Annotated in this window: 49 protein-coding genes and 2 pseudogenes (1 of these 51 running past the window's edge); 37 read left to right on the top strand and 14 right to left on the bottom strand. The window is 41.5% G+C overall.

Features of this window, described 5'->3' with window-relative positions:
• From recN to AC4HAO_RS07600, 6 genes are all read left to right on the top strand, one after another.
• Positions 1-515: the 3' portion of a DNA repair protein RecN gene (gene recN / locus AC4HAO_RS07625; RefSeq protein ID WP_491135019.1), read on the top strand. The gene continues 1,147 nt to the left of window position 1, outside the view; the window shows 515 of its 1,662 coding nt (coding positions 1,148-1,662); the start codon falls outside the window, past its left edge; its stop codon occupies positions 513-515.
• Between the two features lie 219 nt (positions 516-734).
• Positions 735-1,259, top strand: a complete 525-nt coding sequence (locus AC4HAO_RS07620) for a DUF6287 domain-containing protein (protein WP_491135018.1) — start codon at positions 735-737, stop codon at positions 1,257-1,259.
• Positions 1,260-1,668: 409 nt separating this feature from the next.
• Positions 1,669-2,691, top strand: a complete 1,023-nt coding sequence (gene argC, locus AC4HAO_RS07615; RefSeq protein ID WP_447453148.1) for an N-acetyl-gamma-glutamyl-phosphate reductase — start codon at positions 1,669-1,671, stop codon at positions 2,689-2,691.
• A 47-nt stretch (positions 2,692-2,738) separates the two neighbouring features.
• Positions 2,739-3,932 carry a bifunctional glutamate N-acetyltransferase/amino-acid acetyltransferase ArgJ gene (argJ, locus tag AC4HAO_RS07610; RefSeq protein WP_491135017.1) on the top strand — a complete coding sequence of 398 codons (1,194 nt, stop codon included), beginning with the start codon at positions 2,739-2,741 and terminating at the stop codon, positions 3,930-3,932.
• 25 nt (positions 3,933-3,957) lie between these two features.
• Complete coding sequence (gene argB / locus AC4HAO_RS07605; protein WP_491093221.1) at positions 3,958-4,695, top strand: acetylglutamate kinase; 738 nt, start codon at positions 3,958-3,960, stop codon at positions 4,693-4,695.
• A gap of 1 nt (position 4,696) precedes the next feature.
• Entirely contained in the window at positions 4,697-5,839 is a 1,143-nt protein-coding gene (locus AC4HAO_RS07600; protein ID WP_491135016.1) for an acetylornithine transaminase, read from the top strand.
• 117 nt (positions 5,840-5,956) lie between these two features.
• On the opposite strand, the gene AC4HAO_RS07595 is transcribed toward AC4HAO_RS07600, so the two are convergent.
• From AC4HAO_RS07595 to AC4HAO_RS07575, 5 genes are all read right to left on the bottom strand, one after another.
• Positions 5,957-6,121: a bacteriocin class II family protein gene (locus AC4HAO_RS07595; RefSeq protein WP_491093223.1), complete on the bottom strand. Its 165-nt coding sequence runs from the start codon at positions 6,119-6,121 to the stop codon at positions 5,957-5,959.
• 288 nt (positions 6,122-6,409) lie between these two features.
• Positions 6,410-6,583: a bacteriocin class II family protein gene (locus AC4HAO_RS07590; protein WP_491093224.1), complete on the bottom strand. Its 174-nt coding sequence runs from the start codon at positions 6,581-6,583 to the stop codon at positions 6,410-6,412.
• Between the two features lie 456 nt (positions 6,584-7,039).
• Positions 7,040-7,999 carry a class 1b ribonucleoside-diphosphate reductase subunit beta gene (gene nrdF / locus AC4HAO_RS07585; protein WP_491093225.1) on the bottom strand — a complete coding sequence of 320 codons (960 nt, stop codon included), beginning with the start codon at positions 7,997-7,999 and terminating at the stop codon, positions 7,040-7,042.
• 620 nt (positions 8,000-8,619) lie between these two features.
• The gene (nrdE, locus tag AC4HAO_RS07580) at positions 8,620-10,779 is read right to left on the bottom strand and encodes a class 1b ribonucleoside-diphosphate reductase subunit alpha (RefSeq protein ID WP_491093226.1); all 2,160 of its coding nucleotides are present in this window, start codon (positions 10,777-10,779) and stop codon (positions 8,620-8,622) included.
• Positions 10,780-10,881: 102 nt separating this feature from the next.
• Positions 10,882-11,106, bottom strand: coding sequence for a redoxin NrdH (locus tag AC4HAO_RS07575; RefSeq protein WP_491093227.1), 225 nt, complete (start codon positions 11,104-11,106; stop codon positions 10,882-10,884).
• Between the two features lie 705 nt (positions 11,107-11,811).
• Between AC4HAO_RS07575 and icd the strand changes: the two are divergent.
• From icd to AC4HAO_RS07555, 4 genes and pseudogenes are all read left to right on the top strand, one after another.
• Positions 11,812-12,997 (top strand): annotated as a pseudogene (gene icd / locus AC4HAO_RS07570) (NADP-dependent isocitrate dehydrogenase).
• A gap of 173 nt (positions 12,998-13,170) precedes the next feature.
• Positions 13,171-13,434 carry a phosphocarrier protein HPr gene (locus tag AC4HAO_RS07565; RefSeq protein ID WP_447451988.1) on the top strand — a complete coding sequence of 88 codons (264 nt, stop codon included), beginning with the start codon at positions 13,171-13,173 and terminating at the stop codon, positions 13,432-13,434.
• 4 nt (positions 13,435-13,438) lie between these two features.
• Positions 13,439-15,172 (top strand): phosphoenolpyruvate--protein phosphotransferase, encoded by a 1,734-nt coding sequence (ptsP, locus tag AC4HAO_RS07560; protein WP_491093229.1) that lies wholly within the window; start codon positions 13,439-13,441, stop codon positions 15,170-15,172.
• A 256-nt stretch (positions 15,173-15,428) separates the two neighbouring features.
• Positions 15,429-16,859, top strand: coding sequence for an NADP-dependent glyceraldehyde-3-phosphate dehydrogenase (locus AC4HAO_RS07555; protein WP_491135015.1), 1,431 nt, complete (start codon positions 15,429-15,431; stop codon positions 16,857-16,859).
• Positions 16,860-17,128: 269 nt separating this feature from the next.
• Here AC4HAO_RS07555 and AC4HAO_RS07550 read toward each other — a convergent pair whose 3' ends face one another.
• Complete coding sequence (locus AC4HAO_RS07550) at positions 17,129-17,881, bottom strand: glucosaminidase domain-containing protein (protein WP_491135014.1); 753 nt, start codon at positions 17,879-17,881, stop codon at positions 17,129-17,131.
• A gap of 361 nt (positions 17,882-18,242) precedes the next feature.
• On the opposite strand from AC4HAO_RS07550, the gene AC4HAO_RS07545 reads away from it, so the two are divergent.
• Together AC4HAO_RS07545 and tpiA are read left to right on the top strand one after the other, a co-directional pair.
• On the top strand, positions 18,243-18,977 hold the full coding sequence (locus AC4HAO_RS07545) for a PHP domain-containing protein (RefSeq protein WP_491135013.1): 735 nt from the start codon (positions 18,243-18,245) through the stop codon (positions 18,975-18,977).
• 111 nt (positions 18,978-19,088) lie between these two features.
• Positions 19,089-19,847, top strand: coding sequence for a triose-phosphate isomerase (tpiA, locus tag AC4HAO_RS07540; RefSeq protein ID WP_491135012.1), 759 nt, complete (start codon positions 19,089-19,091; stop codon positions 19,845-19,847).
• Between the two features lie 70 nt (positions 19,848-19,917).
• Here the strand turns inward: tpiA and AC4HAO_RS07535 are convergent, their stop codons facing one another.
• From AC4HAO_RS07535 to AC4HAO_RS07520, 4 genes are all read right to left on the bottom strand, one after another.
• Complete coding sequence (locus tag AC4HAO_RS07535; RefSeq protein ID WP_491135011.1) at positions 19,918-21,150, bottom strand: aminoacyltransferase; 1,233 nt, start codon at positions 21,148-21,150, stop codon at positions 19,918-19,920.
• Entirely contained in the window at positions 21,150-22,361 is a 1,212-nt protein-coding gene (locus AC4HAO_RS07530; protein ID WP_447451996.1) for an aminoacyltransferase, read from the bottom strand. Before AC4HAO_RS07530 ends, AC4HAO_RS07535 begins: the two co-directional genes overlap by 1 nt.
• Positions 22,361-23,170 (bottom strand): sugar-phosphatase, encoded by an 810-nt coding sequence (gene yidA / locus AC4HAO_RS07525; RefSeq protein WP_447451997.1) that lies wholly within the window; start codon positions 23,168-23,170, stop codon positions 22,361-22,363. Before yidA ends, AC4HAO_RS07530 begins: the two co-directional genes overlap by 1 nt.
• 277 nt (positions 23,171-23,447) lie before the next feature.
• On the bottom strand, positions 23,448-24,740 hold the full coding sequence (locus AC4HAO_RS07520) for an HD domain-containing protein (protein WP_491135010.1): 1,293 nt from the start codon (positions 24,738-24,740) through the stop codon (positions 23,448-23,450).
• Between the two features lie 76 nt (positions 24,741-24,816).
• On the opposite strand from AC4HAO_RS07520, the gene AC4HAO_RS07515 reads away from it, so the two are divergent.
• From AC4HAO_RS07515 to AC4HAO_RS07505, 3 genes are all read left to right on the top strand, one after another.
• Positions 24,817-25,212, top strand: a complete 396-nt coding sequence (locus AC4HAO_RS07515; protein ID WP_491135009.1) for a YwiB family protein — start codon at positions 24,817-24,819, stop codon at positions 25,210-25,212.
• Positions 25,213-25,311: 99 nt separating this feature from the next.
• Positions 25,312-25,596, top strand: a complete 285-nt coding sequence (locus AC4HAO_RS07510; protein ID WP_491135008.1) for a PTS transporter subunit EIIB — start codon at positions 25,312-25,314, stop codon at positions 25,594-25,596.
• Positions 25,597-25,927: 331 nt separating this feature from the next.
• Complete coding sequence (locus AC4HAO_RS07505; RefSeq protein ID WP_491093237.1) at positions 25,928-27,205, top strand: SLC13 family permease; 1,278 nt, start codon at positions 25,928-25,930, stop codon at positions 27,203-27,205.
• A gap of 533 nt (positions 27,206-27,738) precedes the next feature.
• Here AC4HAO_RS07505 and AC4HAO_RS07500 read toward each other — a convergent pair.
• A complete protein-coding gene (locus AC4HAO_RS07500) occupies positions 27,739-29,514 on the bottom strand; it encodes a PrpR N-terminal domain-containing protein (protein ID WP_491093238.1) in 1,776 nt (591 codons plus the stop codon).
• A 338-nt stretch (positions 29,515-29,852) separates the two neighbouring features.
• Here AC4HAO_RS07500 and AC4HAO_RS07495 point away from each other — a divergent pair, with 338 nt between their 5' ends.
• The 8 genes from AC4HAO_RS07495 to AC4HAO_RS07460 all read left to right on the top strand — a co-directional run bounded on the left by AC4HAO_RS07495 (position 29,853) and on the right by AC4HAO_RS07460 (position 39,493).
• On the top strand, positions 29,853-31,133 hold the full coding sequence (locus AC4HAO_RS07495) for a four-carbon acid sugar kinase family protein (protein WP_491093239.1): 1,281 nt from the start codon (positions 29,853-29,855) through the stop codon (positions 31,131-31,133).
• Positions 31,117-32,274, top strand: a complete 1,158-nt coding sequence (locus AC4HAO_RS07490; RefSeq protein WP_491135007.1) for an iron-containing alcohol dehydrogenase — start codon at positions 31,117-31,119, stop codon at positions 32,272-32,274. Before AC4HAO_RS07495 ends, AC4HAO_RS07490 begins: the two co-directional genes overlap by 17 nt.
• 100 nt (positions 32,275-32,374) lie before the next feature.
• On the top strand, positions 32,375-33,271 hold the full coding sequence (dapA, locus tag AC4HAO_RS07485; RefSeq protein WP_491135006.1) for a 4-hydroxy-tetrahydrodipicolinate synthase: 897 nt from the start codon (positions 32,375-32,377) through the stop codon (positions 33,269-33,271).
• Between the two features lie 279 nt (positions 33,272-33,550).
• Positions 33,551-34,579, top strand: a complete 1,029-nt coding sequence (gene pdxA / locus AC4HAO_RS07480) for a 4-hydroxythreonine-4-phosphate dehydrogenase PdxA (protein WP_491135005.1) — start codon at positions 33,551-33,553, stop codon at positions 34,577-34,579.
• A 15-nt stretch (positions 34,580-34,594) separates the two neighbouring features.
• Positions 34,595-35,050: a NanQ anomerase/TabA/YiaL family protein gene (locus AC4HAO_RS07475; protein WP_447452002.1), complete on the top strand. Its 456-nt coding sequence runs from the start codon at positions 34,595-34,597 to the stop codon at positions 35,048-35,050.
• Between the two features lie 16 nt (positions 35,051-35,066).
• A complete protein-coding gene (locus AC4HAO_RS07470; protein ID WP_491135004.1) occupies positions 35,067-36,239 on the top strand; it encodes a sialidase family protein in 1,173 nt (390 codons plus the stop codon).
• 197 nt (positions 36,240-36,436) lie between these two features.
• Complete coding sequence (locus tag AC4HAO_RS07465; protein WP_491135003.1) at positions 36,437-39,121, top strand: cation-translocating P-type ATPase; 2,685 nt, start codon at positions 36,437-36,439, stop codon at positions 39,119-39,121.
• Between the two features lie 243 nt (positions 39,122-39,364).
• Positions 39,365-39,493 (top strand): hypothetical protein, encoded by a 129-nt coding sequence (locus AC4HAO_RS07460; RefSeq protein WP_491093263.1) that lies wholly within the window; start codon positions 39,365-39,367, stop codon positions 39,491-39,493.
• A 141-nt stretch (positions 39,494-39,634) separates the two neighbouring features.
• On the opposite strand, the gene AC4HAO_RS07455 is transcribed toward AC4HAO_RS07460, so the two are convergent.
• Entirely contained in the window at positions 39,635-40,273 is a 639-nt protein-coding gene (locus AC4HAO_RS07455; protein ID WP_491135002.1) for an MBL fold metallo-hydrolase, read from the bottom strand.
• Between the two features lie 406 nt (positions 40,274-40,679).
• Here AC4HAO_RS07455 and AC4HAO_RS07450 point away from each other — a divergent pair, with 406 nt between their 5' ends.
• Complete coding sequence (locus AC4HAO_RS07450) at positions 40,680-41,861, top strand: ATP-grasp domain-containing protein (RefSeq protein ID WP_491093247.1); 1,182 nt, start codon at positions 40,680-40,682, stop codon at positions 41,859-41,861.
• 213 nt (positions 41,862-42,074) lie between these two features.
• The gene (locus tag AC4HAO_RS07445) at positions 42,075-42,827 is read left to right on the top strand and encodes an esterase family protein (protein WP_491093248.1); all 753 of its coding nucleotides are present in this window, start codon (positions 42,075-42,077) and stop codon (positions 42,825-42,827) included.
• A 131-nt stretch (positions 42,828-42,958) separates the two neighbouring features.
• Here the strand turns inward: AC4HAO_RS07445 and AC4HAO_RS07440 are convergent, their stop codons facing one another.
• Positions 42,959-43,789, bottom strand: coding sequence for an alpha/beta hydrolase (locus tag AC4HAO_RS07440; protein ID WP_447452009.1), 831 nt, complete (start codon positions 43,787-43,789; stop codon positions 42,959-42,961).
• 178 nt (positions 43,790-43,967) lie between these two features.
• On the opposite strand from AC4HAO_RS07440, the gene AC4HAO_RS07435 reads away from it, so the two are divergent.
• The 12 genes from AC4HAO_RS07435 to whiA all read left to right on the top strand — a co-directional run bounded on the left by AC4HAO_RS07435 (position 43,968) and on the right by whiA (position 57,417).
• Complete coding sequence (locus AC4HAO_RS07435; RefSeq protein WP_447452010.1) at positions 43,968-44,732, top strand: (S)-acetoin forming diacetyl reductase; 765 nt, start codon at positions 43,968-43,970, stop codon at positions 44,730-44,732.
• A 779-nt stretch (positions 44,733-45,511) separates the two neighbouring features.
• The gene (locus tag AC4HAO_RS07430; protein WP_491093249.1) at positions 45,512-45,799 is read left to right on the top strand and encodes a rhodanese-like domain-containing protein; all 288 of its coding nucleotides are present in this window, start codon (positions 45,512-45,514) and stop codon (positions 45,797-45,799) included.
• Between the two features lie 208 nt (positions 45,800-46,007).
• A complete protein-coding gene (locus AC4HAO_RS07425; RefSeq protein ID WP_491135001.1) occupies positions 46,008-48,479 on the top strand; it encodes a bifunctional DnaQ family exonuclease/ATP-dependent helicase in 2,472 nt (823 codons plus the stop codon).
• A 38-nt stretch (positions 48,480-48,517) separates the two neighbouring features.
• The gene (locus tag AC4HAO_RS07420) at positions 48,518-48,997 is read left to right on the top strand and encodes a cell wall elongation regulator TseB-like domain-containing protein (protein ID WP_491135000.1); all 480 of its coding nucleotides are present in this window, start codon (positions 48,518-48,520) and stop codon (positions 48,995-48,997) included.
• Positions 48,994-50,175 carry a pyridoxal phosphate-dependent aminotransferase gene (locus AC4HAO_RS07415; RefSeq protein ID WP_491093252.1) on the top strand — a complete coding sequence of 394 codons (1,182 nt, stop codon included), beginning with the start codon at positions 48,994-48,996 and terminating at the stop codon, positions 50,173-50,175. The genes AC4HAO_RS07420 and AC4HAO_RS07415 overlap by 4 nt, the downstream gene beginning before the upstream one ends.
• 170 nt (positions 50,176-50,345) lie before the next feature.
• Complete coding sequence (asnS, locus tag AC4HAO_RS07410; protein WP_491134999.1) at positions 50,346-51,692, top strand: asparagine--tRNA ligase; 1,347 nt, start codon at positions 50,346-50,348, stop codon at positions 51,690-51,692.
• A gap of 229 nt (positions 51,693-51,921) precedes the next feature.
• Entirely contained in the window at positions 51,922-53,022 is a 1,101-nt protein-coding gene (locus AC4HAO_RS07405; RefSeq protein ID WP_491134998.1) for an iron-containing alcohol dehydrogenase family protein, read from the top strand.
• Between the two features lie 131 nt (positions 53,023-53,153).
• Positions 53,154-53,531 (top strand): RidA family protein, encoded by a 378-nt coding sequence (locus AC4HAO_RS07400; protein ID WP_447452026.1) that lies wholly within the window; start codon positions 53,154-53,156, stop codon positions 53,529-53,531.
• 362 nt (positions 53,532-53,893) lie between these two features.
• Positions 53,894-54,664, top strand: coding sequence for a DUF1003 domain-containing protein (locus tag AC4HAO_RS07395; protein WP_491093256.1), 771 nt, complete (start codon positions 53,894-53,896; stop codon positions 54,662-54,664).
• Positions 54,648-55,535: an RNase adapter RapZ gene (gene rapZ, locus AC4HAO_RS07390; protein WP_491093262.1), complete on the top strand. Its 888-nt coding sequence runs from the start codon at positions 54,648-54,650 to the stop codon at positions 55,533-55,535. Before AC4HAO_RS07395 ends, rapZ begins: the two co-directional genes overlap by 17 nt.
• Entirely contained in the window at positions 55,532-56,509 is a 978-nt protein-coding gene (locus tag AC4HAO_RS07385) for a YvcK family protein (RefSeq protein WP_447452028.1), read from the top strand. The genes rapZ and AC4HAO_RS07385 overlap by 4 nt, the downstream gene beginning before the upstream one ends.
• Positions 56,506-57,417, top strand: a complete 912-nt coding sequence (whiA, locus tag AC4HAO_RS07380) for a DNA-binding protein WhiA (protein ID WP_491093258.1) — start codon at positions 56,506-56,508, stop codon at positions 57,415-57,417. Before AC4HAO_RS07385 ends, whiA begins: the two co-directional genes overlap by 4 nt.
• Before the next feature lie 140 nt (positions 57,418-57,557).
• On the opposite strand, the pseudogene AC4HAO_RS07375 reads toward whiA, so the two are convergent.
• Positions 57,558-57,671, bottom strand: a pseudogene (locus tag AC4HAO_RS07375) (IS30 family transposase); the annotation flags it as partial.

The following is a 57,671-nucleotide window of genomic DNA, read 5'->3' as shown; positions in this document are numbered from 1 at the left end:
AATTGATGGATCTCTACATGGACAAGGCCGATTTCCAAGTCCAATTTAGTAAGGGAAAATTTAGTCGTGAAGGCAATGAGCAGGTTGAATTTTATATTTCAACTAATCCAGGGGAAGGGTTTAAACCACTGATCAAGGTTGCTTCAGGCGGGGAACTGTCCCGTTTGATGCTGGCAATCAAATCCGCCTTTGCTCGTAAAGAAGATAAGACCAGTATCGTTTTTGATGAGGTTGACACTGGGGTCTCAGGACGCGTAGCGCAAGCCATTGCTCAGAAAATTTATAAGATTGGAAGCCATGGCCAAGTTTTAGCTATTTCTCACCTGCCGCAGGTTATTGCAGCAGCAGATTACCAATTCTTTATTGAAAAAGAAAGCAAAGAAGAATCGACTGTTTCGACTGTTCGTTTGTTAACAACTAAGGAGCGTGTTGAGGAGATTGCCAAGATGTTAGCCGGCGATCAGCTAACCAAAGCAGCCTTAACACAAGCCCAAGAGCTGTTGCAAAATCGATAAGACAATAGAATTAGAGTTTGGTGTTTTATTACCATCTCTAATTTTTTTGTATTGGTAAAAAATATTTTAATACTACTTGTCAAATTAAGAAGGAGATAGTATAATAAATTTTGCATTTATGGGAGAAAAATTTTATACCAAAATAGTATTTAAATACTATTGTTTTGTAGCCTAGTTTCCGAGCTACAAAGCTAGGTATCCATTGGGGGTGGCGGAGAAATGATAGATAAATTGAATAGTATAAGAAGAGGGAACAAGAATTCATCAACAAATTTACGTTTTGATATTCAGCTGGCCTTGCTGATTATAGGAGGGATTTTGATTGCCTTCGCCTTGGGAGCCATAGAGCAACAGGTTAGTTCTGACACGTCAACATCTGAACAGCCCGTAGCCCAGACAACTGGGGAAATTTTACCCTTAGACATTGATGGTGTCTTGAACGGTGATTATTCTTCCGTTGTTGGAACATGGAAGAGTGGAACTGGCACCAGTATTACCTTTGATACTGCGGGGGAAGTAACCTATAAGACTAAAAAAGGGAAGGTTAGTAAGGGGATTCTCTATAATGCTCGACTTCTAGATGGGCGCTTAGAAGCTCAATTTGAGACCAAAAACGGTGAGGTCGTCAGTATCTTCTTAGTGCCAGCAGGGATACCGACCAAATACACTGGGGCCACCTATCAGTCTGATGCTGTACTGGTTAATAGCGAGACAGCAGATGACGATCATCCATTTTATCGCTGATATAGTAGTAACAGTTTGTGCTGGGTCTATGGCTCAGCACTTTTTGTATATCGTTTTATTGGATTCTGGGCGGTGGGCTTCAGCTATTTGCTCTAAATGAAAAAGCTTCAGTAGATCATCAGCTTAAAAGAATTTTTCTTTAGTGACCTCATCACCTCATTTCAGCAATTTATGGCTCATCTGGAGCAGATCGGGGCTATTTGCGACAAAGCAAGAGTCTCAGACAGATTGTGTGCCTGTTTCAGGCTCTTTTTTTGCCTTCAACTCTTCACTCAATCTGTTCTGCTTTCTGTTATCAGCTGGATAATTTAGTTTTAATGCATAATTTTCATTTTTTACGAAAAAATATTGACAAATATTCATGTATCCTGTAAAATTATCACATATTTATTCATAGGAGGTGAATAAAATGAAGGTGGCTATCGTTGGTGTCTCAGGTTACAGTGGGTTGGAATTAGTGCGTTTGCTGGCTCAGCACAGTCAGGTTCAAGTGGTTTCTATTCATGCTACTAAGGAGGTTGGAGCCTTACTGTCAGATCTTTATCCTCACCTTAAAGGTATTTGTGACTTAGAAATACAACCCTTTGACGCTATGAATATTATGCAAAATACTGATCTTGTTTTTATGGCGACTCCCAGCGGCGTAGCTAAGGAGAGTTCAGCTGTCTTTGTGGAAAATGATTTTCCTGTTATTGATTTATCTGGCGATCATCGTCTATCTGCTGAAGACTACCAGAAATGGTATGGTAAGACGCCAGCGGCCTCCAAGGTTTTAGAGAAATTTACCTATTCTCTAGCTGAGTTTACGAATGCCGGTACCAATAAATTTATTTCAAACCCCGGCTGCTATGCAACGGCGACAGAGTTAGCCTTGATCCCTCTGCTCGGGTCTGATAAAGTTGATTTGGATTCAGTCATCGTGGATGCCAAGAGTGGCTTGACCGGAGCCGGAAAAAAATTGGCTGAGTCCAGTCATTTTGTTAATGTCCATGATAATTACGTGACTTATAAGCTCAATGAGCATCAGCATATTCCAGAAATTGTACAGGCGCTCAAAAAGTTTAATCCTAAGTTTGATCATATCCAGTTTTCAACATCGCTTCTTCCTATCAACCGTGGGATTATGGCGACCTGTTATGTCAGGATGTCGCAGCATGTAACAAAGGAGGAAATTCATCAGCTCTACCAAGCTACTTATGGTGATAAAGTGTTTGTCCGTCTGCAGCAGTCTCTGCCTAATTTGCACGATGTCTTAGGCTCTAATTTTACAGACATTGGCTTTGCCTATAATCCTGTAACAAAGATTTTAACCGTTGTATCAGTCCTTGATAATTTAGTCAAAGGTGCAGCCGGTCAGGCTGTTCAAAATATGAATCTAGCCTTTGGTTTTGCAGAAACGGATGGCCTTCTGTCAGGTCCAAGCTATTTATAAGAGTAAAAGTTAAAAAATTGTTATCTTAGAATTGGGGAAAGTTGACTATGAAAATTATTGACGGTAATATTGCCAGTCCTCTTGGCTTTTCAGCCGATGGTCTGCATGCAGGTTTTAAGAAAAGAAAGCTAGATTTTGGATGGATTGTTTCGGAAACACCTGCCAGCGTTGCGGGTGTTTATACAACTAATAAAGTTATTGCTGCTCCTTTACTCGTTACGAAACAATCAGTCGACAAGATGAAACAAATGCAGGCTGTTGTTGTGAATTCCGGAGTTGCCAACTCCTGTACCGGCCTTCAAGGCATGGAAGATGCCTATGAAATGCAAAGCCTAGCTGCTCAAAAATTGGGGATCGAGGCTGATTTGGTTGGTATCGCTTCAACTGGCATTATCGGTGACCCGCTCCCGATGGAGACACTAAAAAAAGGCTTATCTAAAATCGTTATCAATGGCAATGCGGCTGATTTTGCCAGAGCTATTTTGACGACAGATACCAAAACTAAGACGGCTGCCGTAACAGAAGACTTTGGTAAGGATGTGGTAACGATGGCTGGTGTTGCTAAGGGTTCAGGAATGATTCATCCTAATATGGCAACTATGCTGGCTTTTATTACCTGTGATGCTAATATTGCCAGCGATGCCTTGCAGCAAGCCCTATCACAAAAGGTAGAGACTACCTTTAATCAAATTACAGTTGATGGCGATACCTCTACTAACGATATGGTGCTTGTCCTTGCTAACGGCTGTGCCAAAAATAAAGAAATCTTGCCTGATACACCAGAGTTTGACCGCTTTGTAGCCATGCTTGAATACGTCATGGCCGACCTAGCTAAAAAGATTGCTCAGGATGGTGAAGGAGCCAGTAAGCTTATTCAGGTTGATGTTAAGGGAGCAGCCAGCGCTCTTGATGCACGGATGCTAGCTAAATCCGTCGTTGGTTCCAGCCTTGTCAAAACAGCTATCTTTGGTGAAGATCCCAATTGGGGCCGTATTTTAGCCGCTATCGGCTATGCAGGAGTTGATGTACCAGTTAATCAGGTAGATATCTACCTAGATACAATTCCAGTAATGCTGGCTTCTTCCCCTCTTTCCTTTGACAGCGAAGAGATGGACGAAGTTATGCAGCAGGATACTATCCATATTACTGTTGATATGCATGCAGGATTAGCCAGCGGCTGGGCTTGGGGATGTGACCTGTCTTATGACTATGTTAAAATTAATGCCCTCTATAGAACGTAGACAAAGCAGAAAAAAGGATAAACACATGTCAAAAACGATTGTGGTAAAAATTGGCGGCCAGGCTAGCCAAGGTTTAGATGCAGCTTTTATTAAACAGGTACAAGAGTGGATCAGAGCTGACAAATCTCTAGTTATTGTCCACGGCGGCGGTTATATGATTTCCCAGTTAATGGAGCAGGCGCAGATACCGATTGAAACAGTCGATGGCCTGAGGGTAACACCAGCTCGAGCTATGCCTTTAGTAGAAGCCGGATTAATAGATTATGTCGGAAAACACTTAGCAGACAACCTCACTCAGTCCGGACTTATGGTCAAACAGATAGTTGACCACTTGCCTCAATTAGTAGAAGCAGATTTTCTGGATAAGAGTAAGTATGGCTATGTTGGCCAAGTGACCAAGGTGCATGTTCATATTTTAGAGGGGGTTCTAGCGACGGGTGCTATTCCGCTAATTCCCTCACTTGGTTATCAACTGGATGGCAGTTCTTTGAATATCAATGCAGATTATTTAGCGACCAGTATCGCCATTGCACTACAAGCTGAAAAGCTAATTTTGCTGACCGATGTCCCAGGGATAAAAGAAGAAGGACAACTGCTTGATACTCTACTAACTAATGATATTCAAGAGAAAGTTGCTCATAACGTTATCACTGGCGGTATGATCCCCAAGGTTCAGAGTGCTGCTAAAACAGTAGCTGCAGGTGTCGCCCAAGTCATGATTGGCGATAATCTTACAAAAGGTACTATCATTAAGGAGAGTTAGAATGACAGCCCTATTTTCAAACTATAAACGAGCCGATATTGAATTTGTGCAAGCTCAAGGAAATCATTTGATTGATTCCCAAGGCAAACGTTATCTTGATTTTTCAACGGGTATTGGTGTGACCAATCTGGGATTTCATCCTCGGGTTCAGGCAGCACTAGAGAAGCAAGTTAATGCTATTTGGCATACTCCCAATCTTTACCAAAACAGCCTGCAAGAAGAAGTCGCCCAAAAGTTGATCGGAGACTATGATTACCTTGCATTTTTTTGTAATAGCGGGGCAGAGGCCAACGAGGCTGCTATTAAAATAGCGCGTAAAGCCAGTGGCAAACAGGAAATCATCACCTTTAAAAATTCCTTCCATGGCCGTACCTTTGGCTCTATGTCAGCTACTGGTCAGGATAAGATCAAAGAAGGATTCGGTGATGCAGTTCCCCATTTCCATTATGCTGAGTTCAATAATCTTGCTTCTGTTAAAAAAAAACTAGTCAGCGATCAAACTGCTGCTGTTATGCTGGAATTGGTGCAGGGGGAATCAGGCGTCTTTCCAGCTGATGAAGATTTTATCACAGATCTGGCGGCCCTCTGCCACAAAGCCGGTATCTTTTTGATTGTGGATGAGGTACAGACAGGTATGGGACGGACTGGTAAACTCTATGCCTTTGAACATTATGGTATTGTTCCCGATATTGTAACTCTAGCTAAGGGGCTGGCTAATGGCCTACCAGCAGGTGCCATGCTAGGCAAAAGTGCTCTCGCCCCTGCCTTTTCCTACGGCAGTCACGGGTCAACCTTTGGCGGTAATAAATTGGCAATGGCAGCGAGTTCAGCTGTTCTTGATATGATGACCGAAGCAGGCTTTTTCGACCAAGTCTGGGAAAATGGTAATTATCTCCAAGACCAATTGAAAAAAGCCTTAGCTGATAATCCTAAAGTCACTCAAATTCGTGGACTTGGTTACATGATCGGTATCGAAACGACGGCAGATCTAGGCCAGCTGGTTGAGGCAGCTCGAGACAGAGGGCTTATCGTCCTGACAGCGGGAACCAATGTCATCAGACTTTTGCCGCCGCTGACCCTGACCAAAGATGAGATAGATCGAGGTGTTACCATTCTGGCAGATATTTTTACCGAGCAAGGTTAGCGAAACTTACCAGAGGCCAGCAAGTTTTTAATTGCTGCTGCCTAGTATAAAAGCGTTTGGAACAAGAGGTTCCAAACACTTTTTTAATACAAATAAGATTACTAGAAAATATAGCAGTTACATAAACATATCAAGTACCCAAGGATTGATCGGAGGTGGGGTTATATAGTAATAATCTATAGCCTCATGCAAAGGGCCAAAACCATTTCCGTCCCCGCCTTCAACAGCTACCAGTGCCTGAGTATCCATTACGTCAAATTGTTCAAAAGCTTTAGTTGTCATAAGATCAACTCCATTTCTTCTTATTTGCCAGATTTTTTATCTGACAAGATTAGTTTAGAATTTTTTTAGCAGCCTGTGAACCCCTTATAGTCCAATGTTAGGAAAAAAATCCTTGTGTCAAAGAAGAAAACTTTTACACATACTAGTTCAAAATTTTTGATAGATTAAGTTAGATTATAAAAATCAAATTTTACAGCTGTCTTAGTTTTTTTGCTATAAAAAGCGCTTGGAACAAAGGATTCCAAACGCTTTTTCAATATCTTATAACTTATTGTCAAAAATTATATATTATTGACCTGGAAGGGGATGCTCCATGCTATAGTCAGTAGCTTCATTAAGTAAATAGCCACCTAGAGGGCCAAATACTATATAATTATACGTTCTCCACCATTCCCCGCCTTCTACAGCTGCCAGAGCCTGAGTGTCCATCACGTCAAATTGTTCAAATGCTTTTGAATTCATAAGATCAACTCCTTTTTTCCTTAATTTCTGTCAAACTTTTCATCCGACAAGGCTAGCATAAAATTTTTTAGCCAGCTTGTAAACCCCAAAAGACTTGATGTTAGAGGGAAACAATCGTTTCGTCAAAGAAGAAATCTTCTATCAACTTTAGCGCAAAAATTCTTTCAAATGAAACTAAATGAGAAAAATTGATAGTAGCACTTAAATTAGCTCATACTCGAGCCATCCATCCCTGAGCTGGATAGTAAAGTAGATCTGCCAGCCAAGACTAATCTAACATGAAATCATTATGGCATTTTCATATACTTGGAATCAGAAAAACTGCCTGCACCATTAGGCCAGACAGCTTTTTGGCTTATACCAAGCTACTTAAAGATTGGTAATCCCAATTTTTCCATTTTCCCCCTCAACACTACCGAAGGAAGTGGTCATAAGTTTCAAAAGTTCTCACAGAACTTACAAACCATAATTGTAATCATCATCCTGCATAGCTTCTACAGTACCAAGAAGATAGCCATTTCCGACCTGTGAGAAAAAGTCATGGTTACTAGTACCAGTTGAAATACCATTCATGACAATTGGATTAACATCGTCAGCTGTATCTGGGAAGAGTGGATCCTGCCCCAGATTCATCAGAGCCTTATTGGCATTGTAGCGCAGGAAGGTCATGACTTCTTCGGTCCAGCCGACACCATCGTAGAGAGTTTTGGTGTAGAGCTCTTCGTTTTCATAGAGTTGATAAAGGAGATCGTACATCCAGTCGCGGAAATTAGTTTGCTCTTCTTCGGATAATTCATTGAAACCCAGCTGGAATTTATAGCCAATGTAGGTTCCATGGACGGATTCATCACGGATAATCAGCTTGATGATTTCTGCTACGTTGGACAGCTTATTGTTTCCGAGGTAGTAGAGGGGGGTAAAGAAACCAGAGTAGAAGAGAAAGGTCTCTAGGAAAGTTGAAGCAACCTTCTTTTGAAGAGCATTCCCATTGAGGTAGATCTCATTAATAATTTCTGCTTTCTTTTGAAGATATTCATTGTTGTTAGTCCACTCGAAAATCTCTTCAATTTCCGACTTGGTATTCAGGGTTGAAAAGATGGATGAGTAGGATTTGGCATGAACAGATTCCATGAATTGGATGTTGTTAAGGACGGCTTCTTCGTGGGGAGTTCGGACATCCTTACGAATAGCCTCAACCCCAGTTTCAGACTGCATAGTGTCTAAAAGGGTTAGACCCCCGAAAACCTTGCCGACTAAATCCTTTTCCTCATCAGGTAGCTTGCGCCAGTCATCCAAATCATTTGACAAAGGGATACGTGTATCCAGCCAGAATTGCTCGGTTAGTTTCTCCCAAGTTGACTTGTCAATTAAATCTTCAATTTCGTTCCAGTTAATGGCTTTATAATAGGTTGTCATGAGTTTCTCCAAATTAAGATAAGAGGGGATAATATTATTCAAGAGTTTCGTAAATAAACGAGGCAAGTCGCCCTAGGGCTTGCCGTATCGGACATAGGAGCTTTAGCTCTAAGTTTGCCTTGTCTAAAGAGTTACGACACATAGTAGAAGGTGTCGATAATACACCTTCTACGAAGTTAGTAAGTGAACTAGCCAAACCGCCGATAGCGGTTGGCGTGTCAAACATAGGAGCTTTAGCTCCAAGTTTGCCATGTCNGATAATACACCTTCTACGAAGTTAGTAAGTGAACTAGCCAAACCGCCGATAGCGGTTGGCGTGTCAAACATAGGAGCTTTAGCTCCAAGTTTGCCATGTCTAAAGAGTTACGACACGTAGTAGAAGGTGTCGATAATACACCTTCTACGAAGTTAGTAAGTGAACTAGCCAAACCGCCGATAGCGGTTGGCGTGTCAAACATAGGAGCTTTAGCTCCAAGTTTGCCATGTCTAAAGAGTTACGACACGTAGTAGAAGGTGTCGATAATACACCTTCTACGAAGTTAGTAAGTGAACTAGCCAAACCGCCGATAGCGGTTGGCGTGTCAAACATAGGAGCTTTAGCTCCAAGTTTGACTGTTCAGTTAGATCACACAGCTTTCACACTGATTAGCGCCGACTTCATCTCCATCATCTGTGAAGGTGCGGACATAGTAGATTGACTTAACACCTTTATTGAAGGCATAGTTACGAAGAATGGATAGGTCGCGAGTGGTCTGCTTGCTTTCTTTTTTCCATTCGTACAGCCCTTCAGGAATTTCACTGCGCATAAAGAGTGTTAGTGACAAACCTTGATCAACATGCTCGGTAGCAGCTGCGTAAATATCAATGACTTTACGCATATCCATATCATAAGCAGATGTGTAGTAAGGAATGGTATCTGTCGACAAACCGCTGGCTGGATAGTAGATCTTACCAATTTTCTTTTCTTGCCGCTCTTCAATCCGTTGGGTGATAGGGTGAATTGAGGCAGAGACATCGTTGATATAAGAGATAGATCCATTTGGTGCGACAGCTAGACGATTCTGGTGATAGAGACCATCTTTCATAACGGCCTGACGGAGAGCTTCCCAGTCCTCAGCTTGCGGGATAAAGTGTCCTTCAAAGAGTTTCTTAACACGCTCAGATTTAGGCACAAACTCACCGGTCACGTATTTGTCAAAGTAAGTGCCATCAGCGTATTTAGATTTTTCAAAACCGACGAAAGACTCACTGCGTTCACGGGCAATATTGTTGGATTCAACCAAGGTCCAGTAGTTCATCAGCATGAAATAGATGTCAGTGAACTCAATCGATTCAGGACTGCCGTACTCAATGTGGTTACGAGCGAGGAAGGAGTGGAGCCCCATTGCCCCCAAGCCAAAGGTATGAGCTTGCTCATTACCGGCCTTGATCGTTGGGACCGCTTCAATATTTGAGGAATCTGTCACAAAAGTAAGTGCACGGGTCATAGCCTTAATAGAACGGCCAAAATCTGGAGATGCCATCATATTCACTACATTGGTAGAACCAAGGTTACATGAAATATCGGTTCCCATCTGTACAAATTCTTGTGCATCATTAATCAAGCTAGGCTTTTGAACTTGCAGAACCTCTGAACACAAGTTAGACATAATGATGCGACCATCTATAGGATTTGATCGATTGGCTGCATCGACATTGATGATATAGGGATAGCCTGATTCTTGCTGCAACTTAGAAATTTCGGTTTCTAACTCACGAGCAGAGATTTTTGTTTTGGCAATCTTAGGATTAGCCACTAACTCATCATACTTTTCGGTAATATTAATATAGTTGAACGGGACACCGTACTCTTTTTCTACAGAGTACGGACTAAAGAGGTACATCTCCTCATTTTTGCGGGCCAATTCATAGAATTTATCAGGAACAGTAATCCCCAATGACAGGGTCTTAACCCGAACCTTTTCATCCGCATTTTCCTTTTTAGTTGATAAGAAAGAAAGGATATCAGGGTGGAAGACATCCAGATAAACTGCCCCGGCTCCCTGACGTTGTCCCAGCTGGTTAGAATAAGAGAAACTGTCTTCAAAGAGCTTCATCACGGGCACAACACCAGAAGCTGCCCCTGCGTAGCCTTTGATTGGGGCTCCAGCTTCGCGCAAGTTGCTGAGCGAAATCCCAACACCGCCTCCGATACGTGATAGCTGAAGAGCTGAGTTGATGGAACGACCGATAGCATTCATATCGTCGGTTACTTGAATTAAGAAACATGAGACTAATTCCCCCCGACGGCTGCGTCCAGCATTTAGAAAGGATGGTGTTGCTGGTTGATAGCGCTGATGAATCATCTCCCTTGCCAAATCGCTGGCCAACTGTTCATCTCCATTTGCAAAGTAGAGAGCGTTAAAGAGAACGCGGTCCTCAATGCTTTCGAGATAATACTCGCCATCATTAGTCTTTAAAGCATACTGCTGGTAGAACTTATAAGCGGCCATGAAAGATTGAAAATGAAAGTCTGCTGCTTGCAGCTCCTGTGCTAGCCCTTCGATAAAATCAGCTGAGTACTTCCTGATAAAATCAGCTTCGATGTAATCATTAGCCATTAAGTAATTTATTTTGTCCGTAATAGAATCAAAGGCCATAGAATTAGGCACAACATTCTCCCTGAAGAAAGCCTGCAGGGCTTCTTTATCCTTATTAAGAGGAATTTGACCATTGACAGGACGGTTAATTTCATTGTTGAGGCGGAAGTAGGAAACTTCGCCTAAATCTTTAAGACTCATAGGTATTTCCTTTTATCTATAATAATTATAATGTAGGGTTGTTAAATTTAAACTGCCAAGCAGTTTTGAACTGCTTGGTCAGCCTTGTCCTTATATGTGAAACTAAATAATTTCTTTTAGTTTAGCAGGTTGAAAACCTGAGAAAGCTACATCACCAGCCTCGATAACTGGAGCGGCCGTAAAACCTAAACTCTTAACATAATCAATTTTCTCTGGCTGCTCATCGATGTTAATCTCTTCAAAATCAGCACCATTTTGCTCCAAGAACTTCTTGGTCATCTTGCATTGCATGCAGTTGTTTTTAGAAAACAAAGTAATCTGTGACATCGTATCTCTCCTATAAATTAGTACCTAATAAGGATACCCAAATTAGAAAGAAAAAGCAAGCAATTTTGCTCAAAAACCACAATATTTTGTGCCAGTCAAAAAAACCACCCCCAACATCTTGTGGTAAACTTTTCTTCTTAAAATATGCCGAGAAATCCAGTGATAGCAAGGATTCAATAGAAAACTACCAAGAAAATCGGAACCACTATCTACTATATATTAGATAACCGATGGTATTTTGGATTGAAAAATGAATGGGACAGACGCATCTACTGTCAATGGATAAAATCTTCTTGGCGGTTCGATATCCAATTTACTTGAAGTATTAAAATGCAGGAGATTCAGCCGACTTACTTTCATGGTGTTTTGATGCTGTGCCAATAAATCTTTTATAGTTCTTTGGAGGCATGCTGAAATAATAAATTTTTTCGATACTTGGTGTGTAAACTAAATATTTTGTGCACTAAAACTAATCTAGTAACATATACCATAGATTTAATACAAGTTAGGAACCCATGTACAAATCAAGAGCTATGATTTGTACTGTGGATTTTTCTTCTTCGACAATTTATCCTATTCTAAGGACAGGTAATAGTTGTGTTATACTCATGTCCGAGAGCAGTAACCTGGAAAAACTACCTTCAATGTATCTAGACTATCTAAAACGAATTCGTTAGAAATAAGCTCAGCTAAAGAGGTGATAATATGGCAGATAAAATTACGTTGAAAAATAACAAACTGCAGGTTACAGACAATCCTACCATCGTTTATATTGAGGGTGATGGCATAGGTCGGGATATCTGGTACGGCGCTCAGACTATTTTTGATACAGCGATTGCTAAGGCATATAAGGGACGAAGAAAGCTCGAATGGCAGGAAGCTCTAGCTGGTAAAAAAGCTTTTAAAAAAAACAGGACATTGGTTACCAATGGAAACTTTACAAATGATTAAGGAAAATTTGATCGCCATCAAAGGTCCTTTAGAGACACCAATTGGCCAAGGAATACAGTCTTTGAATGTTTCCCTTCGTCAGGAATTGGATCTTTACGCCTGCGTTCGGCCCATTCGTCATTTCAAAGGAATTGAAAGTCCACTGAAACATCCTGAAAAAGTTGCTATGACTATCTTTCGCGAAAATACAGAAGATCTTTATGCTGGGATTGAATGGGAAGCTGGCAGCAGCCAGGTCAAAAAGGTTTTGGATTTCCTTCAATTTGAGATGGCGGTTGATCAAATTCGTTTTCCTGAAACAACCAGCATCGGTGTTAAACCAATTTCTATTCAGGGGAGTGAACGTTTAATTCGTTCGGCTATTACATATGCCTTGGCTAATAACTTACTGCGAGTCACCCTAGTGCATAAGGGCAATATCCAAAAATATACAGAGGGTGGCTTCAGAAAATGGGGCTATGGACTAGCCCAGCGTGAATTTTCAGCTGAATTAGCCAGTGGACAATTAGTTATTGACGATATTATTGCTGATAATTTTTTTCAGCAGATTCTCCTTAATCCTGAGCGTTTTGAAGTCGTTGCCTTGACTAATCTCAATGGAGACTACGCTAGTGATGCTTTAGCTGCCCAAGTCGGTGGTATAGGCATATCGCCGGGTGCTAATATCAATTACCAGACAGGACACGCTGTTTTTGAAGCAACACACGGAACCGCTCCTGATATTGCGGGGTGTGGTCTCGCCAATCCCTGTTCAATTTTGCTGTCGGGAGCAATGATGTTGGCTTATATCGGCTGGAGTGAAGCCGCTGCTTTAATTGAAAATGCTATTGAGGCAGTATTTTCAAAAGGCTGTTTTACGAGAGATCTGGCAGGCAATCGGCCTAGTCTAACGACGGCCAAATTTATTGCTGCCTTATTAGAAGAACTGCAGAAAGAATAGCAATATTTGCTGGTTGAAAATTAGAAAATATATCTAAGAAAAGGGTTTCAAAAAATTTTCGTAAATAACTTTATACCTTGAAAATAAGCAAACGGTATGATATAATCCTATTTTGTAAGGGTTATCATGCGATAATCCAAAAAATATTTACATTAGAAAAAAGGAGAATCCTTATGGCTTCTAAAGATTTCCACATTGTTGCAGAAACAGGTATTCACGCACGTCCAGCCACTTTGCTTGTGCAAACAGCTAGTAAATTTGCCTCAGATATCACTTTGGACTACAAAGGTAAATCAGTAAACCTTAAATCAATTATGGGTGTTATGAGCCTTGGTGTTGGTCAAGGTGCTGATGTAACAATCACAGCAGAAGGTTCAGATGCAGATGATGCTATCGTAGCTATCGATGAAACAATGACAAAAGAAGGATTGGCTTAAAACTATGACAGAAATGCTTAAAGGAATTGCAGCATCAGATGGTGTTGCTGTTGCTAAGGCATATCTACTAGTTCAACCGGACTTATCATTTGAGACTGTATCCGTTACAGATACAAATGCAGAGGAGGCTCGTCTAGACGCAGCTCTAGCAGCGGCGCAAGACGAGCTTTCTCTTATCCGTGAGAAAGCAGTAGATAGCCTAGGAGAGGAAGCCGCAGCCGTATTTGATGCGCACTTGATGGTTCTTGCTGACCCAGAAATGGTTGGGCAAATTAAAGAGACGATTCGCGCTAAAGAGGTGAATGCCGAAGCTGCCTTGACAGAAGTGACAGATATGTTCATCACTATCTTTGAAGGTATGGAGGATAACCCTTACATGCAGGAGCGTGCAGCGGATATTCGCGACGTAACCAAGCGTGTACTAGCAAATCTCCTTGGTAAAAAATTGCCCGATCCAGCGTCGATTAACGAGGAATCAATCGTCATTGCTCACGATTTGACTCCGTCAGACACAGCACAACTGGATAAGAAGTTTGTTAAAGCCTTTGTGACTAATATTGGTGGACGTACCAGCCACTCTGCCATTATGGCACGTACGCTGGAAATTGCAGCTGTACTTGGTACCAATAATGTGACGGACACCGTTAAAAATGGTGACCTCATAGCAGTTAATGGTATCACTGGTCAAGTAATTATTAATCCTACTGACGAACAAGTGGCTGAGTTTAAGGCGGCTGGTGAAGCTTACGCCAAGCAAAAGGCTGAATGGGCTCTCCTGAAAGATGCTGAGACAGTGACTGCTGATGGCAAGCATTTTGAATTAGCAGCCAATATCGGTACACCTAAAGATGTTGAAGGTGTCAACGACAATGGTGCTGAAGCTGTTGGTCTCTACCGTACAGAATTCTTGTATATGGATTCTCAAGACTTCCCAACTGAAGATGAACAATATGAAGCTTACAAGGCTGTACTCGAAGGTATGAATGGTAAGCCAGTTGTGGTTCGTACTATGGATATCGGTGGCGATAAAGAACTGCCTTACTTCGATCTTCCAAAAGAAATGAACCCTTTCCTTGGTTTCCGTGCTTTGCGTATCTCGATTTCTGAGACTGGCGATGCCATGTTCCGTACACAAATTCGTGCCCTTCTTCGTGCCTCAGTTCATGGTCAATTGCGGATTATGTTCCCAATGGTTGCCCTTCTTAAAGAATTCCGTGCTGCTAAGGCCGTTTTTGAAGAGGAAAAAGCTAACCTCAAGGCTGAAGGTATTGCCGTAGCCGACAATATTCAGGTGGGGATCATGATTGAAATCCCTGCAGCAGCAATGTTGGCTGACCAATTTGCTAAAGAAGTGGACTTCTTCTCAATTGGTACCAACGACCTTATCCAATACACTATGGCTGCAGACCGTATGAACGAACAAGTATCATACCTCTACCAACCCTATAACCCATCAATCCTTCGCTTGATTAATAATGTTATCAAGGCGGCTCACGCAGAAGGTAAATGGGCTGGTATGTGTGGTGAAATGGCCGGCGACCAGACAGCAGTTCCATTGCTGGTCGGTATGGGGCTTGATGAATTCTCTATGTCCGCAACATCAGTTCTTCGTACACGTAGCCTGATGAAGAAATTGGATACCACTAAGATGGCAGAGTACGCTAACCGTGCTTTGACAGAATGTGCTACTATGGAAGAAGTTCTTGAACTTGAAAAAGAATATATCAACTTTGACTAATAGACTGTTGAAGTTAGATGAGTCTGTGACAGAAGTCCAGACTCTTTTATTGTTCTAGATTTACTAGATTAACGCAGTGGTTGAGAATTCTATCTTGGGGGAGCCACGCTCTCTCTTTAGCCAATTCAACTAGACACTAAGAGTCTAATCAACATTTAATTTAGTTCAAAATATTCTGATTATTCTTGGTAGCAGATATTGGAAAAATAGCTAAAAAGTGATAGAATAGGTCTATCAACGCTAAAAGGAGAACTAGATGACGACACAATACAAAAACTACGTCAACGGTGAGTGGGTCTTATCTGACCAAGAGATTAAAATCTATGAACCGGCAACTGGTGAAGAACTGGGCTCTGTTCCAGCTATGAGTCAAGCAGAAGTAGATCACGTTTACGAGGTAGCCAAGGCGGCTCTGCCAGCATGGCGTGCTCTTTCCTATGTAGAGCGTGCAGCTTACCTGCACAAGGCAGCTGATATCTTGGAGCGCGATGCTGAAAAGCTAGGTGCAGTTCTTTCAAAAGAGATTGCTAAAGGCCTGAAATCTGCTATTGGAGAAGTAACACGCACAGCTGAAATTGTTCACTATGCTGCTGAAGAAGGTATTCGAGCAGAAGGTGAAGTCTTGGAAGGTGGTAGCTTTGATGCTGCCAGCAAGAAGAAAGTTGCTATGGTTCGCCGCGAACCTGTCGGTCTTGTTTTGGCTATTTCGCCATTTAACTACCCTGTAAATCTAGCAGGTTCCAAAATTGCACCGGCCTTGATTTCAGGAAATGTAGTAGCCTTTAAACCACCGACGCAAGGCTCTATCTCTGGCTTACTTTTGGCAGAAGCCTTTGCTGAGGCTGGCATTCCTGCAGGTGTCTTCAATACAATTACTGGTCGCGGTTCCGTTATTGGTGATTATATTGTTGAACATGAAGCAGTTGATTTCATCAACTTTACTGGTTCAACACCAGTTGGAGAAAATATCGGGAAGTTAGCTGGTATGCGACCAATTATGTTGGAACTTGGCGGTAAAGATGCAGCTATCGTACTGGAAGATGCTGACCTTGAATTAACAGCTAAGAATATTGTTGACGGTGCTTTCGGTTATTCCGGACAACGCTGTACAGCTGTCAAGCGTGTGCTCGTCATGGATAGTGTAGCAGATCAGTTAGTTCAACTGGTTACTGAGAAAGTTGAAAAACTGTCTGTCGGTATGCCAGAAGACAACGCTGATATTACGCCATTAATTGACACAAAATCAGCTGATTATGTTGAAGGCCTAATCCAAGAAGCTGCTGACAAGGGAGCATATGCGGCAACTCCTATCAAGCGAGATGGCAATATCATTTATCCAACCGTCTTTGATAAGGTGACAACAGACATGCGTCTGGCTTGGGAAGAGCCATTTGGACCTGTTTTGCCAATTATCCGTGTTAATTCTGTTGATGAAGCACTTGAAATTGCCAACAAGTCTGAGTACGGTTTACAAAGTTCAGTCTTTACTAAAGACTTCCCATTAGCTGTTAAGATTGCTGAGCAGCTGGAAGTTGGTACAGTCCATATCAATAATAAGACTCAGCGCGGTACAGATAATTTCCCATTCTTGGGAGCTAAAAAGTCAGGTGCTGGTGTTCAAGGTGTTAAATACTCTATTGAAGCTATGACCAACGTTAAATCAATCGTGTTTGACATTGCTGATTAAAAAATAGAAGAAGAGGAGCGTAAGGGTTCAATTTCCTAGCTCCTTTTTCCATACCCAAAAAGGCTCTGTAATAACTTATGGAGACTTTATCTTCCCCACTACAGGAATCAAGGGTCATTTGCTTATAACCTATAATATGGAGAAAAGTTTAGCTTCTTTGATACTTTCACTTGAAAAAAGCAACCGTTATCCTCCGATGATTGCTTTTTTTGATAATAGGCATATACGAAAAATTATTATTGAAAGTAACGAAACTTCCCTGACTAACTTTATCCTTCAAGTTGAGCTTTAGCCCAGCTGTTATCCTGCCGTAAGGTCCCAGCACTTGTATAACTCTGTCGGTAAACATTGTAAGTTAGTCCAGGCTTATAAAAACTGACAGGCTGATCGTAATCTGTTAAGTGGTAAAGAGTAATGATATGATTGAGTTTGGTATTATAGCTAGTATCAGTCGCATAAAGACCAGTCAAGGTCTGGGTAGCCTCCTGATAGTCTCGAGTATTCGATTTATGAGTATCAGCGTAGAGATTTTGGCTGAGCAGATCAGCATAATCTTCTAAGGATTGAGTATAAGAGGGATATTTTCTGAACTGGGCATCGATCTTATAAGCGTTGCCCTTGCCATCATCCTCCCAGGTCTGAAAAGTCGCAGAGTCGCCTTTATAATCTCCCTTGATACCAAAGAGGTTATAATTGGGCTCAGAACCAAGTTTAGAAGTTCCATGGTTGCTTTCTAAGACGGCTTGGGCAATCATAACAGAAGCGTAGAGATCGTGGTCTTGGGCAATATTTCTGGCATCTTCGCCAATCTGATTGACAAAATATAGCACAGCAAGATCCTGGCTATCGCTCGGTTTGGGAGGCTGGCTGGTATTTTGACTGAAGCGGGTCAGCAGGATGTAGGAGCCAAACAAGACGATAGCTGCTGTCAATAGCATTGTCAAGATGAAGGATTTGCGATTCTGTTTCTTGATGGAAAAGAATTTTCGCCAGCCATACTTTTTGCTTTTACGTTTTGCCATGGTTCACCTCCTTTGCTGAGAATTCCGTACTGATTAGTATAGCATAGATAAAGGGATTTCTGTTGGAAAAACCAAAATATGGTAGAATAATAGAAAACCTAGCATTGCATTAAAAGCTTAGGAATAACTGATCTTCTGGTATTAGCTTCACCCGAATTAGAGATAGAGCTAGCCTACTGGCTTTTGATGGGGCATTTTGTCTGCAGATAAACGGTACTGGCTTTCAAAACCTTAGTCTTTCTAGCTATCTTGTAAATTGAGTCTGCCTTGGTGCCTAGCAACCTAGAAAAGATCCTGCCTAGCACTAAAAAGTGACAATAGCAACGAAAGTTTACCCTTATTCAGTATTAAGGAGCAGTTTATGCGCGATAATCATTTACATACTTATTTTTCTTACGATTCCGATGCCCGATTTGAAGATTACCTGAGTCAATTTAAGGGGGAGATTGTAACAACTGAGCACTACGATCTCTCAAATCCCTATACTAGGCAGGATGATATTCCAGATTATAAAGCTTACACAAAAGAAATTGCAGATTTGAACAAAAAATTTGGCAACCGTATAAAAAGGGGCGTTGAAATTGGTTATTACCAGCCGCGTGAAGCAGACATTTTAGAATTTTTGTCTGATAAGAACTACGATTTAAAGCTGCTTTCAGTTCACCACAATGGCCGCAATGATTATTTAGATGATGAGATAGCAGATAGAGATAAATATGAAGTGACCCAAGAATACCTAGATAGACTGGAATATGCTATCGGTCGAATTGATGCCGATGTATTGGCTCATTTTGACTATGGTTTTCGCTTATTTGAGATGTCAGTAGCAGAGCTTCAGCTGTATCAAGAGCAGCTGCTTCGAATCTTTCAAAAAATGATAGATAACCATCTAGCTTTTGAGTTGAACAGCAAATCTATGTATCTCTATCATCATGAACATCTTTACCGCTATGCTCTCTCTCTAGTCAAATCATTGGGCTGTCAGCGCTACTCCCTTGGCTCAGATGCCCATAAATTGGATCATTTCCGTTTGAATTTCGATAAAATGCAAGTACTTATGAAAGAGTTTGGTATTGATGAAACCCAGCTTATTTGAGCCTACAATCACCGCTTGGATTTTCGAGAAAATTCTGGCAAAATCTTTCAATGACTTGGGAATTATGTTAGAATGAAGTGGTAAATAATTTTAATAGAAGAGGTATGTGAAATGTCACGTAAACCAATTATCGCCGGAAACTGGAAGATGAATAAGACTGCTGCAGAAGCTCGTGAATTTATTGATGCTGTGAAAAACAATATTCCTTCAAACCAACTCGTTGATACTGTTGTGGGCTCTCCTGCCCTCTTTCTTGAAGGCATGAAAAAAGGCGTTAAAAATACTGAATTGCAAGTAGCTGCCCAAAACTGCTACTGGGAAGACTTTGGTGCTTTCACTGGTGAAACAAGCCCAGCAGCGCTTGCAGCTCTCGGTGTTGAATATGTTATCATTGGTCACTCAGAACGCCGCGATTACTTCCATGAAACAGACGAAGAAATCAACAAAAAAGCTCATGCTATTTTCGACCACAACATGACTCCTATCCTTTGCTGTGGTGAGTCTCTCGAAACTTATGAAGCAGGAAAAACGGCTGAATGGATTGAAGGACAAATTACTGCAGATCTTAAAGGTTTGAGTGCTGAGCAAGTGTCTAACTTGGTTATCGCTTACGAGCCAATCTGGGCTATTGGTACTGGTAAATCAGCTGATGCCAACATTGCTGATGAAATCTGTGGTGTTGTTCGTTCAACAGTTGAAAAACTCTACGGTACAGAAGTGGCACAAGCCGTTCGTATCCAGTACGGTGGTTCTGTAAAACCTGAAAATATTGCGGAATATATGGCTAAAGAAAATGTTGACGGTGCCCTTGTTGGTGGTGCTTCACTGCAAACCGATAGTTTCCTTGCCCTTCTTGACTTCGTAAAATAGGTGTCTGTAATAAAACACTATAAAAAGCAACTCTACCCAGAGTCGCTTTTTTTGTTGCTTCGCTTTATTATCATCGTCCTAAAATTTTTTTAATAGTATTTAGAACTTTATATTTTAATGGATTTGGATAGTAGCGAAAGGTTCCCGTTTTACGGACGATATAGCCGTTGAAATTCTGTTTAAACTTCAAGACACCATCGCTATTATCGAAAATCCCCTGAATACCTAAGAAATTGTAGGTTGGAATGCCACGTTTTAAGGCTTCTAACATGACATATTCCTGCAGGAGGGCAGGTGCGTAGAATTTGTTAAATTCTGTATAAGAACCGCTAAAAAGATAGATAGCTTCTTGTTTCGTATAGACAAAAAGGCTGCCTGCCAAGATGACGTCATCCTGGCCATATTGTTCAATCAGCTGTCTAGCTTCGCTTTTACGAACCTCAAAGGTTTCATACTGACTGGAGAATTCCCGAAGCTGATTTTGTTTTTTTTCTGAGTTTGGATTTTTTTCTAAGTCGGCTTGCAATTTAGAAATCTTTTGTCCCAGTTTATCTTGATCGTCCTGCAAGTGTCCTAGGTAGTCTTGGAAGTTGATACTAGCCACCATAAATTCAGCCTTGTCCCCCCAGCTATCATAGAAATCCTGATAGTAGTCTAGGGGTTTGTCGGTATAATCACGACGATCTGATGTTGTGGACGTAATCTCTTTGAAGATTGATAATTCCTCGCGCTGGAGCTTACGCAATTTGGTCCCAAAAGTCTTAGACTTTTTAACTAGCGGACGTCCCTTCTTGCTGAAGGATTTTAGCAGATTATCTGCAGTAAGAGCAGTCATATCCTTGACATAATGCCAGTCAGGTTCACCGCCCGGATAGCCAGTCTGAAGGCCATCGTGCTGAAAGCCTAAATCGGTTAAAGTTTTAATCAGCTCAGGGCGCTCTTGATCACTGGGCTTACCATCACTGTCAAAAGTTTGGTAGGTATCATAGGGTTTCACAATAAGCTCTAGAACCCCCTGGTTCTTAGCATAGTCCTGCAAAGCTTGATAAAAATCACTGAGATACCTAGTATCTGTTGAAAAGGGGCCGGAATTAATTTCCATGTGGAGGCCACCAGTCATAGGGATAGTGAAAAGCAGGGCAGCCACTTGCAGCTTCCCATCAGCTTTAATCCCTACATAGCTGATACTATAACCGCGTCTGCGAAAGAGGTCTGCCATTTCAACGGATTGCATGAAGGATTTGTAGGAAACTTCTTGGCTGAATTGTTCAAAAACTTCTTGACTCAAAATTTCAAACGTCATTAGTGGTTGCTCCTTGCTTGTTTCCGTTTATTGTAAGCAAACATGGCCGGTTTATAGAGAAGGCTGACAGGGATATTAAACTCACCGATAAATTCTTCGATGGTTGGATTAAAATTAGATTTGAATTTAGTCAAACCGTCATCCAATGTTCCTTCGACACCGCCCATATTGGCCCAGGTGATACCATCAGTATAGGCATCTTCAAAAACTTTAGGATAAAGTGAGTACTGTGGATAAAATTTCTTGAATTCGTCGTTCATTCCGGCGTAGAGCATTTCCATAACATTACCGAAACGAACAGATAAAATTCCAGCGATAATAAGGTCATCATCGTATTTATTGACAAAGTCTTCAAATTCCGCAATATATTTTTTTACTGAGTTTTGTTGCTGAGTCAATTTGGTCAGTCGCTTCTTTTGATGGTCAGCCGTTTCTGATAAATCTTTTTCAATCTGCTCCAGCTGCTCTTTGTACTCAGCTAAACGCTTGGACAGATTAACCTTAGCCAAGTGCAGATAGGCATCATCACCATAGATGGACATCATCTTTTTAAAATAATCATAGTTCCGTAGGGCAACTCCCTTGCGATTTTCTGTCAGTGCAACAACATCAGCAAAGGCTTGAACATCATCAATACTGCCGCGACTTGTTACAACCCCACGATTATTGGCATCTTTCATTAACCGTTTAGTATGTTTGGGGAAGGTTGCTGCCATATCTTCTTGAGTGTAAACGTTGGCTTGAAAACGAGGCTGAATGCTCTCTGCGATTTCACTTGTTCGTCCAGTCCACTGTGCCCCAGCTTTTTGAAGTTTATCTAAGATAGCCAGAGTATCAGGGTTTTCTTCAATCTCTTCCCCGATCTTATATGCTTTTAACAGCAAGGCTGGATCAAACTTAATAAAAAGGGCACGTTTTGATTTCCCATACTTTTTCAAAGATTGGATAACAAAATTAACAAGGTCTTGATCCGTATAATCCATGATTGGTCCGCGCGGAATATAGAGCATGGTAAAACCTAGAGGCAGGCGCTTAATCAGGATAGAAGCAGATGCAATTTGGACCTCATCTTTGTAAAAACCAATGCGCTCATTGCTCCAATTATCCTTGACCTGTGCCCAAGCACTGCTTTGGAGTAGGTTGGTCTGATTGCTTGCTTTAGCAAAATCATCGTGTTCTTGTGCTGAGATACCAACTTTATAGGTAAACATTAATTTAAGACCCACTTTCTAAGGGCGTAAGCAACGCCGGATTCATCATTTGATTTGGTAATATGTTTGGCAATTTTTTTCAATTCAGGATTGCCGTTGGCCATCACAACGGGGTGCCCGACAACTTCCAGCATAGCTCGGTCATTTTCCTCATCACCGATGGCCATGGTCTCATCTAGACTATACCCCAGATGCTGCGCTAGGTGTTTAACAGCTTCCCCCTTGCTGGCAGTCTTATTGAGAATTTCCAGATAGAAAGGCCGGGACTTCACGATTGTGAAACGCTGATAAAAATCTTCAGGAATCTTGGCGATAGCAGCATCCAATAGTTCAGGTTCATCAATATACATAGCTTTAACGAAGTCTTTATCAGTGACTTCTTCAGGTGTACGGTAGAAAATAGGCATGCTGACCAAGGTAGATTCATGGACAGTATATTTTCCAATATCACGATTGCTGGTATAGATACCATCTTTAGTGATAGCATGCGAGTGGATCCCCAATTTATTCGCTAAGACCTCAATATCCAGATAGTCCTCATAGGCTAAACTATCTGAAAGCAAATCCTGACCGGTTGCTGTATCTTGAACCAGTCCGCCATTGAAGGTAATGACATAGTTGTCAGGTTCATTTAAATGGAGTTCGTTTAAAAGACTTTGGACACCGATGATAGGACGGCCAGTTGTAATAACCACTTTGACCCCAGCAGCCTTGGCCTCTTGGATAGCATCAAAGACATCAGCAGTAATCTGACGTTCGCTGTTAACCAAGGTGCCATCAATATCAACAGCCACGAGTTTAATTGCCATAGCATCTCCTTAATTATCAATTATAAAAGTATAACTAATACTCTCTGAAAATTAACAGGATCTCGGTAATTCTCTTTGAGCATAAAATAACAGCCTTTCTAAAAAAGGCAGAACACCTCTACTATATTACTAAAAATCCTGCCATTTGTCATGACAGGCAGTAATAGCATGAGACGCTAAAAGTTTTGAAAATAGATAACAGAACTCTATAGGTAAGCACTTAGCACGAATTTTCTAGTGGTCTAACATCATTATAGGGGTGCTTCGGCTGAGTGTTCTACAGCAGATAATCATTTTTGGAATAGCTGAGAAATTGTTTTTTTTCTTCTTGAAAGAGATCATCTGTCTCCAGCATTTCAGCAGGAAAATAGAAGCGGTAATCACCGTGAATAGTCCCTGTCAATGACTTGACAAGGGCTGATTCTTGGCTGAGTTCCTTGAGGTTGTCATCCTTTTGCAGCAGTTCAATCTGTGTTCGAGGGCTTTCTTTCTCAGGTCGATAAATGTCGTAAGGAAGATCAAAATTTTTGTGCTCTGCCGTATAATACTCTGGATCATAGCCTATAGCGGCTACTAATTTTTTTAAATCTCGCAAGTCTGTTTGGCTATCTTCAGTTAAAATCAAGGATTTAAAGAGCTGGCGGTTAATAAAACGATTGGCCAAGTCGGCCAGAATAGCATCGTCTGCCTGTATCCAGGTTTGAAAGTAGGTATTCATCACACCGTCATCTAAGTGCAGATAATCCTGCAAGTTGTAATTGTTTTCAAAAAAAGGAATCAAGCAAGGAGAGGTCTGAATGAAGTAGGATCGTTGCTGAGGATAGAGTTCCTTAGCGCGTTTCAGCAGATTTTGAAGTAAGACCTCCATTGCCCGACTGGCAGGGTGAAAGTAGACCTGCATATACATTTGGTAACGGCTAACTAAATAGTCCTCAATGGCATGTGTCCCGTTGATTGTGAAGGCAATCCCTTTACCAAAAGGACGGATAACGCTGAGAATGCGGGTGAGGTCGAATTGACCGTAGCTCGCTCCGGTATAATAAGCATCGCGCAGCAGGTAATCCATACGATCGCAATCAAGTTGGCTGGAAATGAGCTGTTCCACCTGTTTATTAGGATAGGTATGGTTGATTACGCTAGCAACCTTATCAGGAAAATCGGGAGATATTCGGCGCAAGGCAGCATTGACCTGAGTAGCAGGATTGGTGATAATATTTTGGGTGATAGCCTCGTGGTCTGTACCAAAGAGGCGCTCAAAAGTATGAGAATAGGCACCGTGCCCCAAATCATGGAGGAGGGCTGCAACCATGGTCAACTGACTGTCTTCTTTGTTCCAGTCCTCAGGATAGCGCTGCTCAAAATAACTCACAAGGCGGTTTGCGATATGATAAACGCCCAAGCAATGTGAGAAACGGCTGTGCTCAGCACCGTGAAAGGTATAACTGGTTGTAGCTAGCTGCTTAATACGGCGTAGACGTTGAAATTCACTAGTATTAATAAGATCGTAAACAAGAGGATCTGTAACAGATATATAATTGTGAACAGGATCACGAAAAATTTTTTCTTTCATAAGTTTTAGTATAGCAAAAATTGCGAAATTAGGCTGAAATTGATAGAATATTAGAGCAAAAGACAGGAGAAAAACTATGCAAATCTACATTCATAACACCATCAGCATGGAGGAGGAGACAGAAATTATCAACGAGAGCCACAACTGTGAGTGGAAACAAAAAGGGAATTATGATTACCTAATTTATCACAATAGTGACGGTGAAAAAGTTGTCATCAAATTTAATGATAATGAATTAACCATGACCCGTTTTTCAGCTCCTAAGACAGTTATGCGTTTTGCACGTTCTCTACCCTCAACCGCCGTTTTTCCTACCCCTGTTGGAATGCAGTATTTTCAAATAGAGACTGGTAAGTTCATAGTTGATAGAGAGCAGCAAACTATTCAGATTAATTACCTACTAAAGTCCCCTGCCCCAGAGACTATGGCTATCCTTGCAAGCTATCACTTAAAAATTTTTTGGCGGCAATAGGATATTACTATTACACTGAAATAATATTTTAAGGATTAAGAGCTTTCAAATTTCAGTAATGGTGATACAATAGAGTAAAATAGTAAGGAGTTGATAATTTTGAATAACAGCCAGCTAGCAGACGATATTATAAAAAATGTTGGTGGTAAAGACAATATTAAAGATGTACGATACTGTACAACACGTTTACGGTTACGTTTAAAAAGAGTTAATAAAGCTAATGCCGACATGCTTAAGCAACTAGATGGGGTTGCTATGGCCCTTTATACGAACGGTCAGTATCAGCTTGTTATGTCTAATGTTAAAGAAGTCTATGATAGTATTGTTTCCACTGGTATCAAGGGTGTCGGACAGGTAGATACACAGGATGCTTGGAATAATTAGAATCAAGTTACCTGCAAACTCTATCAGAAAACAGATAAAAGGCTAAGGAATAATCTTGGCCTTTTTAGTTACCTTAATTTTTAAAATTCAAGAGCAGTATTCAATTATTTGCTAAGTCATTAATTTTCTATAAGCTCTTTTTTGTAGAATACAGTCCAACTCTAGGCTTGTTAAAATTTGGAACAAGCTGTAGGTTGTGCCAGACGAGATAATTTAAATTTGTTTCAAAAGAAAACATTTAAACTTTTTCTCTGCTTAACGAAAATTAAAAAAGGTATTACTATAGAACTTGTAAAACGCTTACACAAAACGTATTATCGGGGGTGTAAAAATGACAATACAAATGATTCTTGCTCTGGGCATTTTAGCCTTGATGATCATCATGATCATGTCTGACAAATTCGCTTTTGGAGCTCCTCCAGTTTTTGCCTGTTTACTTTTAGTTTTAACAGGTTTATCTACGGTTCAGGAGGCTTTTGCTGGTTTTATTAACTCAACTGTCATCATGATTGCTGGTTTCATGGTTGTGATGGCCGGTTTAATGAAAACCAATTTAATCGGACGTGTCCAATCGACAATTCTTAGCTTAGTTAGTAAGGGTGGCTACAAGAGCTATATCCTGCTACTTATAGTTGTCATGCTAGGAGCTAGTTTAATGGGAACAGGAGCAACTGGTTATTATGTTTTGATTCTTTCGCTAGTTTCAACAATTCCTTATAATAAGAAATTACCAACTTCTAAATTAATGATGCCTTTGGGATTTGCTACAAATCATCCCTTGCTTCCATTTAACGTGGCCTTGACATATGGTGTTACAGTAAGTGTTCTACAAGCTGCGGGGTACAATGAAACTTTATCAATGGGACGATTCGCACTTGCCAATTTCTTTCTCTCTATTGGCTTTTTAATATGGTCTGTGTTTGGTTATCGTTTCCTACCAGATCATTCTGTAACAGATACTGCTGAAAATGCCGTTGAGAGTAAGGAGCAGCAGCAAACAGAGCTGCCAACGTGGAAAGAGCGGGCCACTATTATTGCCTTCATTATCAGTGTTGTCGGCATGATGATGTTAAATTATTTGGGCGAAGCTGCCTATATTATTCCTGGTTTAGCAGGTGCCTTTCTCTTATTTATTGATGTACTGGATTTTAAAGAAGTGCGTGATAACATGGCCGGACCAATCGTTTTAATGACAGCTGGTGTTATTGGTGTTGCGGATGCACTGGCTAACTCAGGCTTCACAGCTATGATAGGTGATGTAGTTGCTGATGCTGTTGGAAAAAATATTAATCCTTTCTTGTTTATCCTTATTTTTGCTCTGTTGACAAGTACCTCAGCAACCTTTACAGGCTCAAATATGGGATCTGTCTACATCTTTGCTCCAATTGCTATCGCTTCAAGCATTAAGCTAGGAATTAATCCTGCGGCTGCGGCAACGGCGGTTGTTGTATCTGGTTGGAATGGTGGGTATATGCCAATTGATGGTATGCCTGCCATGATTCTTGGAATGGGTAAATATAAGTTACCGGAGTTCTGGAAATTCTCCGTTCCTATGTATTTTGTCCGAATTGTTGCCCTATGCATCGGTGCTATGGTTATGTTTCCATAATGAGAGTGGGCCAGAAATCAGTAAATCGTGGTAAAATCACGATTTTGATTTTCCTCGCTCTCTTATTTTAAGACTCAAGCCTCTGCCACTCTCCTATTTTTAAGTGGCAGGCTTTGGCAGTCTATCCCCAGACTGCCAAGCTCCACTGGAGCATTTTGCCCCTTGTTTTACAAGCTTTATTTCTCAATTAATAACCCACCTCCGCACAGCTCCAAAGGTCCGGGGGACCTTTGGAGGTTGGAGATAAGATGAACCGTGTTCATCACATAAGGTCCGGGGGACCTTTGGAGGTTAGAGATAAGATGAGCAAAGTTCATGGTATTAGATAACCTCCAATAGTTTTCCAAAAACCGTTGGAGCTATTACTTGCGTGGTTGTTAAACAGACTAGTGGACTGTTTAACGACCACGCCTGAAAATGGGGCTGTGCCCCAAGATAAGGATATCCAACACTGCGTCAATTTGGTAAATCTAGAACAATGCTAATGAATCTAGACTTTTATCCCAGGCTCTCTTACAGTTGTGACTGACCGATTAGTCAGTCTTGAGGTATCTCCAAAGGGTTGTTCGGCTAATTCCCAGCTGCGAAGCTGTCTTAGACTGATTATTATTATTCTTTTCCAAAAAATAATGGATAATTTCTTTATTGTAATCAAAAAGAGTTTTGTTTTCTGTTGGATTTATCAAACCAGTAATTGTTTCGTCAATACTTTGAACTCGCCTCTTTTCTTGATTCAGTAAATCATTAGTCAGATGTTCAGAAATATAATAACCTTCTGTACTGATCATCAGCTTTTTTATAACTTGTTCCAACTGTTTAAAATTTCTAGGCCAGTCATAATTTAATAATGCTTCCATTGCCCTAGGTTCAAAACCAATAACGTCCAGATGATATTCAATATTAATCTTATTAAGAAGTTGAGTGATAATAGCAGAAAGTTCGTGTTTTCTTTCTTTTATAGAAGGGGAGTAAATACTGCTACAGTCCAGCTGTGTCATAATACGGTCAAAAATTTTCTCCTGAGCATCAGCACTCTTAGTGTTATAGGTAAAGAGAAGATTATTTCGCTGGAGTAACTTAGTATATTCGATAAGAGTGAGTAATTTTTCTAAATTCGCAGAATCTATTTGTTCGATATCTTTAAATAAAATCGTATTATTTTTTTCTACCAGAGGGCCGTTGGTAGAATTAACTAAGTACTTCCAAGTTTTATCGTTTAATAATTTTGAATTGATAATAATTAAATTATGGTTACTGCTATGCCTGTTGAGGAAGGCCGTGTAAGCTAGGCTATCTTTAATAGTTCCTTTTTCACCAAAAATCATCATACTTTTATAATAGGAGGACAGCTGGTCAATCAGCTGGTAGGACTTCTCTTGTATAAAAGAGGTTGACAGTAGCTGTTCAGAAACAATCTGTTCAACATCGGCCTTATTAAGATAACTAATACCAAAACTATTTTTGAAAACTGGCGGTGTACTTCTTTTTATTTCACAGAAGATGATGCTTTCTCCCCTAATAGGAATTGAGCGTGTTCTTAGACTGTAAACATTATTTTGAAAGGTATGATAGAAGAGCTTGCCGTCGACCAAATCAGTTTTCCCACTTAAAAAATGTCGGATAGAAGATGCCAGATCGAAATCAATATTTGAAAATTCTACTTCCAAATTGTTATTTAAAATCAAAGCTTGAATAGTCTGGTTTTTGAAAAAAGTCTCTAATAAATGATTTTGTCTTTTTAAGTGGTAAGTCCCTTCCACTGTAGAAATAGCTTCCTGAAAGGCTTTCTTAATGCTCTCTGTTCCAGAAGTAACTAAAAGGGTGTTAAGAGATTTAGCGATGGCTGTTTTATTTGTAACGGCATCGCAGAGTACCATTTCGCAACCTTCCTTCTTTAACTGTTGCAGGACTTGTTCTGCTTGGGAAGCTTGCGTAATCGTAATGATTTTGATGTGGTATTGTAAGAGATTACAAATCAGGTGAGCTGTTTCGGTAATGCTGGAATATCCTACGATGGCCAAATGGTCGGTATAGTTTGAGGCTAACTTGATAGCACCCAAAATGTCGTAAAGGGAGATAGAAACATCAATAACCGGAACAGATACCGTCTGGTGAATCAAGTCAGCCGTTCCCCCACGGGAGATGATGGCATCGTAGTCATTGTAGGATAACTCTTGAACAACCTCTTGCCCTTTTTCCAAATCCGCAATGAAAACATCGATGGAGACCTCATCAAATTGTTCGCTTACAGATATCATAGCATTTTGTAATTCTTCATAAGGTGCAATTCCCAATAGTTTGAAAACCATAAGTATCCTCCTTTTTATGAGATATAAAGACATTGCTGCAGTTCGGTGGAATATGGCAATCAGCTCATAAAACTTGTTTAGCAAGTATTCATATTTTAGGATGAACCTCCCTTCTTAAAAAATCTAAAGATCCACCACTTATATCTCTTTTTCCTAGTTTTTTAGTTTAAGTTCAATTCCCTTGATTAGTTTCATATATAAACGATTTTATCTTACTTTGTTGAAAAAATCTTTTGAAACCCTAAAGGTGTTTCAAATTACAACATTAAAGGGTGAGTATTCACTTATATCAGATATCAAAGAGCGTTAGAATAAGACCAGATTGAGGAGGTGAGCAGATGCTCCAGTTATTGATTCTGGCTGATGATTTTACTGGTGCTTTAGATACAGCAGTTCAATTTTCAAATAAAGGTATTAATACCCTAGTGACAACTGCTCAAAAGGTTGATTATTCAGCCTTGGATGAGTCCTTGGAGGTATTAGTTATTGATACTGAAAGTCGTTACCTATCATTTGATGCTTCTTACCAAGTTCTGACAAAATTACTTACAGCGGCCAAAGGATGTGACAACCTCGCTATTTATAAAAAAGTTGATTCGGCTCTACGAGGTAATATCAGTAGTGAGATTAAGGCTTTGGTTGATACTTTTCCGCAAATGAAAATCCCCTTTATTCCAGCCTTTCCAGAAGTTGGACGAACAGTAAGAGAAGGCAAACTATACATTGATGGCCAGCCTGTAGCCGAGAGTATATTCGCAGCAGACCCTTACGAACCTGTGACAGAAAGTGATATTATCAAGCGACTGAGCAAGGAAGCAGGCTTAAGGGCTCAACTCGTAAGGAATGATAACCTTGATGAGATTCAGACTTCTCTCCTTTTATTTGACAGCGAAAGTGATACTGAACTGCAGCGGATTGCTGATTTACTGCAGGATAGTGGTCTTTTAAATATAACGGTCGGCTGCGCAGGTTTTGCTAAATTTCTAGCGTCTGCCCTTTTTCCTGAAAAAAGGAGCAATCCCAAAACTCCTATCCAGTATCCTTTGACTATCATCTGTGGCTCTGTTAATCCTATTAGCAAGGCTCAGATAGATTATGCAGAAGTAGAAGGATTTTATCGGGTCCCGTTAACACCACAGGAACTATTAGAAGAAGATTACTGGAAACAGCCGGCAGGTCAAGAGGCTCTAAAGGTACATTTGACTATGCAAGATAAAAATACTGACAAGCCAATTATTTTTGAAACTTTAAATAAGGAATCCCGCCACAATATTACCATTTACAGCCGAATACACCTGATTCCCCAAAAGGACATTCGCTTTAGAATTGGCCGATCGCTGGGCAATCTGACTAAACAGCTGCTTAGCCAAGATGTCAAACAAACCCTCTTGTTTGTTGGTGGGGACACCCTTTATCAATCTATGCAAGTTTTGCATGTTGAGGAAATAAAGCCTATCTGTGAGATTGATACAGGAGTCGTACTAGCCGAGATTATTTGGCAGGGAAATCCTATTCAGGTTATCACAAAATCGGGCGGGTTTGGAAAACCTGACTTGTTCGTTGCTGTTAATAGGTTAATTTCAAATAAGGAGGAAGCGCAAAATGTTAGTGGATTATAGTTTAAAAATGCCCAAAAATGTTTATGGAGGTGAGCATGCATTAGAGCAGATAGAAACTATTCTCTCAGACGACATTAAGAAGGTTGTCGTTTTTACTGATAAGGGTATTGTTGATGCTGGATTGTTAGATATTCCTAAAGCTGTTTTGGAGAAGGAAGGGATTGCTTACAGTCTTATTGTTGATATTCCGGCAGAACCTAATTATCATCAAGTACAAGAATTAGTTGATCGCTTTAAGCAGGAGCAAGCTGATTTCATTATAGCAGTTGGTGGCGGTTCGGTCATGGACGTAGCAAAACTGGCTTCTTTACTGGCAACAGATGATTACACAGTCAAGGATTTATTAGAGGATCCCTTGCTTGCGACGAAACAGGTCACCTCACTTTTGATACCGACAACAGCGGGGACGGGATCTGAGTCTACCCCGAACAGTATTGTTGGTGTACCCGAGCAAAATCTTAAAGTAGGAATTGTTAATCCTGATATGATTCCTGATTACGTCATTTTAGATGGACGCCTTATTAGGAATCTCCCTAAGCAGGTAGCCTCTGCTTCGGCCGTTGATGCTCTCTGCCATGCACTTGAATGTTTCACCTCTAAAAAAGCTAATCCTATCAGTGATAGCTTTGCCTTAGAAGCACTGGATTTAATTTATAACAATATCGTAGAAGCTTGTACTGATCCGGAAGCGATGGAAGCTAAGAATAAGCTGTTTTTAGGGGCTTTTTATGCTGGTGTAGCGATTACGTCTTCTGGGACAACAGGTATCCACGCGCTCTCTTACCCTTTGGGAGGAAAATACCATATTGCGCATGGAGTCTCAAATGCGATTTTACTGGTACCGGTCATGCGTTTTAATGAGCCAGAAGTAAAAGAGTATTTTGCTGCTGCCTATGATCGAATTGTGCACGATGGCGATCGCAGTCTATCTGTAACAGAAAAATCAACTTATATTTTGTCAGAATTGGAGCGTATTGTTAAGGTCCTTGAAATTCCAACTAGTCTTAAAGATTTTGGTGTTCCTGAGAGTGACTTGGAAGATCTTGTAAAAGCTAGTATGAAGGTTACTCGCCTTTTGGTTAATAACATTCGCGAAATCACTGCCGACGATGCTCGTGATATTTATAAACAAGTTCTATAGGAATAGCTAAATGGCTCTATTTCACCTAAGCTTTATAAAAAGCAGGCTATCTTAATTATTGATAATACATTAATAACTTTTAAAATAAAGGAGGCCAGATATGGTTGCTATTAAAGGAGTTATTTCACCGATTACGACACCGATGAATGCTGATGAAAGTATCAATTTTGAAGAACTTCGTATTCAAATTGATCGCTTGATTGATAATGGAATTCACGGTATTTTCGTTTTTGGAACTAACGGTGAAGGCTACATCTTATCAGAAGATGAAAAAATTGAAGTGATGAAAGTAGCGGTTGACCAAGTGGCTGGCCGAGTTCCTGTATACGCAGGAACGGGGTTGATTAGCACCAGAGATACTATTCGCCTATCCCAAAAGGCACAAGAAATAGGGGTTGATGCCCTGTCAATTATTACACCGTCTTTTGCTGCAGCCTCACAGGATGAACTTTATACCCATTACAAATCGGTGTCAGAAAGTGTTGATCTGCCAATCATTCTTTATAACATTCCTGCTCGTACGGGCAATGCGCTTGCGCCTGCAACGGTAGGTAAATTAAGCAAGCTTGCTAATATTGTCGGTGCTAAAGATTCTAGTGGTAATTTTGATAATATTCTGCAGTACATTGAACAGACTCGAGACAGTGATGATTTTGCTGTCCTATCTGGCAATGATTCTCTAATTCTTTGGACACTGATGGCTGGAGGTAGAGGAGGAATTGCTGGCTGTTCAAACGTTTATCCTTATACCATGGCACAGATTTATGAGCAGTTTGTTGCAGGTCATCTTGAAGAGGCCCGGCGCTATCAAGATTCTATCCGTTCTTTCCGCAATTGTTTTAAATTTGGCAACCCCAATACTATCGTTAAATACGCGGTTGCAGAACTAGGCTACCCTGTCGGGAAGTGCCGTGCCCCCTTCAATCAGCTGTCGGAGTCAGGTCTTTTAGCCCTTCGTCAGGTCCTTGCTGATAATCAAGAAAAAGGGATGAGGTAACTGAACATTCTAAGAAATTGAATTTATTTCACGCGGCTTATCTAGACAGTGAACATCATGGTTGCTGTCGCTTTTTATGGACTGTGTCCCTTAATAACTAAACACGCCTGCGCTCCTATGGGGTTCAGCAGTCAGGAAGAAGCTACTGAAATTTGGTGCTTAATCCTTGGTCGGGTTCCCTAAATTTTTTTAGCCCTCCATAGCTTCCTTAGTGAATCGTCATTCTGTTTTTTAAATTTCCTTGGAGCGCTTACTTAGTAGTTTATGTATAGGAGAAATATGATGAAAAAAATCATTGGTATTACGATGGGAGATCCTGCAGGCATTGGTCCTGAGATCTCTATTAAGGCTTTTAACAAATCTGAACTATATGAGCGCTGTCATCCCTTGCTTATCGGGGATCGCTCGCTTGTTGACTATTACCTAGAAAAACATCCAGAAGTGACTTTGACAATCAATAGTATTAAGCATCCAGCAGATGGCCGATATGAGTATGGTACCCTTGATATGATTGATTTAGGCCTTATTGATATAACTACATTTAAGATTGGGCAAGTTTCGACTGCTGGAGGAGATGCTGCTTTTCAATATGTAAAAAAGGTCATTGAGTTAGCCTTGGCCAAAGAAATTGATGCAACTGTTACCAATCCGCTCAATAAGGAAGCGATGAATGCAGCTGGACATCATTATGCTGGTCATACCGAAATCTATGCCGATTTAACAGGAACGGACAAGTATACCATGATGCTAGCAGATGGCAACCTTCGTGTCGTTCATGTATCAACACATGTGTCGCTGCGCGAAGCTTGTGACCGTGCGACTAAAGAACGCGTCTTAGATGTTATCCGAATTGCCGATCAGGCATGTAGAAATCTCGGCCTACAAAATCCTAGAGTAGCAGTAGCTGGACTGAATCCTCACTGTGGAGAAAATGGACTTTTTGGTCGTGAAGAAATAGAGCAGATTAATCCGGCTGTCGAAGCAGCTAAAGCTGAAGGGATTAATGTAGAAGGCAGTCTACCTGCCGATACTCTTTTCTCCAAAGCTAATGGCGGTATGTACGATATTGTTGTTGCCATGTATCATGATCAAGGACATATTCCTTTGAAACTTCTTGGTTTTGTTTACGATCAAGAAAAAGGCAACTGGCGGGCTGTTCAAGGGGTAAATATCACGCTTGGTTTGCCTATTATTCGTGCTTCTGTAGATCATGGAACGGCTTTTGACCAAGCAGGTAGTTGGAGTGCCAGTGAGATCAGCCTAGAAAATGCAATTGATTACGCTATCCGTCTAGCAGAAAATTCATAGAAAAAGGAGGCTGTCATGATTATCGATCGTATGGAGCGTTTGGAAAAATATGCTGCTGTTTTGCCTCACCTAACCCCAGCTCTAGAAGCGATGGAGACCTATAAAGATAGCTGGGAAACTGGTGTTCGTTATCCCTTTGATGGTGGGGTTGTTTTCTTTCAAAAGGGGAGTACAAAGCCCTTAGTGCAGGCACAGTTTGAATCTCATAAAAAATATATTGATGTTCAAATTATATTAGCTGGTGCTGAATATGCGGCTCTAGAAGACTTATCAAATTTGTCTGTTGCCATTCCCTATAATGATGAAAAAGATGTTGCTAAATATAGTGGTGAGACGCAGCACTACATGAAAATAAGTTCAGGTATGGCTTATGTTTGCTTTCCATGGGATGGGCATAAGGCTGTTTTTCATATGGAGGAGCCGTTAACATTCACAAAAGCTGTCATTAAGCTAGAAATAGATACGAATTAAGATTGGAGGCAATGGTATGGAGCTAACATTACCAAGTGTACGAGTTTCTGAACCCAACGGTGTAGTTTATCGAGATGAATTTCTAAATGTTGACTTTGGTTTAATCCCAAGAGGTGGCAAGGCAACAGCACACGCTCCAGCTTTAATTGAGACGCGCGATGGGGGGCTATTATGTGCTTGGTTTGCAGGTTCATTTGAAGGCAGCGGTGACATTTCCATTGCTGTTTCAAAACTTAATCCCAACAGCCAGATTTGGTCTGAAGCTACAATTGTTTCCAAGGGTAAAGACCGAAGCGAGCAAAACCCTGCCTTTTTCCGGGCACCAGATGGTCAAATCTGGCTAATCTATACTTCTCAGCTCAGCCGTCAGGAAGGTAAAGATAACATGCAGTTTACCTCTGTGATCATGGTTCAAAAATCAAGCGACGAAGGTCAGACATGGGGAGAGCCAGAGGTTCTTTTTCCAGAGGAAGGAACCTTCTCGCGTCAAGCCATTCAGATTTTGAGCAATGGCCGCTGGATTTTTGCCACTTGGCTGTGTGAGGATTCAGCGGAAGGCCTAACCAATGACCCTACAGAATTTCGTGTGTCTGATGATGCTGGACAAACTTGGACGCGGGTGCGGATGCCGGAAAGCAATGGTCGGGTACACGCTAATATCATTGAAGCAGAGCCAGGATATTTGCTGGCCTTCATGCGCAGCCGTTTTGCAGATAATATTTATATCAGTGAGTCTTACGATTTTGGTGATACATGGAGCGTACCACAAAGGACTGTTCTGCCTAACAATAATGCCAGTATCAGCGCTATTAAGCTCCAGTCGGGTGAGATTGCTCTGGCTTACAATGTTAATGCTACCCGTCATCCGGAATTTGGTAAGGTTGCTTGGCCGGGCCTTCGCAATCCAGTAGCAGTTTCCGTCTCAGAAGACCTTGGTAAAACTTGGCCTATCGGCCGTGTCTTTGAAGCAGCCGAAGGGTTCATTGGAGAGGAAAATAAAACTAATAACGCCCAATATGAATACCCTACTCTTTACCAAACTAAGGATGGCCTGCTTCATTTGGTCTACGCCTACAAAAATAGGCTTTGTATCAAATATGTGCGGTTTTCAGTTGCCGATCTATTTGGAGAAAAAAGAGAAACAGATGGTATCTATAATCCGACTTCGGGTCAAGGTATTGAGAAGTAGTTAAAGTTTTGCTATAATGATTAACATATCAAGGGAGTAGCAGACGATTCTAAGGAACAGGCTGGTTAGAATCGTGTCAGTGTCGTCATTACGAAAGAAATTTCCGGCACAGACTTAAACGGCGAGACTTGTTTTAAAAAACAGGTCTCTTTTATATTATTGATTATTATGAGAGAGACCAAAAGGAGTGAAAAAAATTGGCAAAAGAACAATTAAAAGCCCCCTACCATGTCCAGACAAGCGATGATGTTTTAAAAGAACTAGACAGTTCCAAAGAGGGACTGTCTAATAGTCAGGCGCAGCAGCGCTTGTCTGAGTATGGTCGTAATGAACTTGACGAAGGTGAAAAACGAGGCCTTTTGGCTAAATTCCTTGATCAGTTCAAGGATTTAATGATTATTATCCTCTTGATTGCAGCAGCTCTGTCTGTTATTACTGAAGGTATGCACGGCTTGACTGACGCCTTGATCATTTTAGCTGTTGTTATCCTCAACGCTGCTTTTGGTGTTTATCAAGAAGGTCAAGCGGAAGCCGCTATTGAAGCCCTCAAAGATATGTCCAGTCCTTTGGCGCGTGTCCGTCGTGATGGCCATATCGTTGAAATTGATTCTAAGGAACTGGTTCCAGGGGATATTGTGCTTTTAGAAGCGGGTGACGTTGTCCCTGCGGATATGCGTCTTCTGGAAGCAGCCTCACTAAAAATTGAGGAGGCGGCCTTGACAGGGGAATCTGTCCCTGTTGATAAAGACTTAGAAGCAGATGTTGCAGAGGATGCTGGTATTGGTGATCGTCTCAATATGGCCTATCAGAACTCTAATGTAACCTATGGCCGCGGTTTGGGTGTTGTCACAAATACTGGTATGTATACGGAAGTTGGGAAAATCGCCGATATGCTGGCAAATGCTGATGAAACAGAGACACCGCTCAAGCAAAGTCTCACACAGCTGTCCAAAGCCCTTACCTATCTTATTGTCGTCATTGCTATTATCACTTTTATCGTTGATGTCTTCTTTAGAAAAGAACCGCCGCTCAATAGCTTGATGACAGCAGTAGCCTTAGCAGTAGCAGCAATTCCAGAAGGACTGCCAGCTATCGTTACCATTGTTTTGTCCCTAGGGACAACAACTCTAGCTAAACGCAACTCAATTGTGCGTAAGCTGCCAGCCGTTGAAACATTGGGTTCCACTGAGATCATTGCCTCAGATAAAACGGGTACTCTGACCATGAATCAGATGACCGTTGAAAAGCTTTACACTAACGGCCAGCTTCAAAGTTCAGCAGCAGATATTGCAGCAGACAACAATACTTTGCGTATTATGAACTTTGCTAATGATACCAAGGTTGATCCAGCAGGCAAACTTATTGGCGATCCGACAGAAACCGCCCTTGTGCAGTTTGGTTTTGATCACAATTTTGATGTTCGCGACGTCTTAAATGCAGAGCCGCGTGTCGCAGAATTACCATTTGACTCAGAGCGCAAGCTCATGTCAACTATTCATAAGCAGGAAGATGGCCGTTATTTTGTGGCCGTTAAGGGGGCACCAGACCAGTTGCTCAAGCGTGTCACGCAAATTGAAGAAAACGGTACTGTTCGCCCAATTACCGATGCAGATAAGGAGGCTATCTTAACAACTAATAAAGAACTTGCAAAGCAAGCTCTGCGTGTTCTTATGATGGCCTACAAGTATGTATCTGAAGTGCCAACACTTGAGACAGAGATAGTAGAGGCTGACCTTGTTTTCTCAGGCTTGGTCGGCATGATTGACCCTGAGCGTCCAGAAGCAGCACAAGCAGTAGCAGTCGCCAAAGAAGCTGGTATCCGTCCAATTATGATTACGGGTGATCATCAGGATACGGCTGAAGCCATTGCCAAACGACTCGGAATTATCAATGAAAATGACCACGAGGACCATGTCTTTACTGGCGCTGAGTTGGATGAATTGTCTGATGAAGAATTCCAAAAAGTCTTCAAACAGTATTCTGTCTATGCACGTGTATCGCCAGAGCATAAAGTGCGCATTGTCAAAGCTTGGCAAAACGAAGGTAAGGTCGTTGCGATGACGGGTGACGGTGTTAATGATGCTCCTTCTCTCAAAACAGCAGATATCGGTATCGGTATGGGAATTACAGGTACAGAAGTGTCCAAAGGAGCATCAGATATGGTGCTGGCCGATGACAACTTCGCAACTATTATCGTTGCAGTTGAAGAAGGACGTAAGGTCTTCTCCAATATTCAGAAGTCTATCCAATATCTGCTCTCTGCCAACATGGCTGAAGTCTTTACGATCTTCTTTGCCACCCTCTTTGGCTGGGATGTATTGCAGCCGGTTCATCTTCTCTGGATTAACTTGGTAACAGATACTCTACCAGCTATCGCTCTTGGTGTTGAGCCTGCTGAGCCTGGTGTCATGACCCATAAACCGCGCGGCCGACAATCAAACTTCTTTGATGGTGGTGTGATGGGAGCCATTCTCTATCAGGGTGTCCTACAAACCCTCCTCGTTCTCGGTGTTTATGCCTGGGCCCTTATTTTCCCAGAGCATACAAGCAATCATGATATTCATGCAGATGCGCTTACTATGGCATTTGCTACTCTTGGCTTAATCCAGCTTGTCCATGCCTTTAACGTTAAGTCTGTCTACCAATCTCTCTTTACAGTTGGACCATTTAGGAATAAGACGTTCAACTGGGCTATCCCAGTAGCCTTCTTATTGCTGATGGTAACCATCGTTGTACCAGGATTCAATAAACTTTTCCACGTTTCCCACCTCAGCTTAACTCAGTGGTTGGCTGTAGTGACTGGCAGTCTGTTAATGATTGTTATCGTTGAAATTGTTAAAGCAGTTCAACGTATGACAGGGCAAGATAAGAAAGCTATATAATGTTTAGAAACACACCCATGACTAAGGCAGCTTCTTGGAGCTAAAGTTTGGGGGTGTTTTTTAATGCCCCAACTGAAATTTTTAATATCTAGCAAAGAAAATCAAGTCAGGTCGACATCTTAATAGGCTGAACCGTCCTGAGAAAACCCTACTTTAGAGCGCCACCTAGAAATTGGGGAAGCAGCATACTCCCTTAACGAACGGTAGTCCTAAGGATGATAAGGCAGCCTGCAAGCAGTTGCCATGGCAGAAAGCAAGAAATTAATTGACCACGCTTTAGAGTATTTTAATGGAATTTATTTGATTACACCTTTTTTACGCTATGATTTGCCCTTGGATTTGATTGACTATATTCAAGAAAGGAAATCCTAATGTACCAAGGACAGTGAGACTAGGAGAAATTAAAAACGAATGAGCCTGAAAGCCAATAGGCCATCGGATTCATTCGTTTTTGTCAGGGTTAAACTTCAATTTTGTAAGATTACCTTAAACCACTTTGTTTTATCTAATATTTTAGTCCTTAAAAAATGGATTGAAGGTTTTTTCATGGCCAATAGTGGTATCAAAGCCGTGGCCGGGATAAACTTGGTAGTGGTTAGGCAGCGTAAAGAGTTCTTTGCGGATGGAGTCAAGGAGCTGCTGGCGATTGCCAGTCGGAAGATCAGTCCGACCAATGCTTTCGCAGAAAAGGGCGTCGCCCGAAAAAACAACCTCATCAGTCTTGAAGATTAGTGAGACGCTGCCCCAAGAGTGGCCGGGTGTCGGGACAACCGAGAAGTTAAAACCATCTAAATCGTAGGAATGGTCGAATTGAAAGAATCGATCAGCTGGTCTGGCTGTAACATCTTCCATATCACCGTGTCGTGGCAGACCCGAGAGATTGTCTATAGGACTATCTAGCCAGTCGGCCTCCTCCTCAGAAATATAGACTGGTGGCTCCTGAAAGTGGACGCGTACGATATCTACGCTCATAATATGGTCGTAATGGGCATGGGTCAGGAGAATAGCACTCACTGGTTTAGCGATACTGGCCAATTTTGTGATAATCGCCTGGCTGTTACTACCGGGGTCAATTACTAGAACCGCCTGTTCATTTTCCAGAATATAGGTATTTTCAAGCGCAACATCATTAAGTACTTTATAAATTTCCATACCCTTAGTTTAACAAATTGCTCCTCTTTTTAAAATTAAAAGGCAAACCCCCTGATAAATTAAGTCTCAATCTAAAGAAAAGGCAAGCTCTAAAAATAAGGTTAGCTGCCTGAAGGTGAAAAAGAGAAGGGGCAGTTAGTCATAGCTCCAAATGGCCTCACTACTCTAAAGCTTAGAACTCTAATAAGTAGCTGTTTGCGTCTGGTTTTAAGCCCAAATTCATTATTTCCCACTGTGCCCCAAGGCATGAGGATACTGCAAACTCTAGTAAATAAAATTACTTAAGACTGTTTTCGTTACTAGGGTTGAGAGGGCGAGTGAATAATCAGAAAATTTTGTCATCTCCATAGAATTATACCCAGAAATGTGATAGACTAGAGGGGTAAAAATAAAAAGAGGATTAGCTATGGATAGAAAAATGAATTTTGTAATGATCTCTCCTCATTTTCCTACAAATTTTGAACCCTTTGCCCATCGTTTGCAGGCTAATGGATTCAATACTTTAGGGATTGCGGATACCCCCTATGATGACTTGTCCGATGGCTTGAAAGCCTCTCTGACGGAATATTACCGTGTGGATAATATGGAAGACTATGATCAGGTTTACCGTGCAGTAGCCTATTTTGCCCATAAATACGGACGGATTGACCGCATTGAATCTCACAACGAATATTGGTTGGAGTTAGATGCCAAGCTGCGGACGGATTTTAATGTTTTCGGCTATAAAACTGAGGATATGCTGGCCATTAAAACCAAACGCCAAATGAAAGAAATTTTCCGTAAGTCTAGTATTAAGGTGGCTCAGGGCGATGTCTTCCATACCGATGATCAGGCACGTCAGCTCGCCCAAAAATTAGGCTTTCCTGTCATTATTAAACCCAACTCTGGTGTCGGTGCCTCTGACACTTATAAGATCAAGTCCGATCAGGAATTAGAAGGGTTCTTTGGGTATAAGACAGCTGGTGTCGAGTATATTATGGAAGAATTTATCGATGGTGACATTATCACTTTTGATGGCTTAACCGACCACGATGGCAATATCGTCTTCTATTCTGGTCTAGAATATAAGGAAGCCGTTCTTGAGACCTTGGATCACGATAGTGATATGTTCTACTATGTTCCCAGAGAATTTTCACCTGAATTAATTGAGCTTGGTAAAAAATGCGTTCAAGCCTTCAATGTCAAGGAGCGTTTTTTCCACTTTGAGTTTTTCCGTGTTAAAAAAACCAAAGAACTCATGGCTTTGGAAATTAACTGCCGTCCGCCAGGCGGTTTGACAATCGATATGTGGAACTACGCTGATGATTTTGATATCTTTGATCAGTATGCCAAGGTCGTTAGAGACAATCAGTTTACAGCTGATATTCAGCATCGTTATAATGTTGTCTACATTTCACGCAAGGCCAATCGCCATTATGTCCATAGTTTAGAAGATATTCATCAGCACTTTGGTGAACAGATTATCCTGACCCAGTCTGTTCCTGGTATCTTCGCCCAGATTATGGGGGAAGTCGGTATTCTAGCTAGGACTGAGACGATGGACGAGTTACGCGATTTGGTCTCCTATGCCCAAGCCAAAGAATCTTAAGTGAGTTGAAAAATCAGTATAGAAAGCGCAAGTCATAACAGACAGCAGCAGTGAATAAGCCTGTCCTTGCTGTATACTTGTTGTCATTATTATTTGAAAGGAAGATTTCGTCCTGTGAGGCTGGCAATTAGATGGGAATAGTAGTTGTAAACTAGACGATTTTCCAAGTTTAATTGCCTAAAGCTTTTGTGGTCGTATTTGGTAACTTAATATATGCAGTTTGAAAGAAGAAGTCAGTGGTCGGGGGAGCTCGGCCGCGAGATGTATTTTAATGTTTATGGCCATGCCGGTAAGCCTGTGGTGGTTTTTCCGTCATCTGGTGGTAGTCAGAATGAGTATGCTGATTTTGGCATGATTGAGGCTTGCAAAGATTTTATCGATCGCGGTTTGGTAAAATTTTATACCCCAGATTCCTTGGACAAGGAATCTTGGTTAGCCCCAGGAAAATCAGGTCATGATATGGCCTTGGCTCATGAGGCCTACGACCGTTATATTGTCAATGAGTTGGTTCCCCTGATCCGCTATGAGTCTGACTGGCAAGGGGGCATGATAGCAACCGGCTGTTCTATGGGAGCCTTTCATACCATCAATTTTGCCCTGCGTCATCCGGATCTGTTTGATGTCGCCATTGCTCAATCAGGTGTTTATGATGCCCGTTTCTTCACAGGTGAATATCATGGTGATCCGACGGTTTACTACAATTCGCCTATCGATTACCTTTGGAATCAGGAAGATAGCTGGTTCTTGGATCGCTATCGGCAAAATGCTTTTGTAGTCGCTGTCGGTCAGGGAGCCTGGGAAGGTCCTCATATTGCGGATACTAGACGCTTGGAAGAAGCTTTTGCGGCCAAATCAATCCCAGCTTGGTTTGATTACTGGGGCAATGATGTCGCCCATGATTGGGAGTGGTGGCGTCAGCAGATTCCTTATTTCTTGGCTCGTCTAGAGGCCGAAGGACGGATTTAAGTCAACATTACTAGAAAACATAAAAAGCAAGCAGAACTGGTACCCGAAAGAGGAAAATCTGCTTGCTTTTATGATGGATAAATAAAAAATTGGGACTAAATAATGATGTCTCAATTTTTAGATATCTCAATTTACTCTTTCAGGGTAAACTGTAAAAATTCAAGGAAATGGTCTGCCCAGTATTTCTCGTGGTGGATTTCATTGGCCATAACTCTTAGCTGAATCTGCTCCATAGGCGTTCCTGATTTAAGCAGAGACTGATAGTAGTGGAGGCTGCAGTCGATATAGGCTTGATTCATATTTGGAGCAAACTGTTCATCAACCTCATCGCCTTCCTTGGTGCCCACCTGAATATAGACCTTGGTATCCTTTTTCAGTGGGTGACTATTGCAGTAACGCAAAAAATCACGTTCGCTGAACCAAGAAGCCAGTGAGAAGACTCCCAAACCACCAAAAACGTTCGGATAGGCTGCTCCCATATAAGCAGTAATAATACCGCCCATGGATGAGCCAGCTAACAAAGTATGCTCAGGGTCTGATTTGGTACGATAGGTTTTATCGATAAAAGGTTTAACAGTGTTGACTAGCCAGTCTCCGTAAGCCATTCCATCCCCGCCGACACTGGCGGTTTCAGGCGTGGTACCGACATCTGTCATCCATGGTGCGTATTCGTTCAGACGGTTGCCCTCAGCATTGTCAATTCCCACAACAATGACCTTGGGTAATTCCTTGTGATTTTTGATGGTGGGGATGATTTTCCAGGAGTAACCGGAGAAGGATTCCTTGCTGTAAAAAATATTTTGGCCGTCATGCATGTAGAGTACGGGGTAGCTGGCCCAGTCTTCCTTGGCATAATCTTTGGGAAGAAGCACTCGAATACGGCGCTCTTCATCATAGTAAGGGACATGCAGGTAATGTTCTTCCATTTCCAGATAGTAATTGTTGAGTTTCGTTCGCTTCATTGTTTTCCTCTGTCTCATAATTGTTCTTATTATAGCATAAAACAGCATCATCTAAAAAAGATTAAAATTTTTTAAATTATAAATAAAATGTTAAAAATTCTTAAAATTGTAAGCCTTTTCTTGTCAATAAAGATGGAAAAAGATATAATAAACCCATAAAATTTTTGGAGGTTGTTTTATGTCTAAAGTTGCTATTGTTACCGGAGCTGGTCAAGGTATTGGTTTTGCCATCGCTAAGCGCTTGCACCAAGATGGATTTAAAATTGCTATCCTTGACTATAATGAAGAAACTGCTCAAGCGGCTGTTGAGCAATTGTCACCTGACACGGCACTTGCTGTTGTCGCAGATGTATCTAAGCAGGATCAAGTGGCAGCAGCTTTTGATAAGGTTGTTGAGCATTTTGGTGATCTGAATGTCGTTGTCAACAATGCGGGTGTTGCTCCGACAACGCCTCTGGATACTATCACACCAGAGCAATTCGAGCGGACCTTCGCAATCAACGTTGGAGGTGTTATCTGGGGCAGTCAAGCAGCTCAAAAAGTCTTTAAAACACTTGGTCACGGTGGTAAAATTATTAATGCGACCTCACAAGCAGGTGTTGTTGGTAACCCTAACCTAACGATTTATGGCGGAACAAAGTTTGCGGTACGTGGGATTACCCAAACTTTGGCGCGTGACTTGGCTGATGATGGTATTACAGTCAATGCTTATGCACCAGGCATCGTAAAAACACCGATGATGTACGATATTGCCCATGAAGTTGGTAAAAATGCTGGTAAAGATGACGAGTGGGGGATGCAGACCTTTGCCAAGGATATTACTCTCAAGCGTCTATCTGAACCAGAAGATGTAGCTAATGCTGTAGCCTTTCTCGCAGGTCCAGATTCTGACTATGTTACAGGTCAGACCATTATTGTTGATGGCGGTATGCAGTTCCACTAATTGATTAGTTCAAGAGAGTGGGATAAAAATCAGTAAACCGTGAGAAAAATCACGGTTTTGATTTTCCTTGCTCTCTTATTTTAAGGCTCAGGTCTCTGTCGCTTTCCTGTTTTTAGGTGGCAGGCTTTGGCAGTCTATCCCCAGACTGCCAAACTCCAGTGGAGCATTTTGACACTTGCTTTACAAGCTTTATTTCTCAATTAAAAAGGTCTAGTAGACCTTTTTAACCCACCTCCGCATAGCTCAAAAGGTCTGGGAGACCTTTTGAGGTTGGAGATAAGATGAACCGTGTTCATCACATAAGGTCTGGGAGACCTTTTGAGGTTGGAGATAAGATGAATCGTGTTCATCACATAAGGTCTGGGAGACCTTTTGAGGTTGGAGATAAGATGAACCGTGTTCATCACATAAGGTCTGGGAGACCTTTTGAGGTTGGAGATAAGATGAACCGTGTTCATCACATTAGATAACATCCAACAGTTCCCCAAACTGTTGGAGCTATCACTTAGGTGGGAATTAAACAGTCCAGTAGACTGTTTAAAGGGTCGCCTAAAGATAGGGAAGCGCCCCAAGATAAGGACCGCCAATCAGCAGTGGTTCATTGGTGCTAAAGCACCTAATGAACTGTGCAGGGGTAAGACTTCTTGGCATAGCCAACAAGTCTTACTCCCAACCGCTGCGTCGATCTGGTAAATCTAGGATAATGCTAACGGGTCTGGACTTTTGTCCCAGACTCTTTTTATATAATAGGGAAAAAGAGTTAGAAGTGAGGAATTACTTTGAATATTTTTGAAAAGTTAGCCCAAGGTGCTCTTCTGGTTGATGTGAGAAACGCAGAAGAGTACGAGCACAGTCATATTGCTGGAAGTCAGCTACGACCAGTGGACAGATTAAGCCGGTATGATTTTGGTGAGAGCGGCCAGACAATCTTGCTGTATTGTGGATCTGGTGCAAGAGCTGAACGAGCTAAGAATTACCTTGAAGGTCAAGGGTATACGCAGGTTATAAACTTAGGTAGTTTGGAACATTTGGCCAATTTAGGTATGGAGGTCATTGTTAAGGATTAAAGTCCAAGGTAGTGAAGTTGTCGTCACTGACCAGCCTTTCAGTTCGATTGGCATTTTGAAAGCCCAGTTTGTCATATCTAAACGGTCTGGGCTTTTTTATTTGGGCACTAGTTTTTAACTGATAGTTCCTTATCTAAGGGGCAGCACCTTTCACTGTTTTAAACTATGACTTTTGTCTCCAGTTTATTCGTGCTATAATGAAAGGGTTATGACACAAACGAATAAGGGACGAAAATATGCAGTTGTTGATTTGGAAGCGACTAGCGCTTCCGCAGCTGCCCAGATTATTCAGGTTGGTATTGTCATTATTGATCAGGGCCAAATTGTCCAGACCTATGAAACGGATGTCAATCCGCACGAACCTTTGAATGAGCATATTGTAGAGTTAACGGGAATTACTGACCAGCAGTTGTCTCAGGCACCAGATTTTTCGCAAGTGGCAGGGGATATTTACGAGCTAATTCAGGACTGTATCTTTGTCGCCCACAATGTTAAATTCGATGCCAACTTGTTGGCAGAGCAGCTTTTTTTAGAAGGCTATGAATTACGAACTCCGCGGGTGGACACAGTCGAGTTGACTCAAGTTTTTTATCCTACCCTAGAGCGCTATCGTTTGACGGACTTGGCCGATCATTTGAATCTAACTCTGGAACATGCTCATACTGCTCTGGCAGATGCCTATGCAACAGCACAGTTGTTTTTAGCCACCCAAGAGAAAATTGCTGGTTTACCGCGTTTAACTGTTGAGCGTATCTTAGATTTTGCTGATCACTTACTTTTTGAAACACGTTTAGCCATTGATGATGTTTTCTCAAGAATGTCTACCCATTTGTCAAGGGACTTTGTTGAAGTTCAAAATTTAGTCATACGCAGGGAGTCTCCCTTTCTGAAGGAAAGGCGTCTTTCTGCTGACTTTGCGACCAACTTGGCGCTGTTAGATTTAGAAGAGAGAAAAGAGCAGCTCGGCTTTGCTGATAAGATTAGTCAGCATTTTGAACAAGAAGGTCCTTTATTTATTCAAGCTCAGGCAGGTATCGGAAAGACTTATGGCTATTTGCTGCCCCTCTTAGCTAAAGGCACTGAGGAAAAACTGATTGTGACTGTACCGACAAAAATTTTACAGGATCAAATCATGTCGCAGGAAGGTAGGCAGCTGGCGCACGTCTTTCATATCAATATTCATAGCTTGAAAAGTCCGCAAAATTACATTAAGCTAGACAATTTTGATCGGAGTCTAGCCGAGGCAGACAGCAATCGGCTAGTTAACCGCTATAAAATGCAGCTTTTGGTTTGGTTGACGCAGACCCATACTGGGGATTTGGATGAAATCAAGCAGAAGCAGCGTTTTGAAGCCTATTTTGATCGCATTCAGCACGATGGTAAACTTAGTAAAAAATCCCCTTTTTGGGATGTTGATTTTTGGCTGCGTTCGTATAAGAGGGCTCAGACCTCACATGTTATTATTACAAACCATGCTTATTTTCTAACTCGTGTTGAAGATGACAAGGATTTTGTTAAAGACAAGATTTTAGTGATCGACGAAGCGCAAAAACTATTCTTGAATTTGGAGCAGTTTTCCCGTAGGCAAATCAATCTCAATACTGTGATGAAAAAATTGCATACCCTTCTGGAGCATCCTCATCCTCATGTCCAGCAGCGGCTTTTAGAAAGTTTGCAGTTTGAGCTGTCTAATTTAAATATTCAATTTTATCAAAATCACCGTACAGCTGTTGCCAAGCATCAGGTTGAAAAAATTAGACAGGATCTAGCGGAAATCGAAGCAGCTGAGCTAGCAGAACTCAAAAGTGCTTTCGCATCGGATTTTTCGGATTTCTGGCTCAGCCAAGATTGGTCGCAAGAGCACCGTCAGACCCTGCTTAATAGTGCTCGTCTTGATTTTGTGAACTTCAGGGATCTTTTGCCTCAGACCCTAAAAACCTATTTTGTATCGGCTACATTGGATATTAGTCGGCGGGTTTCTCTACCTAATTTGCTGGGATATGAAAAGTTTGACTTTGCTCGCATTTCCTATAAGCAGGAGGACAATCAAGCTATCTGGCTAGACACGACCATGCCCGATATTCCCAGCCTGTCTGCCCAAGATTATGCTCAGCTATTGGCTGATAGAATCACCGACCTAAAACAGCTTGGACAGCCCATATTAGTACTTTTCAATGCTAAAAAAGCCATGTTTGATGTATCAGAAATTCTTGATAATAAACATCTTCCCCATCTCTGCCAATATAAGAATGGCTTAGCTGCTAATATTAAGCGCCGTTTCGATAAGGGGGAGAGTAACGTTTTGCTGGGCACAGGCTCTTTCTGGGAAGGAGTTGATTTTGCTAATCAAGATAAACTGATTGAGGTCATTACCCGCTTACCTTTTGATAATCCACAAGACCCCTTTACAAAAAAACTTAATCGCCAGTTGACCTTAAACGGTCGTCATCCTTTTTATGATTACAGCCTACCGGTGACTATCTTGCGGCTCAAGCAGGCTATCGGCCGCAGTAAGCGCAGGCAGTCTCAGCGTTCAGCTGTCCTCATTTTAGATAGTCGAATTAAAACGAAGCACTATGGTTCTCTTATTGCTGATGCTTTGATGCAGCAGTTACCTTTAAAAGAGCAAAATTTTCAGGAAATATTGGCAGAAATGGCGCAATTTTTCAGAAATATTTGATATAATAAAGACTATCAATGTATAAAAGGGATGGTGGCATGAAAAGGCTGAAAATTAAGCATTTTTGGCGTTATTTGTTTGGTGTTTTAGGATTGCTGGTTTTAGTAGCGGTCGGTATCTTCTTTTTCTTTAAGGCAGCTCTAAAGCCCAATCAAGATGCTAGAAGTCAGGCGATTCAAACGGCTAAAGAATATGCGGACTTCGCTTCGGTTTCAGATTTTAACCAGTACAATGGCAGAGAAGTTTTTTACACTGTTTTTGGTAAGAACCAAGGTGGTGAGACCATTATGGTAACCATCAATAAGAAGCATCAGGGGCAGGTCTATGTCTACAGGGCCAATCAAGGCATTAAGGCTGAGCAAGCCCAAAACACTGCTAAAAAAGAAGGTGCCCGTAAGATCCAGAAAACCACTTTTGGTATGGCAGAAGGGGTTCCTATCTGGGAAGTTCGAGCCGACGGTGCTTACTATTTAGTAAATTTTGAAACAGGTGATCTGGTCAAGAAGGAGGGACTATGACCTATTTATCAAAGCGAGTATTAGAGATGAAAGAAAGCGTGACCCAAGCAGCTGGCGCTAAGGCTAAAGAACTGCAGGCGCAAGGAAAAAACATCCTGAGCCTGACCTTGGGAGAACCTGATTTCACTACACCAAAAAACATTCAGAATGCTGCTATTGAGGCAATTAAAAGCGGCCGAGCTTCCTTTTATACGCTGGCATCTGGTCTTCCGGAGTTAAAAGATGCCATCAACAGCTATATGAAACGTTTTTATGGCTATTCTGTTGAGCGCAATCAGATTGTCGCAGGAACTGGAGCTAAATATGTTCTATATGCTTTCTTTATGGCAGTTATCAATCCTGGGGATGAGGTCATTATTCCAGCACCTTACTGGGTGTCTTATGCCGATCAAATCGAAGCAGCGCAAGGACTTCCCGTCTTCGTACAAACGAAGGAAGAAAACAACTTTAAGGTAACTGTTGAACAGCTAGAGGCTGCTAGAACTGATAAAACCAAGGTTTTCCTGCTGAATTCTCCATCGAATCCTACAGGAATGATTTACACCGCAGAAGAATTGCGGACAATTGGTGATTGGGCTGTAGCGCATGATATTCTAATTCTATCGGATGATATTTATGGCCGCTTGGTCTATAATGGTGCAGAATTCACACCGATTTCAACCTTATCAGATACTATCCGTCAGCAAACCATCGTTATTAATGGAGTTGCTAAATCTTATGCTATGACGGGATGGCGTGTTGGATTTGCGGTTGGACAGGCTGATATTATTGCAGCTATGAGCAAGATTATTGGCCAAACCACTTCTAATTTAACAACAGTAGCCCAGTATGCTGCTATTGAAGCTTTCGCTGGCGATCAAACCAGCGTTGAAATCATGCGTCAGGCCTTTGAAGAGAGGTTAAATACGATCTATCCTCTTCTAGAAGAAATCCCAGGCTTTAAGACGGTAAAACCACAAGGTGCTTTCTACTTCTTTCCAAATGTTAAGGAAGCCATGAAGCTCAAGGGCTTTACGGATGTGACCGAGTTCACTACAGCAATTCTAGAAGATACAGGCGTTGCTTTAGTAACAGGAGCCGGATTTGGAGCCCCCGAAAATGTTCGACTCAGCTACGCTACCGATTTGGATACCCTCAAAGAGGCCGTTCAACGTATCAAGGCATTTATGGAGAAATAATTGGTAGCAGTCAGCAGGTAAGCTTGAAAGTGAGAGTTTAGAATATGGGGTTCTAGTATCTGTAAGTGCTACTATCCGGACCGCAAAGTAGCCTTTTTAATAATCCTGACGGATATAATTTAGGCTGTTTGCTAGAAAAACGAATAAATTAGAAAAGGGAAAAGAATTACATGTCAACAAAACGTGTTACGATCAGTCAAGTAAAAGACTATGTGGGTGAAGAAGTTACCATCGGCAGCTGGGTTGCCAATAAGTCTGGAAAGGGGAAAATTGCCTTCCTTCAATTGCGCGACGGCTCTGCCTTCTTCCAAGGGGTTGCCTTCAAACCTAACTTCATCGAAAAATATGGTGAAGAAGAAGGAACAGAAAAATTTAACACCATTCGTCATCTTAATCAGGAAACGTCTATCTATGTGACCGGTATCGTTAAAGAAGATGAACGTTCAAAATTTGGCTATGAACTGGATATCACCGATGTTGAGATTATCGGTGAATCAAATGATTATCCAATCACACCAAAGGAACATGGGACAGACTTTTTGATGGATAACCGCCATCTTTGGCTGCGCTCGCGTAAACAAATGGCGATTATGCAAATTCGTAATGCCATCCTGATGGCCTCAACAGAATTCTTTGATAAGAATGGCTTTATCAAATTTGACAGCCCTATTCTTTCAGGAAATGCTGCCGAAAATACTACTGAACTTTTTGAGACGGATTACTTTGGTTCCCCTGCTTTCTTGAGTCAGTCAGGTCAGCTCTATCTTGAAGCGGGTGCTATGGCGCTTGGCCGTGTGTATGATTTTGGTCCCGTTTTCCGTGCTGAAAAGTCTAAAACGCGTCGCCACTTGACGGAATTCTGGATGATGGACGCAGAATATCCCTTCTTGAGTCATGATGAATCACTTGATTTGCAGGAAGCTTATGTCAAAGCTTTGATCCAGGGCGTCTTGGAGCGCGCACCACAAGCGCTTGAAATCTTGGATCGTGATGTTGAAGCTCTTAAACGCTATGTCACTGAGCCATTCAAACGCGTGTCTTACGATGATGCTATTGATTTACTTCAGGCTCATGAAAATGATGAAGGAGTGGATTACGACCATCTTGAGCATGGTGATGACTTTGGTTCTCCGCATGAAACATGGATTTCAAATTACTTTGGAGTCCCGACCTTTGTTGTCAATTATCCAGCAAGTTTCAAAGCTTTCTACATGAAGCCGGTTCCTGACAACCCAGAGCGCGTGCTCTGTGCGGACCTCCTAGCACCAGAAGGTTATGGTGAAATCATTGGCGGGTCCGAGCGTGAAACAGATTACGATAAACTTATGGCCAAGATTGAAGAAGAAGGACTTAATCCAGAAGATTACGACTTCTATCTTGACCTTCGTAAATACGGGTCAGTCCCTCACTGTGGGTTTGGACTTGGCTTAGAACGCATGGTAACTTTCGTCGCAGGTACTAAGCACATTCGTGAAGCCATCCCCTTCCCACGTATGTTGCACCGCATTAAACCTTAAGGTTATTATGCTTACTGCTATCAATTATTCTCCCTCTAAAGTTAGAGTTCTAAACTCTGATTTTAGAGGGGTTTTATTTAGACTTTCGTTTCAATCTTCTGAAAACTTTGCTATAATAAATGGTACAGCGATAAAGTGGTGTCTGGTCAGTCAGGCTAGCCTCCCTTTATGTTCATATTGTCACCGCCCAAAAATAGACGATGACCACCTAATTTTAGGAGGAAGCGTAATGACAACAAATGTAATGGCTAATTACAGCTATGGTGAAGACTGCTATAAGGAGATTCCTGAGGTACTAAAACCTTACGGTGTCAAAAGTGTGGTCCTCATTGGAGGAAAAAGAGCTTTGGGAGCCACAGAGTCAGAGGTTCGTGTCATTTTGGAAGCAGCTGAGGTTGAGGTAAAGGGCAGTTTTGTTTACGGCAAGGATTCAACGCAAACTAATATTGATAAGTTAGTGGCGACTCCGGATGTCCAAAAGGCTGATGCTATCTTTGGTTTTGGTGGTGGTAAGGCACTCGATACAGCCAAGATGGTAGCAAAAGAGTTGGATAAACCGACCTTTACCTTTCCGACTATTTGTTCTAACTGTTCTGCTGGAACTGCTATTGCCGTAGTTTATAAGGATGATCACTCACTTTTGCGCTATGGCTATCCTGATTCCCCCTTGCATATCTTTATTAATACCAGAGTGATTGCTAATGCGCCTGAAAAATATTTCTGGGCTGGTATCGGTGATGGTATTTCAAAAGCACCTGAAGTCGAGCATGCTGTAGCAGAAGCTAAGAACAGGGGCCTAGTAGATCTTCCCCATACAGCTAGCTTGGGCCAAGCTGTGGCTCTGTCCTCTAAAGATGCTTTTTACCGCTACGGCGAGGCTGGTATGGAAGATGTCAAGCATAACCGACCTTCTAAAGCAATCGAAGAAATTGCACTAGATATTGTTGTTTCAACTGGTTATGCCTCCAACTTAGTTAATCAGCCAGATTTCTATTATAATTCTTGCCATGCCCATGCCTTTTATAATGGGACTACGGCAATCAAACGTTCAGGAGAATACCTACATGGAGTAGTCATATCCTATGGTGTTTTGGTTCTGCATGCTTACTATCAAGAGCAAGAAGAGCTAGAACGTGTCGCTAGATTTAACAGGAGCTTGGGCTTGCCGATAACCTTGAAAGAATTGGGATTAACTGAGGATGATATTCCGAAAATTGTAGAAGTGGCAGTTACCACCAATGAATATAAAAATACACCATTTGATTCAGAACAATTTGCCCAAGCTATTCATGAGGTAAATCAGCTAGGGCAGCACTTATCCAATAACTGATAATGCCTCTGTGCTCTTGGCGGATGATGCAAAAAAATAGCTTCTTTCTAGACACAAACGCCTTGGTCGAAGCTCCTATTTTGCTTGATCCGCGAATCCTTTCTGTATCTTAATATAAGGAGAAAACAACCATGAAAACTTTCCATACTGATAAAGCACCAGCAGCTATCGGCCCCTATGTACAGGCTAAGCAAGCTGGAGAGTTCCTGTTTGCTTCTGGTCAAGTACCCTTGTCACCAGAGACAGGAGAAGTTTTAGGGACGACCATTCGGGAACAGACCCAGCAGGTACTTAATAATATTAAAGCCATCTTGGCTGAGGCAGGTACTGATTTTGACCATGTAGTTAAGACCACTTGCTTCCTAAGTGACATGAATGATTTTGTGCCTTTTAACGAAGTTTATGCAACGGCCTTCAAAGAAGAATTCCCTGCGCGTTCAGCCGTCGAGGTTGCTCGTCTGCCTAAAGATGTCAAGGTTGAAATTGAAGTAATTGCTTACTTAAAGTAGGCGTAGATAACAAGAGATTGAGATGTCAAAAAGTGAGATCTCTTTTTCTTTTTTGGTTTGAATAATATTTTAACCTCGTTTCCGTCGTTAAGTTCGGGGGCTTTATAAGTGAGGGCTTTGAAGTACAAGTATAACTCAATCTGTCCTTCCAGACTTGGGCCCCTTTGTTAACTGTTTATTTTAACTTTGTTCAGAGCTTTTTGCCATTTTAAAAAGAGGCTGGACAAGAGTAGTATAGTATAAGTATGACTACTGCTATTTGGGGGCATTTTAAGCGTCTTACTGCTTATAAGAAGAGCCCTCCTCTATTTTGGCTGCTTGGTTATTTATGCTATAATATGGAATAGAAAGAAGGTCTCTATATGCCAGAAGATGAACTTATCTTTGACGCTCTAAATCATCAACCCTATCGCCTTACCGAAGGGGTCTTTTTATCGGAAATTGATCACCGCTTAAAAAATTTATTGAAACGTGACCATCCACATTTAGAGGATACGGCTTTTATCAGTAATAAAGATTTGCTGCATTATCGGCTCCTCTTTCTCAACCAGACTATCGAGCGGGCACAGGTTAAGAATGATTACATTCGTGAGACAGTCTACGATGTGACTAAAAATAAAGATTATGAAACCTTGGATGTTCAGGAAGTGTTGGATCGTAAGGTTACATTCGGTCAGAGAATAGCTGACGATGTCGCACGTTTTGGCGGTTCCTGGACCTTTATTATCAGTTTTATTCTCTTTATGGGGATTTGGATGGCTCTGAACATTTACAAGCCCTTAGGTATTCAATTTGATGCCTACCCCTTTATTTTATTAAATCTGGCCTTATCTACTTTGGCAGCTATTCAGGCTCCTTTGATTATGATGAGTCAGAATCGAGCATCTGACTATGACCGCCTGCAAGCCAAGAACGACTTTAATGTTAATAAGAAATCAGAAGAGGGGATCCGTCTTTTACACACTAAGCTGGATCACCTTGTCCAGCAGGACCAATCTGATTTGCTAGAGGTGCAAAAACTGCAGACAGAGATGCTAGCTTCCATAACTCAGCAGCTAGATGATTTACAAGCAACCAGCTATGAGCTGAAAGACCAGCTGGAGAGGAGTAAAAATGATGACGAATCCTATTAATCTTGTTATAGTAACCGGCATGAGCGGTGCAGGAAAGACCGTTGCTATCCAATCGTTTGAAGATATGGGCTACTTTACGATTGACAATATGCCTCCGGCTTTAGTACCTAAATTTATGGAGCTTGTAAGCCAAAGTGAAGAAAATGACAAGGTAGCTCTTGTTGTTGACATGCGCAGCCGCTTGTTTTTTAAGGAACTTAATTCAATTTTAGATGACTTGGATAAAAATCAGAATATCCAGTTTAAAATTCTTTTTTTGGACGCTACAGATGGCGAGCTGGTTGCTCGCTACAAAGAAACCCGCCGCAGCCATCCCCTTGCAGCCGCTGGTCGGGTAATGGATGGGATTAAGCTGGAAAGGGAACTCTTGGCTCCTTTAAAAAGCATGAGTCAAAATGTCGTGGACACGACAGAGTTGACACCGCGTCAGCTACGTAGAACAATTGCTGAGCAGTTCTCCTCAGAGAATGATGCGGCTCCTTTTCGAATTGAGGTCATGAGTTTTGGTTTTAAATATGGTTTACCTCTTGATGCTGACCTAGTCTTTGATGTTCGTTTCTTACCGAATCCTTATTATATTCCTGAACTGCGCAATCATACTGGTTTAGATCAGGAAGTGGTTTCTTATGTGATGAGCCATGATGAATCTGAGAACTTCTATCGTCACTTGTTGGCCCTTATCAATCCGATTTTACCGGGCTATCAGAAAGAGGGAAAATCTGTTTTGACGATTGCCATCGGTTGTACAGGCGGTCAACATCGCAGTGTGGCTTTTTCCCATCGACTAGCTGAAGAGTTGAAGAAAGGTTGGACAGTTAATGAAAGTCATCGTGATAAGGATCGGCGCAAGGAAACGGTGAATCGCTCATGAGAAAACCCAAGATAACCGTTATTGGCGGTGGGACCGGGATTCCTGTTCTGCTCAAAAGTCTTAGACATGAAAATGTTGATATTACCGCTATTGTAACAGTGGCAGATGATGGCGGTTCCTCAGGTGAATTACGTTCTGCTATGCAACTAACACCACCGGGGGATCTGCGCAATGTCCTAGTCGCTATGAGTGACATGCCTAAATTTTATGAGAAAATTTTCCAGTATCGTTTTAATGACGATGATGGTGCGCTTTCCGGTCACCCTTTGGGCAATTTAATCATTGCAGGTATTTCTGAAATGCAGGGTTCAACTTACCATGCTATGCAAATTCTCAGTAAATTCTTCCATACGACAGGGAAAATCTACCCAGCCAGTGAGGATGCTTTAACCCTTCATGCTGTCTTTCAAGATGGCCATGAAGTTGTAGGAGAGTCCAGCATTGCGGACTATGATGGTATGATAGATCATGTTTTTGTGACTAATACTTACAATGCTAAGCAACCCAGGGCCAGCCGTAAGGTGGTTGAAACCATTTTGGACAGTGACATGATTGTCCTAGGACCGGGGTCGCTTTTTACCTCAATCTTGCCCAACCTTGTTATCCCTGAGATTAGGGAGGCGCTTCTTGAAACTCCGGCTGAAGTTGCTTATGTCTGCAATATCATGACCCAGTACGGAGAAACTGAACGCTTTACAGATGCGGATCATGTAGCTGTACTCAATCGACATCTAGGTGCTGATGTTATTGATACTGTTCTTGTCAATGTTGAGCCGGTGCCAAAAGATTATATGGATACCAATAAATTTGATGAGTATTTGGTACAGGTAGAACATGATTTTGTTGGTTTGCAAAAATTAGTTAAGCGGGTCATTTCTTCTAACTTCCTGCGATTAGAAAATGGCGGAGCCTTCCACCATGGTGAGTTAGTCGTGGAGGAACTGATGCGCTTGACAAAAAGGAGAAAACGATGAGTTTTACGACTCAAGTTAAAGAAGAAGTGCTAGCCTTAAGAGATACTGATCGCAGTCAGTTATCTGCAATCATTAAGATGTCAGGAAGTTTGGGACTGACAGGCAAGGGACTGACGCTGTCAATTCTAACAGAGAATGCAAAGATTGCCCGTCATATTTACTCCTTATTGGAAAGTCTCTACGCCAGTCAACCCGATATTCGCTACCATCAAAAGACTAATCTAAAGAAAAACCGGGTTTATACCGTTTTTGTAGATCAAGATGTCGAAACAATTCTCTCCGACCTTCAGCTAGCAGATTCTTTTTTTGGGATTGAAACTGGTATTGAGCAGCGTGTGCTGGAAAACGATGAGGCAGGGCGAATCTATCTTCGCGGTGCTTTCCTAGCTAGCGGCTCTATTCGTGATCCGGAGTCGGGAAAGTATCAGCTGGAAATTTTTTCTGTTTATCAGGATCATGCTGAAGATTTGGCTCAATTGATGCGCAAATTTATGTTAGATGCTAAGGTGATTGATCATAAAAACGGTTCGGTGACCTACCTACAAAAAGCCGAGGATATCATGGATTTCTTACTTGTCATCGGTGCAGTGGCTGCTAAGGCTACTTTCGAAGAAGTAAAAGTCATGCGTGAAGCACGCAATGATCTCAACCGCACGACTAATGCAGAAACAGCTAATATCACCCGAACGGTCACAGCTAGCATGAAAACCATCAATAATATTATCAAAATTATGGATACTGCTGGCTTAGATATCCTACCAGCAGAATTACAACAAGTTGCCCAAATTCGTGTCGATCACCCAGAGTATTCTATCCAACAAATTGCTGATAATTTAGAGTTCCCCCTAACTAAAAGTGGCGTCAATCACCGTTTGCGAAAAATTAATAAAATCGCGGATGAACTTTAGTGCATAAGCTTAAGTAAGGCTCAATATAGATTCGCTCTTTTTCCATTACTTGCTAAGTATATCAAGGAAAGCAAATAAAAATATTTTCTACATCGGTAGTCAAAAAAGACTATCGGTTTATTTTTAATTTTCTTAAATTGTCAAATTAAGTTGGACAGTTTCACCTGACTCAGAAAAACATGATAAGGGGTTTGATAATTTAAAGATTTTCTAGGAATTCTATTTCTCTTATCAGCTATAGCTGATAAGGTGTT

The organism is Streptococcus sp. ELY_137 (assembly GCF_058314515.1).
Note: the sequence above shows the minus strand (reverse complement) of the source record. Positions and strands in the feature narration are given on the sequence as shown.

Excerpts from the sequence above, each read along its gene's own strand:
- AC4HAO_RS07620 (WP_491135018.1), top strand. The coding sequence starts at position 735 with ATGATAGATAAATTGAATAGTATAAGAAGAGGGAACAAGAATTCATCA.
- argC (WP_447453148.1), top strand. The coding sequence starts at position 1,669 with ATGAAGGTGGCTATCGTTGGTGTCTCAGGTTACAGTGGGTTGGAATTA.
- argJ (WP_491135017.1), top strand. The coding sequence starts at position 2,739 with ATGAAAATTATTGACGGTAATATTGCCAGTCCTCTTGGCTTTTCAGCC.
- argB (WP_491093221.1), top strand. The coding sequence starts at position 3,958 with ATGTCAAAAACGATTGTGGTAAAAATTGGCGGCCAGGCTAGCCAAGGT.
- AC4HAO_RS07600 (WP_491135016.1), top strand. The coding sequence starts at position 4,697 with ATGACAGCCCTATTTTCAAACTATAAACGAGCCGATATTGAATTTGTG.
- AC4HAO_RS07595 (WP_491093223.1), bottom strand. The coding sequence starts at position 6,121 with ATGACAACTAAAGCTTTTGAACAATTTGACGTAATGGATACTCAGGCA.
- AC4HAO_RS07590 (WP_491093224.1), bottom strand. The coding sequence starts at position 6,583 with ATGAATTCAAAAGCATTTGAACAATTTGACGTGATGGACACTCAGGCT.
- nrdF (WP_491093225.1), bottom strand. The coding sequence starts at position 7,999 with ATGACAACCTATTATAAAGCCATTAACTGGAACGAAATTGAAGATTTA.
- nrdE (WP_491093226.1), bottom strand. The coding sequence starts at position 10,779 with ATGAGTCTTAAAGATTTAGGCGAAGTTTCCTACTTCCGCCTCAACAAT.
- AC4HAO_RS07575 (WP_491093227.1), bottom strand. The coding sequence starts at position 11,106 with ATGTCACAGATTACTTTGTTTTCTAAAAACAACTGCATGCAATGCAAG.
- AC4HAO_RS07565 (WP_447451988.1), top strand. The coding sequence starts at position 13,171 with ATGGCTTCTAAAGATTTCCACATTGTTGCAGAAACAGGTATTCACGCA.
- ptsP (WP_491093229.1), top strand. The coding sequence starts at position 13,439 with ATGACAGAAATGCTTAAAGGAATTGCAGCATCAGATGGTGTTGCTGTT.
- AC4HAO_RS07555 (WP_491135015.1), top strand. The coding sequence starts at position 15,429 with ATGACGACACAATACAAAAACTACGTCAACGGTGAGTGGGTCTTATCT.
- AC4HAO_RS07550 (WP_491135014.1), bottom strand. The coding sequence starts at position 17,881 with ATGGCAAAACGTAAAAGCAAAAAGTATGGCTGGCGAAAATTCTTTTCC.
- AC4HAO_RS07545 (WP_491135013.1), top strand. The coding sequence starts at position 18,243 with ATGCGCGATAATCATTTACATACTTATTTTTCTTACGATTCCGATGCC.
- tpiA (WP_491135012.1), top strand. The coding sequence starts at position 19,089 with ATGTCACGTAAACCAATTATCGCCGGAAACTGGAAGATGAATAAGACT.
- AC4HAO_RS07535 (WP_491135011.1), bottom strand. The coding sequence starts at position 21,150 with ATGACGTTTGAAATTTTGAGTCAAGAAGTTTTTGAACAATTCAGCCAA.
- AC4HAO_RS07530 (WP_447451996.1), bottom strand. The coding sequence starts at position 22,361 with ATGTTTACCTATAAAGTTGGTATCTCAGCACAAGAACACGATGATTTT.
- yidA (WP_447451997.1), bottom strand. The coding sequence starts at position 23,170 with ATGGCAATTAAACTCGTGGCTGTTGATATTGATGGCACCTTGGTTAAC.
- AC4HAO_RS07520 (WP_491135010.1), bottom strand. The coding sequence starts at position 24,740 with ATGAAAGAAAAAATTTTTCGTGATCCTGTTCACAATTATATATCTGTT.
- AC4HAO_RS07515 (WP_491135009.1), top strand. The coding sequence starts at position 24,817 with ATGCAAATCTACATTCATAACACCATCAGCATGGAGGAGGAGACAGAA.
- AC4HAO_RS07505 (WP_491093237.1), top strand. The coding sequence starts at position 25,928 with ATGACAATACAAATGATTCTTGCTCTGGGCATTTTAGCCTTGATGATC.
- AC4HAO_RS07500 (WP_491093238.1), bottom strand. The coding sequence starts at position 29,514 with ATGGTTTTCAAACTATTGGGAATTGCACCTTATGAAGAATTACAAAAT.
- AC4HAO_RS07495 (WP_491093239.1), top strand. The coding sequence starts at position 29,853 with ATGCTCCAGTTATTGATTCTGGCTGATGATTTTACTGGTGCTTTAGAT.
- AC4HAO_RS07490 (WP_491135007.1), top strand. The coding sequence starts at position 31,117 with ATGTTAGTGGATTATAGTTTAAAAATGCCCAAAAATGTTTATGGAGGT.
- dapA (WP_491135006.1), top strand. The coding sequence starts at position 32,375 with ATGGTTGCTATTAAAGGAGTTATTTCACCGATTACGACACCGATGAAT.
- pdxA (WP_491135005.1), top strand. The coding sequence starts at position 33,551 with ATGATGAAAAAAATCATTGGTATTACGATGGGAGATCCTGCAGGCATT.
- AC4HAO_RS07475 (WP_447452002.1), top strand. The coding sequence starts at position 34,595 with ATGATTATCGATCGTATGGAGCGTTTGGAAAAATATGCTGCTGTTTTG.
- AC4HAO_RS07470 (WP_491135004.1), top strand. The coding sequence starts at position 35,067 with ATGGAGCTAACATTACCAAGTGTACGAGTTTCTGAACCCAACGGTGTA.
- AC4HAO_RS07460 (WP_491093263.1), top strand. The coding sequence starts at position 39,365 with ATGGCAGAAAGCAAGAAATTAATTGACCACGCTTTAGAGTATTTTAAT.
- AC4HAO_RS07455 (WP_491135002.1), bottom strand. The coding sequence starts at position 40,273 with ATGGAAATTTATAAAGTACTTAATGATGTTGCGCTTGAAAATACCTAT.
- AC4HAO_RS07450 (WP_491093247.1), top strand. The coding sequence starts at position 40,680 with ATGGATAGAAAAATGAATTTTGTAATGATCTCTCCTCATTTTCCTACA.
- AC4HAO_RS07445 (WP_491093248.1), top strand. The coding sequence starts at position 42,075 with ATGCAGTTTGAAAGAAGAAGTCAGTGGTCGGGGGAGCTCGGCCGCGAG.
- AC4HAO_RS07440 (WP_447452009.1), bottom strand. The coding sequence starts at position 43,789 with ATGAAGCGAACGAAACTCAACAATTACTATCTGGAAATGGAAGAACAT.
- AC4HAO_RS07435 (WP_447452010.1), top strand. The coding sequence starts at position 43,968 with ATGTCTAAAGTTGCTATTGTTACCGGAGCTGGTCAAGGTATTGGTTTT.
- AC4HAO_RS07425 (WP_491135001.1), top strand. The coding sequence starts at position 46,008 with ATGACACAAACGAATAAGGGACGAAAATATGCAGTTGTTGATTTGGAA.
- AC4HAO_RS07420 (WP_491135000.1), top strand. The coding sequence starts at position 48,518 with ATGAAAAGGCTGAAAATTAAGCATTTTTGGCGTTATTTGTTTGGTGTT.
- AC4HAO_RS07415 (WP_491093252.1), top strand. The coding sequence starts at position 48,994 with ATGACCTATTTATCAAAGCGAGTATTAGAGATGAAAGAAAGCGTGACC.
- asnS (WP_491134999.1), top strand. The coding sequence starts at position 50,346 with ATGTCAACAAAACGTGTTACGATCAGTCAAGTAAAAGACTATGTGGGT.
- AC4HAO_RS07405 (WP_491134998.1), top strand. The coding sequence starts at position 51,922 with ATGACAACAAATGTAATGGCTAATTACAGCTATGGTGAAGACTGCTAT.
- AC4HAO_RS07400 (WP_447452026.1), top strand. The coding sequence starts at position 53,154 with ATGAAAACTTTCCATACTGATAAAGCACCAGCAGCTATCGGCCCCTAT.
- AC4HAO_RS07395 (WP_491093256.1), top strand. The coding sequence starts at position 53,894 with ATGCCAGAAGATGAACTTATCTTTGACGCTCTAAATCATCAACCCTAT.
- rapZ (WP_491093262.1), top strand. The coding sequence starts at position 54,648 with ATGACGAATCCTATTAATCTTGTTATAGTAACCGGCATGAGCGGTGCA.
- AC4HAO_RS07385 (WP_447452028.1), top strand. The coding sequence starts at position 55,532 with ATGAGAAAACCCAAGATAACCGTTATTGGCGGTGGGACCGGGATTCCT.
- whiA (WP_491093258.1), top strand. The coding sequence starts at position 56,506 with ATGAGTTTTACGACTCAAGTTAAAGAAGAAGTGCTAGCCTTAAGAGAT.